General features: G+C 34.8%; 45 protein-coding genes, 1 pseudogene and 1 other annotated feature. Of the genes and pseudogenes, 34 read left to right on the forward strand and 12 right to left on the reverse strand.

Translation table 11 applies throughout. The features are described 5' to 3' along the window. The first annotated feature begins 110 nt into the window (after nucleotides 1-110). Entirely contained in the window at nucleotides 111-254 is a 144-nt protein-coding gene (locus HMPREF2864_RS12175) for a hypothetical protein (RefSeq protein WP_176745262.1), read from the forward strand. Nucleotides 255-311: 57 nt separating this feature from the next. On the opposite strand, the gene HMPREF2864_RS07315 is transcribed toward HMPREF2864_RS12175, so the two are convergent. Beyond that, complete coding sequence (locus HMPREF2864_RS07315; RefSeq protein ID WP_062078326.1) at nucleotides 312-1,244, reverse strand: ketopantoate reductase family protein; 933 nt, start codon at nucleotides 1,242-1,244, stop codon at nucleotides 312-314. Nucleotides 1,245-1,712: 468 nt separating this feature from the next. Here HMPREF2864_RS07315 and HMPREF2864_RS07320 point away from each other — a divergent pair, with 468 nt between their 5' ends. From HMPREF2864_RS07320 to HMPREF2864_RS07355, 8 genes are all read left to right on the forward strand, one after another. Next, complete coding sequence (locus tag HMPREF2864_RS07320; protein WP_002491959.1) at nucleotides 1,713-2,831, forward strand: ABC transporter ATP-binding protein; 1,119 nt, start codon at nucleotides 1,713-1,715, stop codon at nucleotides 2,829-2,831. 27 nt (nucleotides 2,832-2,858) lie between these two features. Continuing rightward, entirely contained in the window at nucleotides 2,859-3,827 is a 969-nt protein-coding gene (locus HMPREF2864_RS07325; RefSeq protein WP_002479125.1) for an ABC transporter permease, read from the forward strand. 10 nt (nucleotides 3,828-3,837) lie between these two features. Then, nucleotides 3,838-5,529 (forward strand): extracellular solute-binding protein, encoded by a 1,692-nt coding sequence (locus HMPREF2864_RS07330; protein WP_002479124.1) that lies wholly within the window; start codon nucleotides 3,838-3,840, stop codon nucleotides 5,527-5,529. Between the two features lie 13 nt (nucleotides 5,530-5,542). Next, nucleotides 5,543-6,439 (forward strand): carbohydrate ABC transporter permease, encoded by an 897-nt coding sequence (locus tag HMPREF2864_RS07335; RefSeq protein ID WP_002460890.1) that lies wholly within the window; start codon nucleotides 5,543-5,545, stop codon nucleotides 6,437-6,439. Between the two features lie 13 nt (nucleotides 6,440-6,452). Next, nucleotides 6,453-7,313 carry a metallophosphoesterase family protein gene (locus tag HMPREF2864_RS07340; RefSeq protein ID WP_002460889.1) on the forward strand — a complete coding sequence of 287 codons (861 nt, stop codon included), beginning with the start codon at nucleotides 6,453-6,455 and terminating at the stop codon, nucleotides 7,311-7,313. After that, entirely contained in the window at nucleotides 7,297-8,637 is a 1,341-nt protein-coding gene (locus HMPREF2864_RS07345; protein WP_002460888.1) for an MATE family efflux transporter, read from the forward strand. The genes HMPREF2864_RS07340 and HMPREF2864_RS07345 overlap by 17 nt, the downstream gene beginning before the upstream one ends. Next, nucleotides 8,630-9,394: a DeoR/GlpR family DNA-binding transcription regulator gene (locus tag HMPREF2864_RS07350; RefSeq protein ID WP_002460887.1), complete on the forward strand. Its 765-nt coding sequence runs from the start codon at nucleotides 8,630-8,632 to the stop codon at nucleotides 9,392-9,394. Before HMPREF2864_RS07345 ends, HMPREF2864_RS07350 begins: the two co-directional genes overlap by 8 nt. A gap of 123 nt (nucleotides 9,395-9,517) precedes the next feature. Next, the gene (locus HMPREF2864_RS07355) at nucleotides 9,518-10,096 is read left to right on the forward strand and encodes a histidine phosphatase family protein (RefSeq protein ID WP_002460886.1); all 579 of its coding nucleotides are present in this window, start codon (nucleotides 9,518-9,520) and stop codon (nucleotides 10,094-10,096) included. A 271-nt stretch (nucleotides 10,097-10,367) separates the two neighbouring features. On the opposite strand, the gene HMPREF2864_RS07360 is transcribed toward HMPREF2864_RS07355, so the two are convergent. The 4 genes from HMPREF2864_RS07360 to HMPREF2864_RS07375 all read right to left on the reverse strand — a co-directional run bounded on the left by HMPREF2864_RS07360 (nucleotide 10,368) and on the right by HMPREF2864_RS07375 (nucleotide 13,086). Further along, nucleotides 10,368-11,414, reverse strand: a complete 1,047-nt coding sequence (locus HMPREF2864_RS07360) for a sensor histidine kinase (protein ID WP_070545377.1) — start codon at nucleotides 11,412-11,414, stop codon at nucleotides 10,368-10,370. Continuing rightward, on the reverse strand, nucleotides 11,415-12,104 hold the full coding sequence (locus HMPREF2864_RS07365) for a response regulator transcription factor (protein WP_002460884.1): 690 nt from the start codon (nucleotides 12,102-12,104) through the stop codon (nucleotides 11,415-11,417). Then, on the reverse strand, nucleotides 12,082-12,540 hold the full coding sequence (locus HMPREF2864_RS07370) for a DoxX family membrane protein (RefSeq protein WP_037540730.1): 459 nt from the start codon (nucleotides 12,538-12,540) through the stop codon (nucleotides 12,082-12,084). Before HMPREF2864_RS07370 ends, HMPREF2864_RS07365 begins: the two co-directional genes overlap by 23 nt. A gap of 117 nt (nucleotides 12,541-12,657) precedes the next feature. Further along, nucleotides 12,658-13,086 carry a DM13 domain-containing protein gene (locus HMPREF2864_RS07375; RefSeq protein WP_002460881.1) on the reverse strand — a complete coding sequence of 143 codons (429 nt, stop codon included), beginning with the start codon at nucleotides 13,084-13,086 and terminating at the stop codon, nucleotides 12,658-12,660. A 664-nt stretch (nucleotides 13,087-13,750) separates the two neighbouring features. On the opposite strand from HMPREF2864_RS07375, the gene HMPREF2864_RS12180 reads away from it, so the two are divergent. Both HMPREF2864_RS12180 and HMPREF2864_RS07380 read left to right on the forward strand, forming a co-directional pair. Continuing rightward, the gene (locus HMPREF2864_RS12180; RefSeq protein WP_002460879.1) at nucleotides 13,751-13,912 is read left to right on the forward strand and encodes a hypothetical protein; all 162 of its coding nucleotides are present in this window, start codon (nucleotides 13,751-13,753) and stop codon (nucleotides 13,910-13,912) included. Nucleotides 13,913-14,013: 101 nt separating this feature from the next. Continuing rightward, nucleotides 14,014-14,625, forward strand: a complete 612-nt coding sequence (locus HMPREF2864_RS07380) for a hypothetical protein (protein ID WP_070545375.1) — start codon at nucleotides 14,014-14,016, stop codon at nucleotides 14,623-14,625. Between the two features lie 145 nt (nucleotides 14,626-14,770). Here the strand turns inward: HMPREF2864_RS07380 and HMPREF2864_RS07385 are convergent, their stop codons facing one another. Further along, the gene (locus HMPREF2864_RS07385) at nucleotides 14,771-14,965 is read right to left on the reverse strand and encodes a stage V sporulation protein AC (RefSeq protein WP_070545373.1); all 195 of its coding nucleotides are present in this window, start codon (nucleotides 14,963-14,965) and stop codon (nucleotides 14,771-14,773) included. Between the two features lie 233 nt (nucleotides 14,966-15,198). Between HMPREF2864_RS07385 and HMPREF2864_RS07390 the strand changes: the two genes are divergently transcribed. After that, nucleotides 15,199-15,990, forward strand: a complete 792-nt coding sequence (locus tag HMPREF2864_RS07390) for a hypothetical protein (protein ID WP_070545371.1) — start codon at nucleotides 15,199-15,201, stop codon at nucleotides 15,988-15,990. A gap of 263 nt (nucleotides 15,991-16,253) precedes the next feature. On the opposite strand, the gene HMPREF2864_RS07395 is transcribed toward HMPREF2864_RS07390, so the two are convergent. Further along, the gene (locus tag HMPREF2864_RS07395; protein ID WP_002460873.1) at nucleotides 16,254-17,123 is read right to left on the reverse strand and encodes a LysR family transcriptional regulator; all 870 of its coding nucleotides are present in this window, start codon (nucleotides 17,121-17,123) and stop codon (nucleotides 16,254-16,256) included. Nucleotides 17,124-17,259: 136 nt separating this feature from the next. Here HMPREF2864_RS07395 and HMPREF2864_RS07400 point away from each other — a divergent pair, with 136 nt between their 5' ends. The 5 genes from HMPREF2864_RS07400 to thrS all read left to right on the forward strand — a co-directional run bounded on the left by HMPREF2864_RS07400 (nucleotide 17,260) and on the right by thrS (nucleotide 24,103). Further along, complete coding sequence (locus HMPREF2864_RS07400; protein ID WP_070545369.1) at nucleotides 17,260-18,297, forward strand: ABC transporter ATP-binding protein; 1,038 nt, start codon at nucleotides 17,260-17,262, stop codon at nucleotides 18,295-18,297. Between the two features lie 4 nt (nucleotides 18,298-18,301). Then, complete coding sequence (locus HMPREF2864_RS07405) at nucleotides 18,302-19,324, forward strand: extracellular solute-binding protein (RefSeq protein ID WP_070545367.1); 1,023 nt, start codon at nucleotides 18,302-18,304, stop codon at nucleotides 19,322-19,324. Nucleotide 19,325: 1 nt separating this feature from the next. Then, a complete protein-coding gene (locus HMPREF2864_RS07410; RefSeq protein ID WP_070545365.1) occupies nucleotides 19,326-20,984 on the forward strand; it encodes an ABC transporter permease in 1,659 nt (552 codons plus the stop codon). A 41-nt stretch (nucleotides 20,985-21,025) separates the two neighbouring features. Beyond that, nucleotides 21,026-21,640, forward strand: a complete 615-nt coding sequence (locus tag HMPREF2864_RS07415) for a metallophosphoesterase (protein ID WP_070545363.1) — start codon at nucleotides 21,026-21,028, stop codon at nucleotides 21,638-21,640. 281 nt (nucleotides 21,641-21,921) lie between these two features. Further along, nucleotides 21,922-22,136: a binding site (T-box leader), on the forward strand. 50 nt (nucleotides 22,137-22,186) lie between these two features. Continuing rightward, nucleotides 22,187-24,103, forward strand: coding sequence for a threonine--tRNA ligase (thrS, locus tag HMPREF2864_RS07420; protein ID WP_002491985.1), 1,917 nt, complete (start codon nucleotides 22,187-22,189; stop codon nucleotides 24,101-24,103). A 198-nt stretch (nucleotides 24,104-24,301) separates the two neighbouring features. On the opposite strand, the gene HMPREF2864_RS07425 is transcribed toward thrS, so the two are convergent. After that, entirely contained in the window at nucleotides 24,302-25,804 is a 1,503-nt protein-coding gene (locus HMPREF2864_RS07425; protein ID WP_070545360.1) for an FAD-dependent monooxygenase, read from the reverse strand. Nucleotides 25,805-26,116: 312 nt separating this feature from the next. Here HMPREF2864_RS07425 and brnQ point away from each other — a divergent pair, with 312 nt between their 5' ends. Beyond that, nucleotides 26,117-27,475 (forward strand): branched-chain amino acid transport system II carrier protein, encoded by a 1,359-nt coding sequence (gene brnQ / locus HMPREF2864_RS07430; RefSeq protein ID WP_002460857.1) that lies wholly within the window; start codon nucleotides 26,117-26,119, stop codon nucleotides 27,473-27,475. A gap of 144 nt (nucleotides 27,476-27,619) precedes the next feature. Here the strand turns inward: brnQ and HMPREF2864_RS12185 are convergent, their stop codons facing one another. After that, nucleotides 27,620-27,778, reverse strand: coding sequence for a hypothetical protein (locus tag HMPREF2864_RS12185; RefSeq protein WP_002460855.1), 159 nt, complete (start codon nucleotides 27,776-27,778; stop codon nucleotides 27,620-27,622). 313 nt (nucleotides 27,779-28,091) lie between these two features. Between HMPREF2864_RS12185 and HMPREF2864_RS07435 the strand changes: the two genes are divergently transcribed. The 11 genes from HMPREF2864_RS07435 to HMPREF2864_RS07485 all read left to right on the forward strand — a co-directional run bounded on the left by HMPREF2864_RS07435 (nucleotide 28,092) and on the right by HMPREF2864_RS07485 (nucleotide 40,881). Further along, on the forward strand, nucleotides 28,092-28,820 hold the full coding sequence (locus HMPREF2864_RS07435) for a zinc ribbon domain-containing protein (protein ID WP_002491961.1): 729 nt from the start codon (nucleotides 28,092-28,094) through the stop codon (nucleotides 28,818-28,820). Between the two features lie 13 nt (nucleotides 28,821-28,833). Further along, nucleotides 28,834-31,446, forward strand: a complete 2,613-nt coding sequence (locus HMPREF2864_RS07440) for an AAA family ATPase (RefSeq protein ID WP_070545358.1) — start codon at nucleotides 28,834-28,836, stop codon at nucleotides 31,444-31,446. Between the two features lie 76 nt (nucleotides 31,447-31,522). Then, the gene (locus HMPREF2864_RS07445) at nucleotides 31,523-32,323 is read left to right on the forward strand and encodes a Cof-type HAD-IIB family hydrolase (RefSeq protein ID WP_070545356.1); all 801 of its coding nucleotides are present in this window, start codon (nucleotides 31,523-31,525) and stop codon (nucleotides 32,321-32,323) included. A 129-nt stretch (nucleotides 32,324-32,452) separates the two neighbouring features. After that, the gene (locus HMPREF2864_RS07450; protein ID WP_070545354.1) at nucleotides 32,453-33,811 is read left to right on the forward strand and encodes an MFS transporter; all 1,359 of its coding nucleotides are present in this window, start codon (nucleotides 32,453-32,455) and stop codon (nucleotides 33,809-33,811) included. A gap of 164 nt (nucleotides 33,812-33,975) precedes the next feature. Further along, a complete protein-coding gene (locus HMPREF2864_RS07455; protein ID WP_002460843.1) occupies nucleotides 33,976-34,197 on the forward strand; it encodes a hypothetical protein in 222 nt (73 codons plus the stop codon). A 512-nt stretch (nucleotides 34,198-34,709) separates the two neighbouring features. Next, nucleotides 34,710-36,311 carry a staphylopine-dependent metal ABC transporter substrate-binding lipoprotein gene (nikA, locus tag HMPREF2864_RS07460; RefSeq protein ID WP_070545352.1) on the forward strand — a complete coding sequence of 534 codons (1,602 nt, stop codon included), beginning with the start codon at nucleotides 34,710-34,712 and terminating at the stop codon, nucleotides 36,309-36,311. Between the two features lie 12 nt (nucleotides 36,312-36,323). Further along, nucleotides 36,324-37,265 (forward strand): nickel/cobalt ABC transporter permease, encoded by a 942-nt coding sequence (gene opp1B / locus HMPREF2864_RS07465; protein ID WP_070545350.1) that lies wholly within the window; start codon nucleotides 36,324-36,326, stop codon nucleotides 37,263-37,265. Further along, nucleotides 37,256-38,125 (forward strand): staphylopine uptake ABC transporter permease subunit CntC, encoded by an 870-nt coding sequence (opp1C, locus tag HMPREF2864_RS07470; RefSeq protein ID WP_070545348.1) that lies wholly within the window; start codon nucleotides 37,256-37,258, stop codon nucleotides 38,123-38,125. The genes opp1B and opp1C overlap by 10 nt, the downstream gene beginning before the upstream one ends. Next, nucleotides 38,122-38,937, forward strand: coding sequence for a staphylopine uptake ABC transporter ATP-binding protein CntD (locus tag HMPREF2864_RS07475; protein ID WP_002460839.1), 816 nt, complete (start codon nucleotides 38,122-38,124; stop codon nucleotides 38,935-38,937). The genes opp1C and HMPREF2864_RS07475 overlap by 4 nt, the downstream gene beginning before the upstream one ends. After that, nucleotides 38,930-39,679: an ABC transporter ATP-binding protein gene (locus HMPREF2864_RS07480; protein WP_002491982.1), complete on the forward strand. Its 750-nt coding sequence runs from the start codon at nucleotides 38,930-38,932 to the stop codon at nucleotides 39,677-39,679. The genes HMPREF2864_RS07475 and HMPREF2864_RS07480 overlap by 8 nt, the downstream gene beginning before the upstream one ends. A gap of 11 nt (nucleotides 39,680-39,690) precedes the next feature. Continuing rightward, nucleotides 39,691-40,881, forward strand: coding sequence for a staphylopine family metallophore export MFS transporter CntE (locus tag HMPREF2864_RS07485; protein ID WP_002460837.1), 1,191 nt, complete (start codon nucleotides 39,691-39,693; stop codon nucleotides 40,879-40,881). Between the two features lie 136 nt (nucleotides 40,882-41,017). Here HMPREF2864_RS07485 and HMPREF2864_RS07490 read toward each other — a convergent pair whose 3' ends face one another. Then, complete coding sequence (locus HMPREF2864_RS07490; protein ID WP_070545346.1) at nucleotides 41,018-42,331, reverse strand: M30 family zinc metallopeptidase; 1,314 nt, start codon at nucleotides 42,329-42,331, stop codon at nucleotides 41,018-41,020. A 212-nt stretch (nucleotides 42,332-42,543) separates the two neighbouring features. On the opposite strand from HMPREF2864_RS07490, the gene HMPREF2864_RS07495 reads away from it, so the two are divergent. After that, nucleotides 42,544-43,131, forward strand: coding sequence for a DJ-1/PfpI family protein (locus HMPREF2864_RS07495; RefSeq protein ID WP_002460835.1), 588 nt, complete (start codon nucleotides 42,544-42,546; stop codon nucleotides 43,129-43,131). 201 nt (nucleotides 43,132-43,332) lie between these two features. Then, nucleotides 43,333-44,964 carry an APC family permease gene (locus HMPREF2864_RS07500; protein WP_002460834.1) on the forward strand — a complete coding sequence of 544 codons (1,632 nt, stop codon included), beginning with the start codon at nucleotides 43,333-43,335 and terminating at the stop codon, nucleotides 44,962-44,964. A gap of 146 nt (nucleotides 44,965-45,110) precedes the next feature. On the opposite strand, the gene HMPREF2864_RS07505 is transcribed toward HMPREF2864_RS07500, so the two are convergent. Further along, nucleotides 45,111-45,590, reverse strand: coding sequence for a peptide-methionine (S)-S-oxide reductase (locus HMPREF2864_RS07505; protein WP_002460833.1), 480 nt, complete (start codon nucleotides 45,588-45,590; stop codon nucleotides 45,111-45,113). A gap of 194 nt (nucleotides 45,591-45,784) precedes the next feature. On the opposite strand from HMPREF2864_RS07505, the pseudogene HMPREF2864_RS12405 reads away from it, so the two are divergent. Both HMPREF2864_RS12405 and HMPREF2864_RS07515 read left to right on the forward strand, forming a co-directional pair. Further along, nucleotides 45,785-46,465, forward strand: a pseudogene (locus HMPREF2864_RS12405) (type 1 glutamine amidotransferase). Beyond that, entirely contained in the window at nucleotides 46,446-47,414 is a 969-nt protein-coding gene (locus HMPREF2864_RS07515) for an alpha/beta hydrolase (RefSeq protein WP_070545342.1), read from the forward strand. The pseudogene HMPREF2864_RS12405 and the gene HMPREF2864_RS07515 overlap by 20 nt, the downstream one beginning before the upstream one ends. A gap of 139 nt (nucleotides 47,415-47,553) precedes the next feature. On the opposite strand, the gene HMPREF2864_RS07520 is transcribed toward HMPREF2864_RS07515, so the two are convergent. After that, entirely contained in the window at nucleotides 47,554-48,153 is a 600-nt protein-coding gene (locus tag HMPREF2864_RS07520) for a hypothetical protein (RefSeq protein ID WP_002460829.1), read from the reverse strand. A gap of 462 nt (nucleotides 48,154-48,615) precedes the next feature. On the opposite strand from HMPREF2864_RS07520, the gene ptsG reads away from it, so the two are divergent. Further along, nucleotides 48,616-50,607 (forward strand): glucose-specific PTS transporter subunit IIBC, encoded by a 1,992-nt coding sequence (ptsG, locus tag HMPREF2864_RS07525; protein ID WP_248285658.1) that lies wholly within the window; start codon nucleotides 48,616-48,618, stop codon nucleotides 50,605-50,607. The last annotated feature ends 96 nt before the right edge of the window (nucleotides 50,608-50,703 follow it).

A 50,703-nucleotide genomic window follows, 5' to 3' on the forward strand; every position in this document is an offset into this window, starting at 1 on the left:
TCGACAAGAAATTCCACAAGCAAAGGAAGTTGGGGTAGGCCCCAACAGAGAGGGAGCGGGACAGTATTCATAATGAATTCGTAGTCCCGCCCCGGCAAGGTTGACTAGGATTGAAAAAAGCTTGGTATAAGCGTATTTTCAATCCAGTCAACTACTGTCAATATTTAGTTCACAGCTTAAAACATGTTCCAAGCCCAACGGATAAAGCAAGTTGGGGTGGGGCCCCAACAGAGAGAAAGGAACAAGCATTGTGAATTGTATTATGAACTGCAATGATTTGACTGCAATCAATCGCCAAGGAATAGGTATCGTTAGTGATTTTTCATTTCTAATTGGTGAATAAGATGGGTGATTAATGCATTTGTAGGTGTAGGAATATTAAATACTTTACCATATTCAACGATTTGACCATTAAGATAGTCGATTTCTGTTAAGCGGCCGTTATTATAATCTTGATGCATTGAAGGGTAATGTAGGCCCTGTGCTTCTTTTGGATAAGAGGCTTCAATTTTGTCTAAGAGCGTTTGTCGATTTAAGTCAATATGTTTTGCCTGTCCTACCGATATAATCTCGTCAACAATTGGCGTAATCATATCTTGCGCATCTTCATAACAGCCAAATTCATAAATCGTTTTATCTAAAATGGTACATAAAGGATTTAACACGCTATTCAAAGTTGCTTTAGACCAAATGGATTTGAAGACGTCAGAACTGATTTGTGCATTTAAGCCAGATGTATTGAGCATGTTTAATATAACTTCAGTTCGAGAATCTTTTTCGCCATCTGCACGTTGTAAATCAATGGCACCTTCACCTTCTAAAAGTAGCTGTCCTGGGCCTCTTAAACCTGCTGTCCACATCGTTACGGCTAGATAAATTTGAGATAATGGCACTAATTTAGACAAGCGTTCTTCGTGACCTAACCCATTCATCATGCTTAGTATTGCTGTATCTTTGTGAATTGTATTAGCTTCTTGTAAATGTTGTAACATTTTTTCAGATTGCATGGCTTTCGTTAAGATGATAATTAAATCAAATTGTCCTGATACATCTTTAGTTAGAACTGCTGGAATATTGACAGTATAAGTATCCGTCTCTGTTTGGACTTCCATACCATTTTCATTGATGCAATTGACGTGTTCTTGCCAATCATCGATTAACGTGACATCATAGCCAGCTTGTTTTAAGGAAACGCCAATTCGTCCACCCATGGCACCTGCGCCCGCGATTGCAATTTTATACATGATTAGACACTCCTTAATTATTTTTTATTTCACAAGTGATATATCCCAATTCATTATTAAAAAAACATTTATAAACTTAAGGATAAAAGTATCAAACATTGAATCTAAGTGTTCAAACCAGTCCATCATGATTACGTTATTTATTTTTGATGGTCAAGATGAAAGGGCTTTTCTATGTTTGTCTTATTTCCAAATAATTGTGAGGACGCAAGTTAATGAGTGTCAACGGGGTTTTCAATATGTTTTGTTAGTGTTATGTGAATTTTATTATTCTAGTGTAAATATTTTTGAATAATCTTTGTTTTAAAAATAGATATTTTTTCTGTTATTTCAATGGTTCGTAAGATGAATATTTTTGAAAATTTATAATCAAAAATTTGGACTTTAATCTTTTTTTATCAAACAAATATATTTAATTAACAAAAGCATTCTAGAATTTAACTGTAAGATCATTTAAGGAGTGAAAATATGATAACGCTCAAACATTTGAACAAAGTTTATGACGGGAATCATTATGCAGTTAAAGATTTTAACCTAGAAGTTGATGATCAAGAGTTTGTTGTTTTTGTAGGGCCCTCTGGATGTGGCAAATCTACAACATTACGTATGATTGCTGGATTAGAGGAAATTAGTGAAGGTGAGATTTATGTAGACGATCAGTTATTAAATCAAGTTCAACCTAAAGATCGTGGTATTGCAATGGTGTTTCAAAACTATGCGTTATATCCGCATATGTCTGTGTACAAGAATTTGGCATTTGGATTGAAAATGCGCGGCATTCATAAAAAGGAATACGATCAACGTATTCAAGATGCAGCGAAAATATTAGAAATTAGTCATTTGTTAGATCGGAAACCAAAAGCACTCTCAGGTGGTCAACGTCAACGTGTAGCACTTGGCCGTGCGATTGTCCGTGATGCGAAAATCTTTTTAATGGATGAACCTTTATCTAATTTAGATGCAAAGTTAAGAACGCATATGCGAACGGAAATTATTAAGCTACATAAGAAAATGGGTGCTACTACAATTTATGTCACGCATGATCAAACAGAAGCGATGACAATGGCTACTAAAATTGTGTTATTAAAGGATGGTGTGATTCAACAAGTTGGGTCGCCTGAAGAGATTTATCATCATCCTATTAATCAGTTTGTTGCCACATTTATTGGAAATCCAACAATGAATATGATTCCGTTAGACATTAAAGATCAAAGTTGGTTGTTCAATCAACAACCTGTTGTTGATGCTCAAGTATTGGGAGTATTTGAGCATAATGCTTTAAATTTAGGTATTCGTTCTGAAAATATTCAATTTTCTACTGAAAGCGCTGCGTTAAAAGACTATGAATTACAATTGCCAGATTGGCAGGTGACGTTAGTAGAACTAATTGGCGCTACAAAATTAATTCATTGCGTGAATGGGGAAACACATATCGTTGTTTCTACTGATAATCAAATGGACTTAAAGCCAGGGGAAACCATTCATTTAGGGATGCAATTAGCAGACTGTCATTTATTTGATCGTGAAACAGGTGACTTAGTTACGCCTCAGCAGCAAGCGATGAATTCAGAAACAGTCAGTATATAACAAAACAAACAGATTGGAGTAAGTACAGTGAAAGAAACGCTACACGTCAATCATGCACACCCAGTTAAGCAGCATAAAGTGACTTTGCTACAACGTATTTGGCAGCATAAAGTATTGTATCTTATGTTGCTTCCTTGCCTCCTCTTTTTTCTAATTTTCAATTATATTCCAATGGCAGGGTTGGTCTTAGCTTTTAAAGAATTCCGTTTTGATACGACGATTTTCGGTGGACAATGGGAAGGTTTCAAATATTTCAAGCGATTTTTCTCTGATTCTCAAAGCTACCAAATTATTATCAATACCTTAATTATCAGTGGAATGAAATTAGTACTCGCTTTGCCATTTCCAATTGCTCTGGCAATTATGTTTAATGAAATCTCACATACGAAGAAGTTAGGACGCTTCCGTGGCTTATTCCAAGGGGTCATGTATATTCCACATTTCTTATCTTGGGTTGTTGTTGTTGGTATTTTTCAAAAAGTACTCGCGCCTGATAGTGGATTGATTAATCAATTAATTCAGCAATTTGGTGGCAATGGCGCTACATTCTTTATGATGAATCCTGAATATTTCCATACAATTATGTTTTCAAGTTATTTATGGAAGAACGTGGGTTGGGACTCTATCATTTATTTTGCTGCCATAATGGGAATCAATCCTGAAATTTATGAATCAGCTAAAATTGATGGCGCTAATCGTTGGCAGCAAATTATTCATATCACACTACCGATGTTGACACCGACGATTATTATTTTATTCATCTTATCGTTAGGGGATATTTTGAAAGCTGGTTTTGATCAAATCTACTTATTAAAAACACCTGGTAATGCAAAATACGCAGAAATTTTGGATACTTTCGTGATTCGTACTGGTATTCAGCAAGGGGATTTCAGTTATTCAATAGCAATTGGTTTGTTACAAGGTGTGATTGGCTTGATTTTGGTCATTGTAGTGAATCGTTTTGCAGATAGAAAATTCAACACATCATTATATTAAGGAGAAGACAATGAAACATATAAAAAAATTGAGTATTTTATTATTGGTGTTACTACTTGTATTTGTGACTGCTTGTGGCAAAGATGAAGATGAAGAGAAACGACGCGCAGACGCTAAAGGAAAACCTAAAACATGGATTGCAGATCGCAAACTAAAAGGGCTCGTCTTTCAAAGTAAGAATGACGTGTCACCAGAAATGAATAAAGAAATTGAAAAAGAATTAAAAAAGAAGACTGGTATTACGCTTGAATTACAAACGGCATCGGGAAATGACTCTACAGAAGCGCTAACTTCTGGTCTAGCTTCTGGAGATTTACCAGATTTCATTGTGTATTATTTAGATAATAGTGGTCGTCCAGAAATGAAAGTATTAAATAAAGCTGCGAAACAAGGGCAACTAACAGATTTAAAACCATTACTCAAAGATACAAATGTGTATAAAAAGTACTTAAAGAAAGATTATTTACCTAAAGATACGCGTGACAATATTATGTTTCCTAAAGATTTAGACGGGACGTATTTTGTGCATATGGGTATTAACCGTAAACCAGGTGATCCAGGCAGAAAAGTAGTTGGCGGTCCTTATATTCGTAAAGATATTGCAGAACAACTAAATTTAGATCCAAGCTCTATTAAAACATCAAAAGACATGAAAGCATTAGCTGAAAAAATTAAAAATCATCACTTCAAAGATGACAATGGTAAAGAAATTACACCTATAGGACCTACAGCATGGGGTGGTAGTGATCGTACGGCTTTTTATAACGACTTAGTATGGACTGGTGGGGCAGATGAAAAGTTCCAAATAGATCATGATAAGGTGAAACATGAATCAGATACAGATTATGGCATGAAACGTGTAAAATATGTGAAGTCATTAATGGATGAAGGATTGATGCATAAAGCCTTTTATACTATGTCTGAAAACCAAGCTAAAGAAGGGCTTGTAAATGGTTCATGGGGCATTGTGTCAGATTTGCACAATTACGTGACTGAAAACCAAAGTATGAAATACATTCCGCTAGGGCCTTTAAACACGGTTAAAGGAAAGTACCAAATGGAAATGTCTTATAAATCAGGATATGGCGGTTGGTCAATTCCTAAAAGTACAAAACACCCTGAAGATGTAGTGAAGTTAGCGGATTTCTTAGCCAGTCGTGAAGGGAAATTATTAGGTGAATATGGTATTAAGGGACGCGATTATAATTTAGACAAAAAAGGCAACCCTGTTGTGAAAAAAGAAGTGTTAAAAGAAATAGATGAACATCCAGATCAAGCGAAAAAAAGAGGTTTCCGTGGTGCAGGTTCATACTGGGCTGACCACTTAGGACTTACCGATGTAGATAATCTAGATGATTTTGGTGAAAGAGAGTATGGCGACAATGCTCGAAAAAAACAAGGTAAAACAAATCCAGAGAAAATGGCCGAATCATGGCATTATGATGAAAAATTAAAGCATGCAAAAGTTATTGATGGTTTAACAGTTAAATCCTTCTTACCAAAGTTTGATAAAGGTGAAGAATTGGAAATAGCCTTGGATGAATACGATGAATCTTTAAAACGCGCGTATTATGCTAAAACTGACAAAGAGTCTGAACGAATTTTAGAAGATGCGAAAAAGAAATTAGACCAAGCTGGTCTCCCAGAATTTGAAAAAATGATTGAAAAGAAAATAAAAAATGGCGAAAAAATACGATTCTAAAGGATGACAATGAATGAAAATCAAGCGAGATTGGAGCAGTATTATTATTCGCAGTATTTCCTGGGTGATTATTATTACCCTTGCACTATCAATTCTGTTGCCGATGATTAATATTATTGCATTAGCTTTCAATAGTGGGGCTGATGCACAAAAGGGTGGTATTACCTTTTGGCCGCGTCAGTTCTCATTAGATAATTTTAAGGAAATATTTAAACAAGGAACCATTTTGAATGCGTTGTTTATTAGTTTGGCTAAAACGATTATTGGTACAGTGCTTAGCGTTATATTAACCGCTATGGCTGCATATGCATTAACGATTAAGTCGCTACCGTTTAGAAGAACAATTTCTTTTTTCTTAGTCTTTACGATGTTATTCAGTGCAGGTGTAGTGCCATTATATATCTTATTGAATCAACTAAGCCTGACAGATACATTTTGGGTTTATATTATTCCATCGCTATACAGCGTGTATAACATTTTAATCATGCGTACGTTCTTCAATCAAATACCAATTAGTGTGATTGAAGCGGCACGTATAGATGGCTGTAATGATTGGCAAATATTTTGGAAAATCATCTTGCCGATGAGTAAACCTGTTATTGCGACAATTACACTCTTTAATGCGGTAAGTCAGTGGAATGATTGGTTTACAGGTGCATTCTTTGTTAGAAATCCGCAGTTAAAGCCATTGGCAACCGTCTTACAAGATATGTTGACGAGCCAGGATTCTATCGCCAATGCGTTGAAACAAAAGTCAGGTGCATATCAAATGATTGAGCGCATTACGATTACAGGGGACTCACTACAAATGGCAATGATTGTGTTGCTAATTATTCCTGTACTGTTACTTTTCCCGTTTGTCCAAAAACACTTTGTTAAAGGTGTTAATATCGGTTCGACCAAAGAATAAAGGAGTATAGACAATGTCAAAATTCAAAATCATGCAATTTACAGATTTACATTTAAGTCCGAAAAATAATGACAAAGATCAACAGACGTATCAATTGCTTGAACAACTCATTACCACATATCAACCAGACTTATGTATGTTTACGGGTGATCAAATATGGTCTCAAGGTGTGATGGATTCTGAAAAGGTATACCGAAATCTGATTGAATTTTTAAATCAATTTGACACTAGCATTGCGACGACATTTGGTAATCACGATACAGAAAATCATTTAAGTCGCAGTGATTTAAGACAAATTGAAGCCGAGCTTGCAAACAACTATGCATGTAAGAAGCATTCGAAGATTGTTAATGATAAAGAAGCATATGTGTTAGAAGTATATGACAATGACCAGTTATCACATTTGCTTTACGTTATTGATGGCGGAGATTATAGCACAACTGCTATTGGTCAATATGCTTATATTCACCCAGACCATGTGGCATGGATTGCTGAAGTAGAACGCTATTATGAGCAACAAGATCAAATCATGCCTAAGCATAACTTGTTGTTTACGCATATTCCTATACCAGAATATCAAGCCATTTCACAAACTAAATTGTATCACGGTATTTTTAATGAGGAGATAGGTTGTCCAACAATGAACTCAGGACTTTTCGCACAAATGCTGCATTCTGGCAATATTGAAGGCATGTTTTGTGGTCATGATCATGACAATGATTTTAGCTTCAATCATTATGGCATTCATCTAAATTATGGTCGCATCAGCGGATTTCATTGCTATGGTGATATTACTAGGGGCGCGCGTCTAATTGAATTATCACCAAACAAACCATATGAAACAAAGATTGTAGAATATGACCAGTGTTTCTAAATCTCGTTTTCAAAAGATATATGTTCCTATTTTAATAGAGCAACTGTTTATGATGTTGATGGGTCAAGCTGACGTGATTATGCTGAGCGCATATGATACCAAAGCGATTGCAGTATCAGGGATAAGTACCCAAATACTAACACTGTTGACTTTTGTGATTACGATTGTCCATGTGGGTGTTTCTATTCGCTTAGTGCATCAAAAGGAACGGGATATGACAGCGATTAAATCGGAACTATATCATAGCCTGACATTGAATTTAGTACTTTCAGCGTTACTTGGGATTACTGCACTTATTTGTTATCGCTGGATTTTGATGCTTATGCAGGTTTCACAAGACATTTTTGAACTAACGTATCAATTTGGCGTGATCTTACTACTTGGTTTTGCTATTACAACAGCTCAGATGCTGGTCAGCACGATATTAAGAATTTTATATATGGCTAACATTGCAGCTAAAATCACAGTAGGTATTAATATCATCAATATCATATTAAGTTGTTGCATCTTGTTTGTCTTTACAGATTATGTAGGTAACCCTATTTTAGCGGTAGCTGTTGCCACACTGATGAGTCGATTGTTGGGACTGCTATATGGAGGCTATTATTTAATTAAAAAATATAAACCACAAGCAAAGTTTTTAAAGTTAAATATGTTCATGACTAAAAAAGTAATTTTACTGGGTTTACCAGGTGCTGGTGAACAAATTTCTTATAACTTTGCACAGACGATTACGACGGCCTTTATTGCGGTGTTAGGAACCGAAGTTCTGGCAGCTAAATCACTAACAGTCGCTATTAGCAATGTATCATTTTGCGTTGCGATGGCATATAGCCTAGCTAGTCAAATATATTTAGGGAAATTAATTGCGCGCAGGAAATTCAATGTATTACATCGTAGTGTATACAAGGGTTTAGCCATCAATGTGTTGCGTTCAGCAGTCATTATGGTTGCGGTTGTTGGTGTGTTCTATAGTCTGGGGCGCTATATCTCAGGTGATGACAGTGTGTATCATTTAACATTATCGTATTTAATGTTGTTTATTGCACTGGAGCCTATAAGAGCGATTAATAACTTTATTGTCGATATACTTAACGTCGCTGGAGATGTTCGCTATCCAGTATGCGTGAATGTCATAACGACTTGGTGTTTGTTAATTCCGCTATCATATCTTACAGCATTTGTCTTAGGCTGGGGATATATTGGTATTATATTAATAAATATTTTTGAAGAAGGTGTGCGCTTTATATTAATCATTCGAAGATGGGATAAGGGACACTGGAAAATGAAACTAGCACAGATAGGAGTTCATTTGCATGTATAAAAAGAAATCGAGACTTGAAGTGATTTGTGAGCGAATTGCTACGCATGGAAAGGTATTTGTGAGTGATTTAGCATTATATTTTGAAGTTACACCAGAGACCATTAGAAAAGATTTAGAAACACTCGAAGAAGATAAAAAAGTGACAAGAATACATGGTGGTGCGGTCAAATATAACTATTTGAATAAAGAGCAGTCTTATACAAATAAATGGGAAAAGCAAGCGCAAGTTAAAGAGCGTTTAGCAATGCGAGCAGCTCAGTTTATTAATAATGCAGAAATTATCGTGCTAGATGGAGGAACAACGATAGGCCGTATTCCCAAGTATTTAAATCATCTATCAAATTGTACGTTTGTTACAAATTCATTTATGACAGTTATGGAATTAAATAAAGCAGTTGAGGAACAACGTATCGAAGCAGAGATTATTATGCTTCCAGGAATATCCAACACAGAGCAAGATGTTGTACGTGGTTCATTAACAAATCAAGTATTACAACAATTTAAATTTGATAAAGCATTTTTATCTTGTGGCGCTTTTGATACATCTCAAATTTATGAATATGATTTAGAAGAGGCTTTAGTGAGTAACATGATGCTTCAGAAGAGTAGTGAAACCTTCTTGGTTGCAGATAGTACTAAACGTGATAATAACGCATCTTTTGTCATTAATGATTTTAAAGCAATAGATTATATGATTACGGATTATGCTAAGCCAGATCATGTTGAATTTGACAACAACCACTGGTTACAAGTTTAAGCTTTAGTGCATTGTGGATAGGGTATTTTATGTTCTATCTGGATTGAAAAACTAGGTATCAAGCATTTTTTACACAGATAGGGCGATACTAAAATAAAAAATAGGACTTAAAGGGGTATTGATATGAAAAAAACATTATATTTAATTAGACATGGACAAACAATTTTTAATAAAAAGTGTCAAATCCAAGGCGCATCTGATTCACCATTAACGGATTTAGGAAAACAACAAGCAGCGCTAGCCAAAACATACTTTAATCAATTAAATTTAAGTGACTATGAGTTATTCTCTTCAACGCAAGAACGTGCTTCGGATACATTAGAAATTATTTTCCCTAATGAAAATTATCGACGATTGAAAGGCATTAAAGAATGGAATTATGGTATATATGAAGGTGAATCTGAGCTGTTAAATCCGCCACATGATAGTGTGATAGATTTTGGTTCATTCTTTGCAGACTATGGTGGAGAAACGGCAGATGAAGTACAACAACGAACAGTTAATACATTACAAGAAATACTTAATGAAACGAACAAGCATAACGTTGTAGTCGTAAGTCATGGGGATGTTTTATCTTTATTTACGCATACATGTTTACCATTAGCGGAAGCAAGTGAAATGAAATTTACGAACTGCTGTATCTTAAAATTTGACTATGAAGATGGTGCATTTACTTTTAAATCAATACATCATCCAGCATAAACAACGGAAGGCAAGATTGACTAGGATTGAAAAACGCTTGGTATAAGCGCATATTCAATCCAGTCAACTACTGCCAATATAACGTTCATAGTCTAAAACATAATGATGTCCAGACCCATGGGCTTCTTTGTTTTAATCCGTTATATTTATGCCTCAAACTGTTATTAGGTTACACTGACGTTTGTGTGCGGGTATACTAAAGGATGTCTAAATAAAAAGATAAATGTAACTGTTACAGCTGCTAACTAAGCTAGTGAAAGTTTTAAGGATATCAGCTAAGTTTACTCTTGTGTGTGTTAAAAGTTAGCGTCATGGTTGTACCTTCATTGAGCTTGCTATCCACCGTAATATGACCATCAATTTGATGAGCAAGCATTTGAGCAATGTATAATCCAAGACCCGAGCCACCACTCTTGAGGTTACGTGAGTGCTCGATACGATATGTGCGTTCAAATATGCGTTTTAAATGGTGCTCAGCGATACCGCAGCCTTGATCAGTGACTGCAATCGACACATGCGTCGTATCGACTTTCTTAGCAGTGACAACAATAGGTGTTTCTAGTTTAGAAAATTTTAGAGCATTATCTAAAAAATTTGATAAGATTCTTTCAATAGCCATTCCATCTTGTAAGAAGCGAGGAATGCCTTTTTCTACATCTACAATAAGTTCACGATGTTGCTGTTCTATTTGTTGCTGATAAGCTTCTAAGATTAGCAATAATAATTGATCGATTTGTAAGTAACCAAGGTCTTGTGAATGGCCGCTTACCGTCATCATTGTAGTTAAATCATCAAACATATGGCTTAATCTATCTGATTGGGAAATTAATACTTTATAAGCATGTTGTTGTCGTTCTTCTGTGTTTATGACACCATCTTTTAAAGCTTCAGAATACGATTTAATTGTAGCTAACGGGGTTTTTAAATCATGTGCTAAATTTTGTACCATATGAATTTTTTCAGTTTCTTCACTCTTAATGCGTTCCATCTGCTCGCGTACTTTGGTGACCATGGTTTCAAATGAATCATTTAACTCTTTTAATTCTAAAGGTGATTGAATATCTAATGCCTCTATTTCAAAGCTGCCATTGGCTACTTTCTGTGTTTCATGGTTTAACTTTTCAATCTTATGAATGGTGGGTATTGAAAAAGTCATAGCGATCATCATTGTAACCATACTTGAAATAAGAGAGAACAGCGTAAGTAGCAGTGTCTGCGCCATGTCAAACCACATTAATTCATTGAGTACAAATAAAAATAGAGTTGAAAACGTGATCGATGTAAAAAACGAGATAATAAGTTGTTTACGTATCGTCATTTAATACCCCCTGTGGAACTTATAACCAAGTCCCCAAACAGTGGAAATGATGTAGTCTTTATAGTGATGTTGTTCTAATTTATCTCGCAAACGATGAATATGAACATTAAGCGTGTTCATATCCTCATAATAGTCATAACCCCATACTTGTTCGAGTAAATCTGTTTTAGATAATGCAACATTTTCATGGGTTGCAAGATACCAAAGTAAATCAAATTCTTTAATTCTAAGCGTGATAGTTTCGTTGTTAATTGTCGCTGTTTTAGTTAAGTTATCAAGTGTTAATGCCCCAAAAGATAGTGCACCTTGTGTTCGTGCGGATGAATGTTTAACCGTGCGAGATAAGATGTTTTTAGCTCGAATCACAAGTTCTCTAGGGCTAAAGGGCTTCTTGACATAATCGTCTGCACCCAACATTAAGCCATAAATCGTATCTGATTCTGTTGTCTTAGCGGTAAGATAAATATAAGGAATATCTAATTGTCTAGCCTTCATTTCTTTTATAACGGCATAGCCATCTTTCTCTGGCATCATGATGTCTAGAATAAATAAGTCCACGTCTTGTTCGAGCAAATCTAATGCTTCTTGACCATTTGAAGCAGTCAACACTTCATATCCTTCAAATTCAAAGTATGTTCTACATATGTCTCTAATATCAGGTTCATCATCAATGATGGCGATTCTTTCCATTTACATCATTCCTTGATTGTTTTTTCTTAAAGAAATGCATTAATTCAAGAGATTGTAATGTTTCTTTATTCATTAATAATATTATAAAGAAAAATAGTTGTAATGGATACGTAAATATCATATCTGCGAGAATGTAATTTAACATCACAAATGTGCCGAAAAAGCTAGCTGTATAAGATAGAACGCCAAATAATAAGCCTAGACCTATGGCGATTTCACCAATGGGGATCATCCATTGAAATAGGTCTAAATGATGTGCGACGACATGTTCAAAAAAGTATTTATACCACTCTGGGGAATCTTGGTTTTCTTTAATAACGGGAACAAGCCCATCAACGGCAAAACCTCCCGTCAATTTTTCATAGCCTTGCTTTAGTATAACGAAACCACTGCCCATTCTAAGTAAAAGTATGATGATCTTCCATGTCATTGTCATGGCGTTTGTCATCGTGTTTGTCTCCTTTGCTGTTAAAAAATGAGATAGCATGCCTTAATGATAGACGTCTATCTCATCAGTTGTATGATTAATCTATATGTTATTAAAAGGATGTTGTTATTTTATTTTGGCATTTCCAAATACAACATGTGCTTTATCGCAATAAATCGTTACTGTATCGTACGCTTTGACATCGATGCCTTTTAAGTCAAATGTTTGTTCTTTTTCATCATATTTAACTGCATCGATTTTTTTACCGGTTTTAATATCACCATTTTTTGTTAAATAGACATGTAAGTCTGGTCCTTTTGAAGATTTGAAGTCTGTCAGCATTAATTTGTTGTCTTTAATCATTGCTTTTCCTTCAACGGTTTCTTTGTTTTCTCCTTTAAACATCCCTTTTTCTGCAGTTGTATGGTTAGATTTTTGATTTTCCGTTTTTTTCTCATCTTTTTTTGTATCACTGTCATGATTTGAATTTCCACATGCGCCTAATAATAGTGATGTTGCAAGTGCTGTTGATAATAATAAAGTTTTTAATTTCATAATCTATTCCTTCTTTCTTTGTGATGTTTACATGCTTAATCATACGAAGAAAATATACAAAATCACATTAACTAACTATTAATAATTCTTAACTAATTCTTAAATATCAGGATTGTTAAAATAAAATTTTAATTTAACATATGTATGATTTTTAGCTTTAAATTATTTTGTGGACTTATTATGAAAAGGGTGTAATTGGTTTTACAATATTACTGTGAAGGTGTGTTATTAAAGGAAGTTTAGTCGTTGGATTGAGCGAAGAAGGTTGGGTTGGCAGTGTTTAAGTAAAGATGAACAGCAAACATACATGAGACACGCAATACATAAGTTTAAAGATAGTGCTGCCCATTATACCACCACTGAATTGTCTGAGGTATTCGCATAGCTATAGGAATTAAAATAAGTCTAGGATATAATTTTTTTAGGCGCTAAACGCTATATTGTCAGTAGTTGACGGGATTGAAAATATGCTTTCCATTTTTATTTGTAATTTATGTAAATATAAAATGACAATTGTATGTATTATGATTTAAGTCACAACATACGAGTTGCATATATCTTATACTTAAATGGAAAAGTACATGCTTTATATTGAATTCAAATGTTCAGCGTTAGATATAAAGCATATGATTAAGCTAAAGTCTCTCATCAAAGGAGGATAACGATGTCTAAAAATGTACTAAGAATGCTTATTGCCATGGTTTTTGTTATTTCGACAATTGTCTTTATTGTAAAGCAAGATTGGTTATTTGCGGCAATATTTGGTGTTGTTGTTATTGTCTTTGTACTTAGATGGACAAAAGAGATGAATCAGCATAATAAATGACGAATCAGCTGATAGAAACGATATGCATTGACTGCAATCATGAAGGTAATGAAGATTCAAGATGTGTTATGACGCACCTTGAATTTAAAGGAGGAACAACCATGAAAGGTAAATACAGCATGATGTTAGTTATATTCGTTACGCTAGGCTGTTATTACATGTTTGGTCTAAATCACAAGTTAGATGTGTGGCTTGAAGACTTCATAAATACACAATCATGGTTGCAGTATATTAGTATCAATGTGTTATTCATGATAATGATGGTACCTTTTTATTTATATATCAGGCGTACGATGCAACAAATCAATCATATCAATACTTTGTTTATGCAAGAAAAAGATAAACCAGATTTTAATATGGAAAAATTTAAAGAAAGTATTGATATTCCAAGTAGTCAGTTTATTTATTTTGCACTATTTCCAATGATTGTGCTGCTAGGGTTAGGCTTAAAAATAGTTAAGCACTACCAGTTTGAAATACCTAGTATAATTGTGATTGCACTGTATGTGATAACATTTATTGCTACGTGTAATTATAGTACTAAATTGATTATGAATATAGTGCACAATCAATGGCTAGGCTATGTAATCATATTCCTTATAGCAGTAATTGTAACCTACTTAACATCAACTGAAGAGCAAATGTTTTTACTTCTTTTTTCAACCGTTAGTTATATTATGGATAAAATCAGTTCGAAACATAATCATGTTTGATGCTATGAACTATATATTGGCAGTAGTTGTCTAGCCCAAAATTAGTAAGAAAATAATAAAGTTTCACATGAAACATAGACGTGGAAAATGCTCCTAGTAGAAACCGATAGCGTTTGCGTATTCATGGTAATCACTTTTAACAGAACTATTTATCGTTATTTCTTTTTAAAAAAAGAGACAAGAGTGAAAAAATACCAATAACACATGTAAATCCTAGAGCGCCTACTAAACCTTCCCCAACTGTAATAGGGTTACCTACGATTAATTCAAACAAATAATATGTGACAAAGAATCCAATAAAGCAAATCAATAAAGAAAAAATATACATCGTAATTTTCATATATAAAAACAACTCCCTTTAAAAATTTATCACGTTATATCAAACAGTGCAATTTGCTTCTATACTGACTTTTATCACAAAAATGGAAGACACGCTTAAATAATTAAAAATGCATTCGCGGTATAATAAATATAACTATAGAATATGTTTATAAAAATTAGTGGTGATTTAACAAAAATCTTAAACTGAGGTCATATTATTCTTCTATCATTAGTATTAAAGGAGGAATGTATATGAAATTGAAAGGTATAAAAGTGGGTATAGCTACAACAGTATTATTGATGTGCAGCGGTATTACACATCACTATACATATGCTGCAGCAGATCAATATGAGGTGAAAGTATATGTCGATAGTGATAAAGTGGTCAAAGATAATCGTCATATTAAACATGATGTTTTAGAAGCACTGAGTTCTGAAGATAAAGATGAAGACTTTAACGTCGCTTTTCTTGATAACAAAGAACGTTCAAATTACAAAGATAAAATCACATATAGACTGCGAAAAAGTGAAAAGGATAAAAAATATGCATTACAGTACAAAAAGCGTTATCCAATCGTAAATAATCAAGTAGATCAAGCAATTAAACAAGCGAAAGCAGACGGTTACAATGGTGACGAGTTTGAAGTTGAGTATGGCGAGAATAGTCAAACACTAAGTGTAACAAAGGAAGCCAAAGCAGATACAGATTTAAAAGGGTTAGAAATGCCTAATGCAGCTCAAAGCTTAACATTATTTAAATCATTTGCCACGAGCCCATACAAAAATAAGCTTGCAGCAATCACACAACCAACATTAATTGGTCCAGTTCATTTCGAACGTCACAAAGGTACTATCAATAATCATGATATTAAAATTGAAAATTGGGATGTAAAAAATCAAAATATCGTTGAAATATCAACTAAAGTGAAAACAGAAGCAGAAGCCAAAAAAGCTCAAAAGGACATCGTTAATAAGCTCAATGATTTAGGTATACACGAGCAACGTGATCAACTTAAAACAAATCTGATATTTGATAATTACTAGACAGACATTGAGGTCTAGTGCAAAATTACAGCAAAAAATCTTTTCTTCGAGCAGGATTTCCTCAATATCCTTATGATAGTAAGAGGTATGATTTGAATGTATGAAAACGGCAATATCTATTGATAGCGTATGTTGCGTTACGTGATCGATTTTATATATAAGACACCTCGTTCATTTAATTTAGTAGTGTTTATTAAATGAGACAATGGTGTCTTATTTTTCTAAACATGTTAACCCGTTTTGATTTTTATCTAAAATGCATGTTAACTTTCGTACATTAATGATATAAAGTTCTGAATAATAGGTGTCATATATTGATCCTCACGATAAATTAATGAAATGTGTCTAGGAGCGGGTGCATGGGGAAGTGTTTTAGCGGTGATGTATGGATTGTTACTTAATGCGCGCTCACTAATTAGACTTAAATAATCTGCGTCTTTCAACATTTCTAAAATACTACTTACGCTATTGGCTTGCATACGTACTGGTAAATCCACAAAATTTTCTGTTTGCCATTCTTCAATACTTTGTCTAGTAGAACCCCCGCTATGTAATATAAACGGATACTGTGTAATATCTGTCAATCTTAAATGTTCTTGAGCTGCGAGTGGATGGTGGCAATCCATTGCGACCATTAAAGGATTATCAGTAAAGCGCTTGACTTTGATATCGTCGTCATAAAAGCCTTTTTCTGAAATAACGCCGATTTCTATTTCTCGATGACGTAGCTTTTCTATAATATTGGGTGCAGTATCAACTATCAAATCAATTTGAATATGCGGGTAAGCTTGAAGATAGTTTTTAAGTATATGCGGCAAAATGTGATAAACCGGTGCATGACTTGCGCCGATTTTTAAAGTGCCACGCTTAGACTGCCGGTAGTCTTCCAAAATATCTTCTGTTTCCTGCATTAAATACAATAGTTTATTACTGTTACGAAATAGTAATTCTCCAGCTTCAGTGAGTTTAAAATGCTTCCCCTTTTTATGATATAGCGGTGTGCCATAGCGTTGATTTAAATTTTTAAGGTGAAATGTGACAGTAGGTTGTGTAATATTCAGTTTTTCTGCGACCATATTTTCATTTTGATATTCCACAAAATGTTTAAAAATAAGCATTTGTTTTGTATTCATCGGTTTACACTCCAAAATATAAATTTTATCTATATATCTATATAGCTTACATATACTTTTTTGAGGAGACGTTAATATTATATTTAAACTTCGTTAACAATCTTTTCCTATAGTTATAAGTGAAAGAGGTGAGAAAGTGGTTTTAGAATTACGTGATATTACAAAGTCCTTTAATTCAAAACAAGTCATTCAAGGAATTGATTTGACTGTAAAACAGGGAACATTTTTGTCACTATTAGGAACATCTGGCTGTGGGAAAACGACGTTATTGCGATTGATAGCTGGCTTGGAAACACCGGATAATGGTGTGATTACTAATGATGACGATGTGTATTTCTCGTCACAGCAACACGCTTTTATGGCACCGGGAGATAGAGATTTAGGTATGGTTTTTCAAGATTTTGCGCTGTGGCCACATATGACAGTGTTTCAAAATGTAGCTTATCCACTAAAGGTAAAGAAAGATACCAATCAATTGAAAGAACGAGTTATGGTTGCTTTGGCAGAAGTGAAGTTAGCGGATCAACATGATAAAGCAATTCATCAATTATCTGGTGGTCAACAACAGCGGGTGTCATTGGCGCGAGCAATTATTTCACAATCGAAATTAATTTTGATGGATGAGCCCTTATCGGCATTAGATGCAGGGTTGCGAGAAGACATGCAATTACTCATCAAGCGGCTGATTAAGACCTATGGTATGACAGCTATTTTTGTGACACATGATCAATATGAAGCTATGACGATGTCCGACGAAATTGCTGTGATGAGTGATGGCAAGATTATTCAGCAAGGCGCACCCGAATCATTGTATTACAATCCACAAAGTAAAAAGGTTGCAACATTTATTGGCAAAGGAACCTATATTGAAGGGCAAGTTCAAACGCATATTTTTACTAATAAGCAAGGATTAGAGTTACCAGTGAATGATGAGATAAAAGAAGGTACATATGGTTTATTGATTCGACCTGAAAATATCCATGTACATGCTGAAGAACAAGAAAATCAAGCAATCATTAAGACAATGCATTTTACAGGAGAAAGATATCAATATACTGCACAACTCGCTAATGAAACTGTGATGTTTTATGATACGCAATTACATGATATTGAAGATACAGTGTATTTAACATTTGATATACCAAAAAACTACTTTATTCATTTGGGGGAATAAAAAAATGAAACAGTTAATCAAATATTTCGTTTTAACGATAGCGGCAGTCTTAGTACTTACGGCATGTCAAAATAAATCAGAAGACGGCAATAACAAGTCCGACTCAAGTTCTGGCAGTAAAGATAAATTGGTTCTTTATGCAGCTGGACCTGATGATTTAGTCAAAGATATGGTAAAAGAATTTGAAAAAGAAAGTGGCAAAAAAGTAGAAGTCTTTCAAGGGACGACGGGCGAAATTTTAGGTCGCTTAGAAGTAGAAAAAGATAATCCGAAAGCGGATGTCGTACAACTCGCATCATTACCTGCTGCACTTGATTATAAGAAAAAAGGGTTAATCGAACCTTACAAAGTTAAGAATCATAATAAATTGTATAAAGATTGGATTGATAGCAAAGGTTATTATTACGGTTTCAGCGGTAGCGCATTAGGCTTGTCATATAATACCAAAGCAGTAAAACAACCACCTAAAGATGTTAAGGATTTAACTAACGCTAAATATAAAAATAAAATTGCGATTCCAGATCCATCAGAATCAGGAACTGCCTTAGATTTATTATCTATAAAAGTGAATAACGAAGGGGATAAAGCTTGGGATGAATATAAAAAATTAAAAGACAATGGTATGAAACAAGCAGGTGCTAATAAACCAGCATTAGAATCAGTTATTAAAGGCGACAATGATGTTGTTTATGGTGGTGTCGATTACATGGTCTATAAAGCTAAAGCGAACGGTGAACCAGTAGATATTAAATATCCAGAATCAGGTACAGCAATTTCACCAAGACCAGCATTTATTTTAAAATCATCAAAACATAAAGAACTGGCCAAACAATACATGGATTATGTCACTGGTAAAAAAGGACAAAAGCAAGTGGATGACCATTATTTAATTCCAGCAGATAAAGCTGCAGAAAAGAAAAAAGGTAAAGCTAAACGTCAAGATATTAAAGAATATAAATATGATTGGGAAAATTTATCAGACAAAAGTGAAAAAGTATTAAAACAATTTACGGAATTGATGAGATAATATGCCACAAAACAAACTCATGTTAAGAACTAATCAAATATTAGCTAGTGTCGTGCTCTTTTTGCTTATTATCATGCCCTTATGTTTAATACTTTTTAAAGGATTTGTACCGTCTGAAGAAAATACTTTTGTAGGTAATATATCACAGTTATTTGAAAGCTATCACTTAAAAATATTATGGAATTCAATTGTTTTAGGTATTTCAGTATTGATTCTAAGTACAGTTATTGCCTTACCATTAAGTTTTATTATGACTAAAACGACGTTAGTAAAACATCAATGGTTAGATATGATGATTATGATTCCATTCATGGTGCCACCATATATTGGTGCTATGGGTTGGATGCTGACAATGCAGCGCAATGGTTTGCTTGAGCAAATTAGTCCTATCTTTGCACATATAACACCGTATTTCTTTAGCTTTTTTGGCATGGTACTTATTATGAGTTGCCATTTAACGCCATTTTTATATGTCATGCTAAAAAATGCTTTACTGACAATACATCAATCACAAGAAGAAGCGGCTGAAATATATGGCGGTTCGTTTATGTATCGTTTTAGAAAAATCATCGTGCCACAATTTATCTCAGGTTACAGCATGGCGGCACTATTAGTATTTGTTAAAACAATTGGAGAGTTTGGGACACCAGTTACAATGGGGAATCGAATTGGCTTTCACGTACTTACTTCAGAAATTCATCATAGTGCGTCGATTTGGCCGATTGATTTTCAACGTGCGGCATTGTTATCGAGTTTGTTATTGGCCGTTAGCATGACCGTATGGGCATTCCAACAATGGGTTCAAACGCGTACTAATATTCAAGCTGATTCTGGTAAAGGTCATCAAGTAAAGATTCATAAAGCATCATCATGGAATATACTATGCTATACGTTTGTTGTGGTTGAATTGTTTGTGACGATTGTCTTACCGTACGCGAGCATTTTTGTCAGTGCCTTTATGAAAAAGTTAGCTGCTGGCTTTCATTTTAGCAATTTTACAATTAATAATTTTATCAATGTATTGACGGGTAATGGTGGTATTGCACTGTTTAACAGTATCATGCTTGCAACGATAGCAGCGACATTGGCTACTGTCATTGGTTTATGGTGTGTCTTAATTACAAAACACAAAAGTATGCTAAGTCGATTAATTGATTTTACAAGTCTGCTTCCAAATACTGTGCCGGGTATTATTGTTGTGATTGGATTGATATTGTTTTGGAATAACCGATACAACATATTACCTATTTATAATACGATTGCTATTCTGATGGTTGCTTACACTGTACTTTATATTCCATATGCCGTACAGAATATTAAAAATGTGGAAAGAACGTTAAGCCCTAATTTATATGAAGCAGCTGTAATTTCAGGTAGTCATGGCTGGACATTATTTAGAACGATTACATTACCATTATTGAAACCGGGTATGATATCTGGCTGGATTTTAATATTCTGTATTTCTATGCGTGAATTAGTCGCTTCATTGATGCTACGACCACCGAATACGGATACTTCATCAACATTTATCTATCGCCAGTTTGAACAAGGTGACTCTGCGCAAGGTATGGCGATGGCATTGATGTCCATTGGTATTACATCAGTGATATTAATCGCGTTAGAGGTCTACCAACGAAAAAGCAGTGTCCAGCAGTCTTAGATGTGTAATGGACTCAGTACAAGAGGAGTTGATACAAGCGTATGCCGCAACGAATATTAGTTGCCTCAGATATTCATGGTCATGGAGATGCTTTAATCAAGCTACTAAGTGAGACAGTATATAATGCAGAAACAGACCAACTCGTATTACTTGGAGACTATGTAAATAATGGTCCAGATTCGGTTGGGACATTACGGTTAGTTCAAAAATTAGTCAACAAAGGAGCTATAGCGCTTGTTGGAAATCATGAATTACGTTGGTTAGAAAGACAGGATAGCGAGGCACAGGCTTGGCATAAATTTTTGAGTGGACTGCCGTATATCAAAGTGTTAGATTCATACATCTTTGTGCATGCTGGTATCGATGTGCGGGTCCCCATAGATAAACAGCAGTGTGAACATGTAACTGCGCATCATTCAGTAGCATTAAATCAGCATCAAATCAAAGGCAAAACAATTATCCATGGTCATGTGCCAAATTATAAATTGGGTTATTCAAAAGAAGAAATCCATATTGAAAACGGCATGATAGATATTGATACAGGGGCAGGACATAATATGTATTTGACACTAGTAGATTTGACAAATGCGTGCAGCTATAGTGTTAATGTATCACACAAAGATGGTACGATTCGTAAACGACATCTAATGCTGTGATAGATACTGTAAAAAATAAGCGTTAAAATTGCTTTGACAAACCAAGCATCTGTAACATCATTTTTTTAAGATCTAAACGCTATATTGGCAGTAGTTGACTGGATTGAAAGTACGCTGGATACCAAGCTTTTTCAATCCTGGTCAACCGTGCTGGGGCGGGACTACGAATTCATTATGAATGCTGTCTTGCTTCCTAAGTCATTGTTTAAAATATGAATTTTCTTTTAAATATTCTGACATCAGATTGACTATCTTTATTAATAGGTATATGATGATAAAAAATCAATATTATTTAAAGGACACGAACTTTATGGACGATTTTCAGAGAGGGAATGGCAGCTGAAAGGTTCCTAAATCATAAATGAAGTTTACTACCTTGTATTATTTACATGGAAACATGTAACGTTTCATGTGCGTTAATACATGACTAGAGTGTCATCTTATTTAAGATGGAATTTTGGGTGGAACCACGGGTAATAATAGACTCGTCCCTTGTTTAGGGACGGGTTTTTTATTTATATATCAAATTTTTAAGGAGAGATTATCATGTCTAATCAACGAATCAATATTCAGTTCCCAGATGGAAGTCAAAAAGCGTATGAACAAGGCGTCTTAGCGCGCGATGTTGCTAAATCAATCAGTACGTCTTTATTTAAAGCGGCAGTCGTATGTCGTGTGAATGGAACGTTAGTTGATTTGACCTACCCGCTCCAAGAAGATTGTGAACTCACTTTCTATACATTAGAAGATGCTGAAGGTATAGAAGCGATGAGACACACTGCCGCCCATGTACTAGCACAAGCATTAACTCGATTATATCCTCAAGTCTTATTGACAATAGGACCAGTCATCGACAATGGATTCTACTATGACATAGACTTGGATGAATCAATCAGTGAAGTCGATTTAAATAAAATCGAAAAAGAAATGAAGAAAATTCAAAGTGAAAATTTAGACATTGTAAAAGAAAATGTCAGCTATGACGAAGCAAAAGCTTTATTCAAAGATAATCCGTATAAGTTAGAGATTATTGAGCAATATCAAGGTGAACAACTATCAGTATATCGCCAAGGTGAATTTTTAGATTTATGTGTTGGACCACACGTGCCAAATACAAAATTTGTGAAACATGTTAAGTTAACTAAAGTTTCCGGTGCTTATTGGAGAGGCGATAGTGATAACAAAATGCTTCAACGTATTTATGGTGTGGCTTTCCAATCACAAGCGCAGTTAGATGACTATTTTGAATTTTTAAGAGAAGCAGAAGCACGCAATCACAGAAAATTAGGTAAACAATTAAAATTATTTATGTTCTCTGAAGAAGCACCTGGCATGCCTTTCTATTTGTCAAATGGTCAATTTGTGCGTAATCAAATGGAGAATTTCCTGAGAGAAATTCAATTGAAAAATGATTATGATGAAGTGAGAACACCACTTATGATGAATCAAAAACTATGGGAAGAATCTGGACATTGGGATCACTATCATGAAAATATGTACTTCACAAAAGTAGATGAAAATGATTATGCTTTAAAACCAATGAATTGTCCGGGTCATATGTTAATTTTCAAAAATGAACTTAGATCATATAAAGATTTACCATTAAGAATGGCAGAGTTTGGACAAGTACATCGCCATGAGTTTAGTGGGGCGTTAAATGGATTATTACGTGTAAGAACATTTTGCCAAGATGATGCACATATCTTTATTATGAAATCTCAAATTAAATCAGAAGTAGAAGATATACTAAAATTAATTGATTATATTTATTCAGTGTTTGGCTTCACATATAGTATCGAGTTATCGACACGTCCAGAAGATTATTTAGGTGAATTAAAATTATGGAATGAAGCGGAACAATCTTTAGCCAATGTGCTTGATGAATTAGGGCTAAAATATACAATTAATGAAGGTGATGGTGCATTCTATGGCCCTAAAATTGATGTGCATATTAAAGATGCATTAAACCGAAGTCATCAATGTGCAACAGTTCAACTTGATTTCCAAATGCCAGAAAAATTTGATCTTACTTATATTAATGAACAAAATGAAAAAGAACGTCCTGTTGTATTACACAGAGCGATATTCGGTTCTCTAGATCGCTTCTTTGGTATCTTAATTGAACACTTTAAAGGAGCGTTCCCACTTTGGATGGCACCTGTTCAAGTAAATATCATCGGTGTATCTGACAATAACACAGCCTATGTGAATAAAGTATTTGAAGCATTACAAAATAATAATATTCGTGTGGTTATTGATGATAGAGATGAAAAATTAGGTAAAAAAATTAGAGAAAGCCAAATGAAAAAAATTCCATACACTTTAGTGCTTGGAGACCATGAACAAGAGAATAATGTTGTTTCAGCAAGAAAATATTCGCATGAAGATAATGAAGTGATGGATATTCAAGCCTTTATTGCACAACTACAAGAAGAAGTAGAAAGTAAAGCACTACTTGTATAAGACATAAGTACTGTTGTGTTAAGTTTAAATTCTACTAACACTGAGATGCACTCCAAAAGTTAGACTGAAAATCTAACCTTGAGGAGTGCATTTTTGCGGATAAATATTTAATATTACGCTAATTTTAAGACACTACTGAAAAATATGTTATGTGTTAGCTTCAGCAATAGGTATCCTTATGTTTAAAGTACCTAATATTTAGGGTTTAATGTGATATTTTTCAATCATCTGTTTAAGTGGTTCTACATCATATGAATTTGTAGACACTGAAATATAGCCATCTGGTCGTACTAAAAATACAGCATCACGTTGAATGTCTTTTTGGGACATCTGTGTAACCCAAGGGATATGGTAAATCGGTAATTGTGAATCATATGCGAACTGTTTTAATTCTTGTGTTAATTTGCCATAAATATGGATTTGCCAAGTTCGAGATTTTAGAGGTTCGAAATTATCGATTGAATCAATATGAATCCATGGAAGACGATCGCCGCCAGCAATGTTCCCATAATTTCCTATACTTAAATCACTGTGTTTATAATGAATAGCTGTTTGAGATATCGTTTTATACAGCTTTTTCTTCAAAATATCCAAATGTAATAAAGTAGGGAAGATATAGGGAATAATCCAATCTTTTACGACTTGACTATTCGCCATAAATTTAAATCCTGTATCAGTAGTGTTCACTAATTTTTTTGCAAATTCAATGCGTTCAGGTTCATACGTATCTAAAATTGATTTATCAGCTTTTCCTTGGATGACGTTACTCAGCTTCCAAGCTAAGTTGAAGGCGTCGCTAATGCCTGTATTCATACCTTGACCACCAGCGGGACTATGAATATGTCCTGCATCACCACAAATAAAGGCACGATTTACTCTAAAATGTTCTGCTACTCTATGATGTGAGCGGTAAGATGAATACCAATTAATGTTTTTAATGTGTATAGGTAAGATATTTTCGGAAAATGGTATCAGTGGTTTAAATGATTCAGGCGGTTCACCATTGGTCTTTACCTCTTCGGGGATAATACCAATGAGGCGTAATTGTTCTGTTGTTCTAATAGGAAAACCAACACAGAAATGATTACCATGAAAGCCCATACTAGCACCATCTAATTGTGTGTTCGTTTCAACGTCCGCAACATAAAAGAGTTGTGTGTATGTTCCGCCAGGGAAACCGATATCAAGTCGTTTTCTTACGGTGCTACTGGCACCATCACAACCACAAATGTAATTGAATGTTTCAGTTACTTCTTCACCATTAGGTTGTTGAAATGTCGCACTTATAAATGTCTCGTTGTCATCAAATGATATAAGTTCATGTTCCCAACATACTTGTCCACCGACTTTTTCTAATTCTTCTACAAGAATTTGTTCATGAATATCTTGCGGTAAAGTTAATACATATGGATAAGGACTTACGTCTTTTCCTTTCTTTGCAATCGGTAATTTGCCAACAAGACGTTTATCTTTATATACATTAAAATGTTGAATTGGTATGCCTGCTTCAACAATCTTATCGTCGAAATCATATTGACGGTAGAATTCAAGTACACGTGACTGAACGACCATGGCTCTTGAAGCTGTGCCGGGGCCTTTATTTTTATCAATCAGCTTATATGATATACCTTGGGCACTTAAAGCAATGGTTAATGCCAATCCACTAGGTCCAGCGCCTACAATTAAAACATCATTTGACATGGCATTCTCTCCTTATTCGGATATTTTTATAATTATTCCCATAAGCATTATACATTAAGCATGATAGCAAGAATAAGGTGATGTTAACCGAGGTTAATGTCTTAGAAAAGGCATACATAGAAGTTAAAATTTAATGAAAGCTAAAATGTTGAAAAGGTCAATTCAGTGAGATTTTGATGCAATTTAGTAAGATTAAATTTACAATTTGAGAGAAAATACATCTTTTTTAAAAATTTATTGAATAATCTGAACAAATAGACAATAAAACCATGTATAATAACAAATATCACATAAATAGGAGACACAAGAATTATGAAGAATCATACATTAACGTTAAAACAAAATATATTTATTGGTTCGATGTTGTTTGGTTTGTTCTTTGGTGCTGGAAACTTAATATTTCCAATCCATCTCGGTCAAACGGCAGGCGCAAATGTTTGGTTGGCCAATTTAGGTTTTTTAATTACAGCGATTGGTTTACCATTTTTAGGCATTATTGCAATAGGAGTATCAAAAACCAATGGTGTCTTTGAAATTGCTTCAAGAGTAAGTACAAGTTATGCATACATATTTACAATCGGGTTATATCTCGTTATAGGACCGTTCTTTGCTTTACCAAGATTAGCAACAACATCCTTTGAAATTGCTTTTTCTCCATTTATTTCACCAAGTACTGCAAAGATATTACTACCAATATTTAGTATTGTATTCTTTGTTTTAGCATGGCTGTTCGCTAGAAAACCATCTAAAATATTAGATTATATTGGTAAATTTTTAAATCCTATATTTTTAATATTATTAGGTATTGTCGTCATTTTGGCATTTATCCATCCAATGGGTAGCATCAATCATGCATCGATTAGTCCAGATTATAAGCATGGCACAGTGCTTAAAGGCTTTATTGATGGCTACAATACGTTAGATGCTTTAGCGTCATTGGCATTTGGTATTATTATCGTCTCAACTATTAAAAAATTAGGTATTTCAAACCCCAATACGATTGCTAAAGAAACCTTTAAATCTGGAACAATTAGTATTGTTGCAATGGGTGTTATATATACGTTATTAGCGGTGATGGGAACGATGAGTTTAGGCCATTTCAAAGTAAGTGAGAATGGTGGTATAGCATTGGCACAAATCGCTCAATACTATCTAGGTGATTACGGCATTATTATTTTATCGTTAATCATTATTGTTGCTTGTTTAAAAACGGCTATTGGCTTAATAACTGCATTCTCTGAGACATTTACAGAATTATTTCCTAAACAAAATTATTTAGCTATTGCTACGATAGTTAGCGTTCTAGCCTGCATCTTTGCAAATGTAGGATTAACGAAGATTATTATGTATTCAATACCAGTATTAATGTTTATTTATCCTTTAGCAATTACATTAATCTTATTGACATTAATCAGTCCACTATTTAATCATTCAACAACTGTTTATCGCTTTACGACATTCTTTACAATGATTGCTGCGTTAATTGATGGTATAAAGGCAAGTCCAGAATTCTTTGTAAACACAAGTTTCGCGCAATGGTTAATTGCGCTAGGTGAGCATTACTTACCATTATTTGACATAGGCATGGGTTGGATGTTGCCGGCACTTATAGGCTTTATTATCGGACTCATCGTTTATAAAATTCGCTTACCAAGACAACCACAAACATAAGAAAAATTACTTAAAAACTTGTTGAATGACTGTGCATTGGCAGTGTTCAACAAGTTTTTTCAATCCTAGTCAACCTTGCTGGGGCGGGACTACGAATTCATAATGAATGCGATTCCGCTCCCTTGTAATAACGAAGCATTAATATTACTTATTATCTCTTTTATTGAAAATTATATATAGTAAAAATCCTAAAGCTAACCCTAAAAATGCGCCTGCTACAATTTCTTTAAATATTAATCCTAATCCTAAACCCAAAAACAAGCCACATGGAATAAAAAAGCTATTGTGATTATTTATTTTCATATTTTAAATAATACCTCCTTTATAATAATATACCATTATTAGAGTCGCTATTTTCTATCTTAGGATTAGATTTTATATTATTAGCGAATGTAATCACTTAATAATCATCTTTCACAGTTGCTCATTCATTGCCAATAATTGGTAAAAAGAATGCACTGCTTTTTTAAAATTTCAGTTAAATGTGAAGCATCATAATTTTTGCAATAAGGTACTGACAACGGCACAAAACTTTATTAAAATATTATATATATTCAAAAAACAAAAATTGTCTTGTTATTCATTTGACATAGACTTTATTCAGGGGTGAACTTTAATGAAGTGTAAGCAATGTGGGACAGAATTTAATCATTTCCAACAACACTGCCCGACGTGTGGTGAACCGATACAAGTTGATACAACATCAAATCAGCAACAAACTTCTAAGCAATCTCAGAAACGTGATATTAGAAGTCAGTTTGGCGCAGGTGCACAACAGCATAAAAAACGACCTGATCAGCAACAAGAAGCAAGCCATGACAGTGATGTAAAAGAGCAAGTTGGCGCATCATCAACTACAGATGAAGCGAATACACATTCAACAGAGTCTCAAGAGCAATTCGGTGCACATTCAGGTGATCATGCATCACACGTATCGAAGAACGATTTTGGTGCTTCTTCGACGGATTCAGTTTCAACAGGATTTTTGGATGTCGTTAAAAACATCTTTAAATTAGATGATACCGCGGCATGGACTAAACGTATCATTATTTCAATTGCGTTTTTTGTGTTTTATGTATTTTTCATTCATATAACATATAATATGATAATATTTATCTTGAATGTGCTATTATTCCCATTTGTGATGTGTGTTGTTGATCACGTACTTAGTAAAGTATTTAAGAAATCAAGTTATGCATACGATATTCAACAACATGGTTTTGCCATAGCTACTGGAAAAGTTGCACTTAAATACATATTCTTATTATTTATATGGAACTTTTCGTGGATTCTTGGCATTCTTTCGTTTATTTATCTCTATTCATTGGCAAAAAAACTAGGTTAAGGGAGTCATAACAATGAAAAAACCAATACTTGTTGGCAAAGGGTTTCGTCGAATTAGTTTTGAAAAATTAGTACTAGAAACGCCCATCCCGGATGACAGCACAATTGTATTTGAGTCTTTAGGAGACCAAAAGCACTATTTCAATCAAGGTATGCAATTTCAAAATATGCGCTTTAAATTACGAGGTAACAGTTTACCTGAAGATACAGTGATTGATTCTTGGTTTTATATTGAGAACTGTAATGCTGTTATAGAGAATTTAACAATTGATAATTCACAGCCTAATGATCATGCGCTAAATATACATAATAGTCATGTGACAATAAATAATGTCATTTTAAAGGGGAAGCAAGCTATTGCACTATATATAGATCAAAACAGCAGTGTGTCTATTAATGAAGTGACGGTAGATACTCATGCTGAAGAGGAAATTAGTGGAATATTTGTAGATAATGGTTCACGTGCTCAAATTAATCAGTCTTTAATGAATGGATTAACAGCGAATCAAGATGCATATATTGAAGTCAACCATAGTCTATCGACTGAAACAGTATGTGCGCAGCAAGAAGGTAGAATCAACGCAAATGATTTATATATCGATAAGACAGAGGAAACCATAGACATCATGTTGTTCAGTCATGGACAAATGTATATTGATGGACTAACTATTGTTTCGGGAAGCTCTGAAGCATATTTAGAAGAAGGCTATCTATCGTTACAACATGTTAATACCGAAAATACTAATGGATTTCTTGTTAATATAGACAATTTTTCAGACGCTGAAGGAGAAGGCTTTGAAGTCATTAACAGAGATGAATATCAGCGCCAGTTAAATGATCAGGGAGCATATGCACAGAATGTAGATGACAATATAGGACAAGAAGACGTTGATACTCAATTTGACGAATTCTATGAAGACGATACAGTTAATGAATCAGAGAATGATAGTTATGAAGATACTATGGATGCGTTTGATGAAGAAGCAATGCCTGAAGAAAAAAGTGCATTAGATGCGATACATGAGCTTATTGGCTTGGATGGTGTTAAAAAAGCAGTAGAAAAATTTATTAATATTTCTAAAATAAATAAAATCAAACAACAAAAAGGGTTGCAACCAAATAAGCCAGCCATGCATTCGTTATTTATCGGGAATCCAGGTACCGGTAAAACAACGGTTGCGCGTTTGATGGCACAAGCATTATATGAAGAACAAGTCATTAAAGAAAACAATTTTGTTGAAGTTTCACGTCAAGATCTCGTATCAGAATATATTGGTAGAACTGCAACACAAACGTTGGAAGTGCTAGAAAGCGCTAAAAATGGTGTATTGTTTATTGATGAAGCATATACTTTGGTTAGCGAGGGAGATAAAGGATTTGGTCAAGAAGCAATAGATACAATTCTTAAATATATGGAAGATCATAGAGAAGAAATCATGATTATTTTTGCAGGCTATACCAATGAAATGATTACTTTTAAAAACTCTAATCCAGGTCTCGCCTCAAGAATACCTCACACATTTGATTTTGAAGACTACAAGTTACCTCAACTTGTACAAATTGGTGAAGCTGATTTAATAAATAAAGGTTATGTATTTGACGCTGATTACTATCAAAAAGCCTTGGCCAATGAATATCGACATAATTTTGATAATAGTAATGGACGCTGGGTTCGAAATTTCAATGAAAAATTAACGTCAGAACAAATACAACGTATTTCTGAAAGCGGGGAATATATAGATGATGAAGCACTAATGACTATTACAGATAAAGACTTTTCGATCTTTTCATCACAAGATGATCGTTCAGATGAAACGTTACATGATTTATTAGAAGAGTTACATCAGCTCATCGGCTTAGCTAACGTCAAACAACACGTAGATAAAATTATTAATGAAGTAAAATTCAATAAATTATTAGAAGAACAAGGCAAAGTTACGACGCATAGTAATTATCATATGATTTTTACTGGTGCTCCAGGTACCGGGAAAACGACTGTTGCTAGATTATTAGCACAAATATTTAAACATTTAGGTCTATTGTCAAAAGGTCATTTAATTGAAACAGAGCGCAGTAAGTTGATTGGTAATTATATCGGTCAAACGGAAAAGAATACAAAACAAGCAGTCGAACAGGCAATGGGCGGAGTATTATTTATCGATGAAGCTTATCAATTAACGCCAAAAGGTCAAAGTGACAATGACTTTGGTAGTCAGGCAATTGAAACATTGATTACGGAATTAGAAAATAATCGTAATAAGTTTATTGCTATCTTTGCCGGCTATAACGATGATATGCAGCGCTTTCTAGAATCGAATGAAGGCTTAAAGTCACGTGTTCCTTATCAATTACACTTTGAAGATTACAGTCCAGAAGAAGTGGCTGATATTGTTGTAATGACATTAATAAAAGAAGATTGGCAATTTGATGAAACCTTATTAAGAGAAATTGTGGAAGAACTATATGCGAATATTGAAGAATCACAAAAGTCCAATGGTCGTTGGGCACGTAATTTCGTTCAAGAACTATTAGTTAGACATAAAAATAAAGTAATCCAAACAGCTACACCTGATGCTGATTTAACAACAATTAGCAATGAAACAATTCTAGAAATGCAGGAAGTATAACATACGCCTTCATCGAGATGAACAGCACATTTTGATGAAGGCTTTATTAATAAATAACACATGGGAGGAAATACATATGTTTAAATTAGTTGTGACAGATATGGATGGCACGTTTTTAAATGCACAAGGTACGTTTAATAAAGCGCATTTTCAAGCATTACTAGCGCCAATGAAAGGCCAAGGTATCCGTTTTGCATTTTGTACTGGGAAGCAGGTGGAACGTGTAGAAGCAGTTGTGGGAGATTTGTCACAAGATTTATTTATTATTGGTGACAGTGCGACACGTATTCAGTTGAACGGGGAGAATATCTATACGAAAACATTAGATTCAGCAGTAGGTCAACAATTGATCAATAAAATTAAAAAGATAGATCCAGAGCTTACTATCATTGTTTGTACACCGGAAACGGCCTATGTAGAAAATAGCGTGAGAGACCAAGATAAGTCAATGGTCTTTGGTTCATATGAACAGGTCACTTTTGTGGATGACTTGGCTAATTTGACTGTACCAATATTAAAAATTACGATTTATGATTACAAAGCGCAATGTTTTAACCACGTCAATGATTTAGCAGAATTCCAAGATGACTTGTATATTGTAGCTGCAGAAGAAAGCTGGATTGATATTACTGATAAAGCTGTTGACAAAGGTACGACAATTCAATTTTTACAGAGTCTGCTTAATATTCCTGCCGATGAGACGATTGTCTTTGGCGATGGATATAATGATATGCCTTTATTTGAAAATGCAGCCTATAAAGTGGCGATGGATAATGCCTATCCAGAGCTAAAAGAAAAAGCAAACCTTATTGCACTTAATCATAATCAAGACGGTGTTGTTACAACATTAAACGTATTGTTAAAATTGGCACGATAATATATCGCTCATACAGTTGATTCTCAGTAGACACTTGTTCATCTTAACGGAATGTTAATGTTCAATTCATCTGGACTTAAAAATCGTTGCGTACGCTTAAATTAATCATAATTTAAGGGAATGATACATGTGGAAATTGTAAAGTCAAAAGAGGATTTATTTCGTATTATTGATCATGCAGATGAACAATATACATCCAAAATGTTATTATTTATGATTTTAGGAACGATTTTTCTAGATGCTTATGATATTACGATTCTAGGCACAATGACGGATCAACTTACGCAACAATTTCATTTATCTCCAACAATGTTATCCACGGTTATGACGTCTTTACCCATTGGTGCTTTGATTGGTGCTATTTTTGGTGGTGTCTTCGCACATCGATTTGGGCGCAAACGTATTTTATCGATATCGTTATTAGCGCTAGTAATCACTTCTTTAGGTGCAGCTTTATCTCCAAATTTAACAATCTTATTGCTTTGCCGTTTTCTAATGGGGATGGCAATTGGAATGGACAGCCCAGTTGCCTTTACCTTTATTGCAGAAATAAGTAATCGCGCGCAAAAAGGCCGTAACGTCAATTATTGGCAAGTCGTATGGTATGTTGCCATCGTTACGTCATCACTATGTGTGATTGCATTCTTCTTAATGGGTACAGGTAGTCATCTATGGCGTGTAGCAGTTGGATTTGGTGCTATTATAGCTTTAGTGCTTTATCTATTAAGGTTAAAATTTTTACATGAGAGTCCAACGTGGATGGTTAACCACTACTCATTAGGTCAAGCAGCCGACTATATTCGTCAAAAGTATCATGTCGATATTCAATTAGCAGCTAATCAGACGAATGACGTTAGCTCTCAAGAACGACAGCCATCAGCACGCGCATTGTTTCAACCTAAATATGGTAAAAGATTATTATTAGCAACAGCTATATCAACACTTCAAGGCATGCAATATTATGCCGTTGGTTTATATATTCCTATTATAGCTACGTACATTATTAGTAAAGAAAAATTAGGTGTTTTACTAGGTACGGCGATTGTTAATATTGCAGGTATTGTAGGAGCATACTTTGGTGCACAATTAACTTATCGCTTAGGCACACGTAAACTAACGATTATTGGTTTTGCTTTAGTATTAATTGCGATGGTCATGACAGGTGTCTTCTATCATTTATTACCAATGATCTTAAATACATTTCTTATTGCTTTATTTTTATTCGGACATTCAGGTGGGCCAGGGACACAAGGGAAAACCATTGGCGCGTTATCATTTCCTACATATTTGCGGTCGCAAGCAACTGGATTTGTCGAAGCAGTCAGTCGTACGGGAAGTATTATTGGGACATTTATTTTCCCTATCATTCTAGCTGCAGTAGGCCTTACCAACACCATGTTAATCTTAAGTATCGTACCATTAGTTGGATTAATTATTACAAGCGCAATCAAATGGGAACCTGTAGGGAAAAATGTTGAAGTAGAATAGAAAAGATATACCATGCGTACCTGTGTAGCAGCATTATTACTGTTACATAGGTATTTTAACAAATAGAAACTAAAATATTTTGTGATTGATGTCCCATGCTTTTTTTAAATTTCATGATAAGTTTTAAAATATGAGGGGTATATATACAAAAGGGGGGCGGTATTATGAAATTTTATAGATTAGACTATCAACATCATAAAGATATAGTTGATGAAAATATTTTAACGGTCTTTGTTGTGGCGCAAAATAAAGGGGAAGTAGAACAGCTTGCCAAAAAGTTGCGCTATGCTGTGGAAAATATTACGAAACTAACGGAAAAAGAATTTAAGAAAGAGAAAGAAACGAATGAACATTTTAGATTAGAGTATGCTGAGAACTATTTATAATGGATATAATCTGTCATAGATATCGTTAACATGACACAGCTATTAAAATGATACTGACTGTGAACTTAACTAAGTTCGCAGTCTTTTTTTCTAATTTAGGTTTCTATATGGCTTAACTGCAATAAATAATATAGCAATGGGTAAGACTTCGGGTTGTCTACCTTGATGCTGCATGCATATTTTGTATAGTCAAATTGAAATCTATATAACGAGTATTATCACTTTTAGTAAGCATAATAGCATAAAACTAAATTTATTAAAGAATGCTTATCTAAAAGGGACAAAATGAAAAGCGATAGTTATATTTTTAGAAATATCTACCTACAAGATTGAACCATGTGAAATCTGACTACCTCTATCGGCCCTAAAGGAATTAAAACAATAAAATATTAAATTATTTTAATAATGATTGACAAGTGCATAGAAAATATTAATAATTGTTAATAAGAATCATTTCGTTTTAAAAGATTAGGAATGAAATAATCATTTTCAACATAGAAAGAGGCAAAGAAATGAATAAACTTAGTAAAATAACAGTCACGTTGCTTGCATATGGGATGATTTTGGCGGGGTGCAGTGATAACAAAGCTTTAGAGAATAAGAAATCAGAGAAGACGTTGAGTTATACAACGGTTAAAGATATTGGGGATATGAACCCACATGTATATGGTGGTTCTATGTCGGCAGAAAGTATGTTGTATGAGCCGTTAGTACGTAACACGAAAGATGGTATCAAGCCATTATTGGCAAGGAAATGGGATATATCTGCTGATGGTAAGACCTACACTTTCCATTTGCGTGATGATGTTAAGTTTCATGATGGTACAAAATTTGATGCTGAAGCGGTAAAGAAAAATATAGATGCTGTACAGCAAAATAAGAAATTACATGCCTGGCTAAAATTATCAACATTGATTGATGATGTGAAAGTTAAAGATACATATACGGTTCAACTTCATTTAAAAGAAGCATATCAACCTGCGTTAGCTGAGCTTGCGATGCCAAGACCATATGTGTTTGTATCACCGAAAGATTTTAAAAATGGTACAACAAAAGATGGTGTGAAAGCCTTTGATGGTACCGGACCTTTTAAAATGGGCAAACATAAAAAAGATGAGCAGGCTAACTTCAATAAAAATAATGACTATTGGGGCACTAAGCCAAAATTAAATCAAGTACAGGCTAAAGTGATGCCTGCTGGGGAGACGGCATTCTTATCAATGAAAAAAGGCGAAACTAACTTTGCATTCACCGACGATCGAGGTACAGATAGTTTAGACAAAGATTCACTAAAACAGCTTAAAGATACCGGAAATTATCAAGTGAAACGCAGCCAAGCAATGAACACAAAAATGCTAGTTGTTAATTCAGGAAGTAAAGATAGTGCTGTAAAAGATAAAACGGTACGTCAAGCGCTAGGTCACTTAGTAAATAGAAATAAGATTGCGACAGATATTTTAGATAAACAAGAAAAGCCAGCCACACAATTGTTTGCAAAAAATGTCACTGACATTAACTTTAATATACCTACACGTCAATTTGATACGCATAAAGCACAACAATTATTAGATAAAGCGGGTTGGAAAGCATCGTCTAAAGAGGGTAGTATTCGTGAAAAAGAGGGTAAGTCACTTGAACTAGCCTTGTACTATGACAAAGGTTCATCAAGTCAAAAGGAACAAGCAGAATTTTTACAAGCAGAATTTAAAAAGGTTGGTATCAAGCTAAATATTAATGGTGAAACGTCTGACAAAGTTGCGGAACGCCGAACTTCAGGTGACTATGATTTAATGTTTAACCAAACATGGGGCTTATTATATGACCCGCAAAGTACAATTGCTGCATTTAAAGCGAAAAATGGTTATGAAAGTGCGACATCAGGTATTGCGCACAAAGATGCATTATATCGTGATATAGACGCTGCATTTAAGATGCAAAATGATAAACAGCGTTCTGCTAAATATCAACACATTTTGAAACAAATGGATGATGAAGGCATTTTCATTCCAATTTCTCACGGAAGAATGACTGTCGTCGCACCAAAAGATTTAGAAAAGGTTTCATTTACCCAATCACAATATGAATTACCATTTAACGAGATGCAATATAAATAAAGGAGCGTCATTATGGTCAAATTTATTATAAAACGTATAGCGTTGATGGTTCCTTTGATGCTTGTTGTGAGTTTTTTAACGTTTCTACTGACCTATTTGACTGATGAAAACCCAGCTGTCACTATTTTACATGCGCAAGGCGTACCTCATGTCACACCACAACTTATTGCTGAAATGAAAGCGAAATATGGCTTAGATCAGCCATTGCTTATTCAGTATAAAAATTGGCTAATACAGGCGCTGCAATTAAATTTTGGCACAAGTTACATTACTGGTGATCCCGTTGCAAGTAGAATCACGCCAGCGTTTATCAATACATTGAAATTAACATTAATATCTAGTGTTATGGTTATCATGACATCTATTATCTTTGGTGTGATTAGTGCTTTGACACGAGGCACACTGATTGATCGTAGCATACGTTCGATGGCCTTTGTACTTACGGCATTACCGTCATATTGGATTGCCTCAATATTCGTTATTTATATCTCGGTTAAACTAAATCTATTGCCGACGTCAGGGTTAACAGGTCCAGAAAGTTATGTCTTACCTGTATTAGTGATTACAATTGCCTATGCTGGTATCTATTTTAGAAATGTACGTCGCTCGATGATTGAACAACTAAATGAGGATTATGTGCTGTACTTAAGGGCATGTGGAATATCTACAAAGAAACTAATTTGTCACGTATTACGCAATGCGTTACAAGTAGCTGTATCTATATTTTGTATGTCTATTCCAATGATTATGGGTGGACTGGTTGTAATTGAATATATCTTTGCTTGGCCTGGATTGGGACAACTTAGTTTAAAAGCTATATTGGAACATGATTTTCCAATCATTCAAGCTTATGTGTTAATTGTCGCGATTTTATTTATTGTCTTTAACACGTTAGCAGATATTATCAATGCCTTATTGAATCCAAGGTTAAGGGAGGATATATCATGCTCGTAATGAAGCGTTTGTTACATGATAAAGGTGCCGTTTTAGCCTTAGTTATTATTTTAGGATATGTGTTGTTAGGCGCATTAGCTCCTTTAGTGACTTGGTATGATCCCAACCACATTGATACAGCACATAAATATGCCAGTATCAGTTGGCAACATCTACTGGGTACGGATCATTTAGGACGTGATATTTTAACACGTTTGATTTATGCAATTAGACCAAGCTTGTTGTATGTCTTTGTGGCACTGATTTGTTCTGTTGTTATTGGTGCTGTGCTTGGATTTATTGCTGGCTATTTCCGAGGATATATCGATGCGCTTATCATGCGCTTATGCGATGTTATGCTGGCATTTCCAAGCTATGTTGTAACATTAGCGCTTATTGCTATGTTTGGCATGGGTACAGAAAATATTATTCTGGCATTTATTTTGACACGTTGGGCATGGTTTTGCCGGGTTATTCGAACGAGTGTGATGCAATACACGACTGCGCATCATATACAATTTGCGAAAACAATTGGTATGAGTCATTTTAAGATTATTCATAAGCATATTATGCCTTTGACTTTAGCTGATATTGCTATTATATCAAGTAGTTCTATGTGTTCGATGATTTTACAAATATCTGGCTTTTCATTTTTAGGCTTAGGCGTTAAAGCGCCAACTGCTGAGTGGGGAATGATGTTAAATGAGGCTCGAAAAGTGATGTTTACACATCCAGAAATGATGTTTGCGCCAGCAATAGCGATTGTCATCATTGTAATGGCGTTTAATTTTTTATCGGATGCAATACAACTTGCGATTGATCCAAGGTTATCAATGGTTGAACGACGTCAGGCCGTGAAGAAAGGTGGCATACGCATATGACAAGATTAAATGTTCACCATTTAAACATTATTGATTCATGGACAGGCCAAGCGCTTGTTAGCGACGTCAACTTCAATGTTAACAGCGGTGAAACCTTAGGTATTATAGGTGAGAGTGGTAGTGGCAAATCTATTACTTGTAAAGCGATTGTTGGATTAAATGATGACCGGTTAAAGGTACAAGGTCAGATTAACTTTGAAAGTGTTGATATGTTGAAGCTTCATGACAAACAGCTTAAGCAATATCGAGGTAAAGAGATTGCTATGATCATGCAACAAGGCAGTCGTGCTTTTGATCCATCGTCACCTGTAGGAAAGCAAATGATGGAAACCATGCAGGCACATACGTCATTAGGACGTCAGCAGGTGATAGATATTCTTGTAGAACGTATGTTGTATATGAAATTACAAAATCCGAAGCAAGTATTGTCGATGTATCCACATATGTTGTCTGGCGGTATGTTACAACGTTTGATGATCGCTTTAGCGTTAGCATTGCAACCGAAGTTGATTATTGCTGATGAACCTACAACCGCACTTGATACCATCACACAATATGAAGTATTAGAAGCGTTTAATGATATGAAGCAACAAATGGGCTGTGCAATGATTTTTATTTCACATGATTTGACAGTAGTTAATCACGTAGCTGACCATGTTGCTGTCATGCGAGCAGGGCGATTGGTTGAGCAAGGTACTAGAGAAGCAGTGCTCTATCATCCTCAGCATGCATATACGTCCTACCTTTTAGCTACTAAAAAGAAAATCAGCGACCACTTTCAACGCGTCATGCGAGGTGAATGCAATGCTTAAAATTTCAAATGTTGAAAAATCTTATCGAACGGCGCATGGTTTTCAACATCGACAAGTATCTATTGTGAAAGGCGTCTCGTTTAACTGCCCATTAAACAGTTCAATTGCAATTATTGGTGAAAGTGGCAGTGGCAAGTCAACACTTAGTAGGATGATTTTAGGACTTGAAAAGCCAGACAATGGTTCGGTGACATTAGAACAACAGCCCATATATAAAAGAAAAGTAAGACGTCATCATATTGCAGCCGTATTTCAAGATTACAGTTCGTCTTTACATCCTTTTCAAACAGTCAGAGACATTATGTTTGAAGTGATGTGTCAATGTGGCAAACCCTCTAAAGCAGAGATGGAGGAGTGCGCATGTGAATGCTTAATTGAAGTTGGCTTGTCGTCTGATTATATGGATCGATATCCTCATATGTTGTCAGGGGGAGAAGCACAACGTGTAGCCATTGCTCGTGCAATCAGTATTAATCCGCAATACATTTTATTTGATGAAGCGATTAGTTCGTTGGATATGTCAATTCAAACACAAATCTTGGATTTATTACTGACATTACGTGCAACGAGACAGTTGAGCTATATTTTTATTACACATGATATACAAGCCGCGACTTATTTGTGTGATGAACTCATTATTTTTAAAGATGGTGCAATTGAAGCACAGATGCCAACGACAGCATTACATTGTAGTGAGAATGCTTATACCAATGCGCTCATTAATAAACAATTGTCATTTTAAGGAGGAAAAGCATGAAAGGCGCATTATCAGGGCCATTTTTAAGATTATATTTACTCACGTTATTATTTTTTAGTGCTAATGCAATTTTAAATGTCTTTATTCCACTGCGTGGTCATGACTTAGGTGCAACGAATACAGTTATTGGAGTAGTGATGGGCGCTTATATGCTTACTGCCATGTTGCTACGACCTTGGGCAGGACAAATGATTGCTCGTGTAGGTCCCATAAAAGTGTTGCGCATTATTTTAATTATCAATGCATTGGCACTGATTTTATATGGTTTTACTGGACTTGAAGGCTATTTTATTGCCCGGGTTATGCAGGGGATATGTACGGCTTTCTTTTCAATGTCCTTACAGCTTGGTATTATTGATGCCTTACCGGAAAAACACCGTGCTGAAGGCGTATCGTTATATTCTCTCTTTTCGATGATTCCTAACTTAATTGGACCGTTAATTGCGGTGGGTATTTGGCAGATACATCATATGTCTGCTTTTGCAGTAATCATGGTAATGATTGCATTATCAACCACGATATTTGGCTATCGTGTGACGTTTGGAGAGCAAGAGCCAGATACGAGTAGCAAGATTGATGCTTTACCGTATAATGCAGTGACTGTGTTTGGACAATTATTTAAAAATAAAGCACTATGTCAAAGTGGTTGTATCATGATTTTAACGTCCATCGTCTTTGGAGCTGTAAATACATTTATTCCTCTTTATGCGGTGCGTGATAGCTTTGTACATGCAGGACTTTTCTTAACAATTCAAGCGATAGCGGTTGTATTGTCACGCTTTTATTTACGCAAATACATACCATCTGATGGACAGTGGCATTCAGTTTTTATGCTACGTGTGTTATCATTACTCGTTATTTCAGCCGTTGTGATAGCGTTTGGCCCACAGCTTCCACAAATGATTGTCTATATTGGTGCTGTCTGTATTGGTATTACTCAAGCACTCGTTTATCCAACACTGACATCTTATTTAAGTTTTGTCTTACCAAAAGTTGAGCGTAATATGTTATTAGGTCTATTTATTGCTTGTGCAGACCTAGGTATTTCACTAGGTGGTGTACTGATGGGACCAATATCAGATTGGCTAGGATTTAAATTCATGTATTTACTATGTGCGAGCTTTGTTGTCATTGCTATGGTGTCCAGTGTCAGTAATTGGAATCAGCAACAATGTCATAAGCGATAGTGTTCGAAATTTAAACAATCACTCACGCCTTGAAGCATAGGATTGTTTAAACATATAGAGGCTACACAGTTGCCATCATACAAACGCAACTGTGTAGCCTTTTTAAATCGTTAGCTAATGAACTTCTGACAAGTGATTAATTGACTTTATTGTATGAGATATCTTCGTCTTTGTCATTAGGTACGTTGAAGTCTTGATTTGTTTGGAATAACACAGATCCTTGAGGTGCTAATGTCTCTGGAATTTGAGAAATTGGTTGTGGATGAACGTTATTGAAGTCTGCATCTCCTTTGAAACCATACGGTCCACTATTTTCTTTTTTCACAAGGGCGATTCTAAAGTTAGTCATGAATTTACTAAGTGATAAATTAGGGTCTACATGTTCATGAATTGCATTTTGAAGTGCAGTATTCGTATCACCTGGATCATTAATGAGTTCTTTAAAGACTTGTTCACCATTGTCACTTTGTTTTTTCAGATATTCAATAAAGAGGTAAGATAATGAGTAGTTTGATAATGTATCACCTTGTTCGTCCCAACGGATTAATGAATGACCATAGGCGATGGATTTTGAATTATTATAATAATCGATACGTGAATTCAATGGTGCATTCAAGTACATTTGTTCACTAGCCATTGATAATGCTTCGTTTAACCATGGATCCATTTCTTCTTGACTTTGTTCTTTAAATAGATTTTCGTTGGCATTGACCATATGTTGATATTCATGCGCTAATGTGGAATAGATTTGTGATTCATTCAAATGTTGACGATCTGTTCCCATTGATGGATACGTATCCATATAGAAGATTTCGCTGTGGTTTGATCCTCGGACATTGTATAAATCTCTTGGATGGAAATAACCACCAATATACGTTCCTGTTTGGTCATAGTTATCTTTAATATCATATACAAGGATATTTACTTTACCGTTATTGTCAACATCAGAGGGTTCACCAAAGTTGTTTTCGATCAGTGGGTCGATACGTTCATCAAATTCTCTACCAATGTTTTGCGCTTGTTTATCAGTAATGTATTGATCAGCAACCCACACTTGGGCTTTTTTACCATCGTATTTTAATGTAGCAGTGGTTTGTTCATCTTGATTAGTTCTATTATCAATTGTTGTAAAGGTACGCTGATCATTTAGGCTATATTGTTTGCCGCCATTTTGACTGCGGTTTTCACTCTTTCGAATCGGTTGTTTATTCTTTGGTGCCTTAAATAATTTATCTTCTTTGAAGGCTTCGCGATTTTGTGGTCCCATTTGCTTCACGGTTTGCTGTTTAAGTGCAGCACGGTTATAGCTGCCTGTATAAGCTTTGCGGCCATCTTTATCTATATTTTCATTGTTAACGACGTAGGATGCGGCTTGTGCGCATTGTGAAATCGGTAAGGCAATAGTAATCGTTGTGCTAAGGGCGATTAATAATTTATGTGAAATGTTCATAGCAGACTCTCCTTTTTTTAAAAATTTAGATTTATTTGAAATCTATATACTATTCTATGGACTAGTAGTAAAATTTTGGTTTTTAGCTCTTAACTGTTCAAATATTTGCCTAACTGTATAAAATAAAACTTTTCATATATAATGAAAAATATGACTAAGTTATACAAATTATATTTTTAAATATTGATTGCAAGCATAGAGGAGATGAAAATATGAAAAAAGCAATTTTTTTGTTATTGGATGAATATGCAGATTGGGAAGGCAGTTATTTAGCATCAGCTTTAAATCAAAGTGATACGTGGGAAGTGATGACAGCATCTATCCAAGATGAAGTGCGTTCGATGGGTGGTTTAACAACCCTTATTGATGTTCAGCTTGAAGCGGTAAATGCGTATGACTTATTGGTATTGATTGGTGGTAAAAGTTGGCATATCGACAATCAGATTTTAAATCATTTTGTTCAACAGGCATTTGAACAACACAAACCTATTGCTGCCATTTGTGGTGCTGTAGATTATTTAGCACGGCAAGGACATTTGAATACGTATCGACATACCGGCAATGCGGTACAGTTATTAGACCAATACGAAAATTATCAGCCGACTTATCCATTTATTGCCACGCAGGTGGTGCGTGACAAACATTTAGTTACGGCAAATGGTACAGCGGCCATTCCTTTTACAGCGGCTGTACAACAGTTGATTGACTTTGATTCAAATGACAATATAGAACGACAGGCCTATATGAATCAATTTGGATTTTATGATTATTGTGAGCGTTATGGTAATCCATATTTATAAAATATAAATTTAAAAATGATAAACATATGTTCAACTTGAAACGAACGCTGTAATATAGTCTGTTTATTTGATTTTTCAAAATAATAATAATGCTATATTAAACATTTATATGAATAATTGAGTTTGACTATTATTTTGAGTAGCGTATAATGGTTACGTGTTTATTAAAAAATGAAACATAACAATAATTAAGGAGTTATTATGGGTAATGAAAATAAAAGCAATAAGATAAGTTTGGCACAACTTGTGCTATTAGGACTTGGTTCACTCATTGGTTCGGGTTGGCTATTTGGAGCGTGGGAAGCTTCATCTATCGCAGGACCAGCAGCAATTATTTCATGGGTGATTGGATTTATCGTCATTGGAACTATTTCATATAACTATATTGAAATCGGCACTATGTTTCCACAATCAGGTGGAATGAGTAACTATGCACAATATACGCATGGTTCGTTGCTAGGCTTTATTGCAGCTTGGGCGAACTGGGTATCATTGGTTACCATTATTCCTATTGAAGCTGTGTCGGCTGTACAATACATTAGTTCATGGCCTTGGGATTGGGCTAAATTTACATCGGTATTAATGGAAGATGGCTCAATTAGTACAAGTGGGTTATTTGCAGTTTATATCATCATCATCATTTTTTCACTGTTAAATTATTGGTCGGTTAAAATTTTAACGTCATTTACAAGTTTGATTTCAGTGTTTAAATTGGGTGTGCCATTATTAACAGTTATTATGTTAATGCTGTCTGGCTTTGACACAGGAAATTATGGTCATTCTGTAAGTACGTTTATGCCTTATGGTAGTGCACCAATTTTTGCGGCAACGACAACATCAGGAATTATCTTTTCATTTAACGCATTCCAAACAATCATTAATATGGGGTCTGAAATTCGCAATCCTGAAAAGAATATTGCACGTGGTATCGCAATTTCACTATCATTAAGTGCTGCATTATATATTATTTTACAAAGTACCTTTATTACATCAATGCCTCAATCTACGATTAATGCACATGGTTGGAGTGGTATTAACTTCAACTCTCCATTTGCTGATTTGGCGATTTTATTAAACATTAATTGGCTAGCAATTTTACTTTATATTGAAGCCGTTGTTTCGCCATTTGGTACTGGTGTATCATTCGTAGCTGTGACAGGGCGTGTATTACGTGCTATGGAAAAGAATGGGCATATTCCTAAATTTTTAGGAAAAATGAATGAAACATATAATATTCCACGTGTTGCCATTCTTTTTAACGCAATTATTAGCATAATTATGGTAACGTTATTCCGCGATTGGGGAACATTAGCAGCCGTGATTTCAACAGCGACACTTGTGGCATATTTAACTGGTCCAACAACTGTAATCGCCTTACGTAAAATGGCACCAAAAATGACGCGACCATATCGTGCAACATTGCTAAAAGTGATGGCACCATTATCGTTTGTCTTGGCTTCACTAGCAATTTATTGGGCAATGTGGCCTACAACAGCTGAAGTTATCTTTATTATTATTTTAGGTTTACCGATTTATTTCTTCTATGAATATAAAATGAATTGGAGAAATACGAAGAAACAAATTGGTGGTAGCTTATGGATTATCGTGTATCTTATTGTATTGGCAATTCTGTCATTTATTGGAAGTAAAGAATTTAAAGGTATCAATTTGATTCACTATCCATATGACTTTATCGTGATTATCGTAGTTGCATTGATCTTTTACAGCATCGGAGCAACAAGCTATTTTGAAAGTATTTACTTTAGACATGCGAAGAAAATAAATACTAAGATGGCAAGAGACTTAAAAGATAATGAACTAAATAACAAGTAAAAAAATTAGGTTTTAAATTAATACAGTCTGAGACATAAATCTCAGAAAAATAACACTCAGATGAATTGAATTTCAACTCATCTGAGTGCTTCTTTGTATTTGTCCAAGAACCTTATGTCCAGACCTTTTATCTATTTCAATACTTATTAGGCATTGTTTTTATATTTATAAACTAAGCTTTTTGGTAAATGGCAGTAGTCATCAGGATAGCGTTCTAATCTATTTTGATGCATATCGGCACTTTTAATATAATTGGTCAGCGGTAAGACTTCCGTTGCAATAAGATGATGGTCTTCAATAGCATCGATAAAGGCTTGAGCTTCTTTTAAATGTTCAGGGTTTTCACTATAGAATCCAGTTCTATATTTTAACCCGATGTCTTGACCTTGTTGATGAAGACTATAAGGATCAATAATTTCAAAGAGATAGCCCATCAAATCTGTAACGGATACGACGTTTGGATCAAATTCCGTTTTGACAGCTTCCACGTAACCGTCGTACTCACCATCTAGAGATTTTGTAATGCCATTTGCGCGACCACTTGTCGTATTGATAACCCCTGGGAGTGTTCGAATAAATGCTTCAACGCCATATAAACAACCACCTGCTAAGTATACTGTTTCCATAAACAACCTCCTATAATTGAAAATCATTATCAATTAGAATTATAGTAAAATTGTAGTGATAATTCAATGTATGCAACCAGTTTCTGTCAATGCAGTCCTCAAAGTACATATAATAAAAATGGTATACTTGAATATGAAATGAGTCGTATTCGCAATGATGCGATTATATACTCAAATGATAAGAAGGAACGCCAATGAAGATTTATATATTACAACATGTCCCATTTGAGACCCCTGGGAGTTTAGCTTATTTAGATGCGCATATTATTAAATTATATGAAACGCCAGTCCGTATACCCGATGCTCAGCAAGTTGATGTGCTTATTATTTTAGGAGGGCCAATGAGTGTGAATGACGATATTCCTTGGTTAGCAGAAGAAAGAGCGCTTATTATTGCTATGCTTAAGCAACAGAAACCAATGTTAGGGATTTGCTTAGGTGCATAACTCATTGCGCAAGTGCTCGGCGCAACAATTTATACCAATTCAGCAGGTAAGGAAGTAGGATTTTCAAATATTAAAAAAACAACATCTCGTTATAACTTCTTGCCTGAAACCTTAGACGTTTTACACTGGCATGGAGAAACATTTTCATTACCTCCTGGGGCAGAACGACTTTATTGTTCACCTTATTGTGAAAACCAGGCATTTATTTATAAAGATTGTGTGATTGGTTTGCAATTTCATTTAGAAACAACGTCTCAGACATTACAAAATCTTGTTGCAGCTGACTACAAATATATTGAAGGGAATGTACTACAACAAACACGTGACAGTATCTTGCAACACGAAATACCAACTGACAATCAAATCGTCTTAAGCAAGATTATGGATCATCTTATAGGAGGATGTACTTATGGAGAAACATATTCATAAAGATTTATTACCGGCATTTAAGCGCTTGTCGCCAATGATTTTTACTGAAGCGCGATTACCACTCATCAGAGGTATTAATCAAAAGTTAATTCGCCCCTATAAGGATGAATCATTACAGTTTACAGAACATCATATTACATATGCAGATAGTGACGTCTCTATAAGAGTGAAAGTGTATGCGCCTAAAGCACAACAACAGCCTTTGCCTGTCGTGCTATATATTCATGGGGGAGGTACGTTCTTTGGAACGGTAGAAGGTAACGATGCTACATGTGCAAGTTATGTTAAACATGTACCGTGTGTGGTCGTTTCTGTAGATTATCGTTTAGCACCTGAACACCCCTATCCTGCAGCACTAGAAGACTGTTATCTCGCATTACAATGGATTGTTAGCGAACGTGAAACATTAAATATCGATATTGATAGATTAGCTGTAGTTGGTGGCAGTACTGGGGGAGGACTAACGGCAGCTTTAACACTATTAGCCAGAGATAGAAAAGGGCCTAACATTAAATTTCAAATGCCGTTATTTCCAATGATAGATGATACGTGCGCCACACCTTCAAGTCAGGAAGTTTTAGATTCTAAAGTATGGTCTTCGGAATTAAATCAATTTGCTTGGTCGATGTATCTGAAAAATATTAAAGGTGATGTACCTAAATATGCAGCCCCAATACGTGAAACAGACTTCAGCCAACTTCCAGCGACATATACTTCTGTAGGAACGTTGGATCCATATCGAGATGAAACCATCAATTATGTACAAGCGTTGGCTCAAGCGGGTGTACCCGTTGAGTTTCATTTATATCCAGGCTGTTATCATGAATTTGAATCTATCGCGCCAGATGCACCTATTAGTAAACAATCCAAATCGGCGGCGCTACAAGCTTTAAAACAGGCATTAACAGATGAAGATGCATCTATTAAAGCTAAGAATATTGAGAAATAGCAACATAACAATGCTTTCATACACATACACCATTTATAAAATATGACATAAGTGATTGTAGCAGGTTCTTAATAAGTAGAAGAACGGAGCGGGACAAAATTCATTATGAATTCGTAGTCCCGCTCTCTTTATAGTGATATTATTTCTGATAGTATTTATCGTTATTAATCGCATCATTTGGGTCGACTAAGTTATTTAAAGTAGGTTCGTATAAATCATGTTGATATTTCTCGCTTGCAAAATTTTTAATATGTGCGATGAAATCTTCAATACTAATGTCTAGCTTACGTTTTGAAAAAGTAATATTGTTTTTATTAAAATCAGGACTCTCATATTTTTGAGTATAGATTTTGTAAGAAATTTTAAAGTTATTAAACTGATTTTCAACTGGTTCATAGCTGGTTAATAAACGTCTTAGCACTTTATTAGAATTGTCACTGTGATGACTCATCAATAAGATTAAACTTTGTAATTGTTTGTCTAAACCTTTGAAATCTGTGTGAATCTCTTGGTAAATCTCTGTTGTATTGTCTTTGTTGAAATTGGAATAATTGAAATCTAAATAATTATTGCGTACTTTTGCGGCTTTATATGCAATAACATCTAATGAACTGACTAAATCATTATGATAATCTTCTCTTTTATCTCGCTCATCTTTTCTAAATTGGAATATTAATGCTATGAATGTCCCAGCTAACGTGAACAAACCACCGATAATGGCTGCAATAAACTCACTCATCAAACAATCCCTCCAACCTATATTAATTTAAAGCTATTATGGCATAACATTTGTTTTATGCAAATTTAATATATAAACAAAATATCAATAGAAACAAGCATTAAAAATGAAATATTACTGATTTATTTGAAACAATGACTACATTGAATTATGTCAAACCAACAACATTTAAATTAAATTTAAAATTTATATTGTTAACGCTTACTTTAACGTGCTAAAATATCTGGGAACAATTCATTCGAATTCAATCAAAAGTAGTCAAATTAGTGCAGATGATAGTGTGATGTTTATGTTTTAGGACCATTAGTGCTTTATATATCTAGCTAGGCCATACATCATGTTCAGTCTGAATAGATTGTTGTTAATCGATAATGAATACTATTTTAATTGGGTTCTTGCTTGGAGGTTAGAAAGGTGAGAAAGAAATTATTCGGTCAATTGCAACGTATAGGTAAAGCATTAATGTTACCAGTTGCTATTTTACCAGCTGCTGGGTTGTTACTCGCACTTGGTACTGCGATGCAGGGTGAATCATTACAGCATTATCTACCATTTATTAAAAATGGTGTGATTCAAAATATTGCCCTAATGATGACAGGGGCAGGTGGGATTATCTTTGATAACTTGCCAATGATTTTTGCTTTAGGTGTAGCTATCGGTTTAGCCGGTGGTGATGGTGTAGCTGCGATTGCGGCATTTGTTGGTTACATCGTCATGAATAAAACGATGGGTGCTATCTTAAATGTTACCCCAAATGAAGTAAAAGATGCTGCCAGTGGTTATGCCAGTGTATTAGGTATTCCTACGTTGCAAACAGGTGTCTTTGGTGGGATTATTATAGGTGGCTTAGCCGCGTGGTGTTATAACAAATTTTACAATATTTCGTTACCATCGTACTTAGGTTTCTTTGCGGGTAAACGTTTCGTGCCAATTATGATGGCAACGACGTCATTTGTTTTAGCGTTTCCAATGGCATATGTATGGCCAATGATTCAATCTGGATTGAATGCATTTAGTGAAGGATTATTGGACTCTAATACAGGTTTGGCCGTATTCTTATTTGGCTTTATTAAGCGATTGTTAATACCATTTGGCCTACATCACATTTTCCATGCGCCATTTTGGTTTGAATTTGGTTCTTGGAAAAATGCGGCAGGTCATATAGTACGAGGAGATCAACTAATCTTTATTGATCAAATTCGTGAAGGTGCACATCTGACTGCTGGTAAATTTATGCAAGGTGAATTCCCAGTGATGATGTTTGGTTTGCCGGCAGCAGCGCTAGCGATTTATCATACAGCAAAACCTGAAAATAAAAAAGTTGTTGCAGGTTTGATGGGTTCAGCAGCTTTAACATCATTTTTAACAGGTATCACAGAACCACTAGAATTCTCATTCTTATTTGTGGCACCGTTGCTCTTTGTTATCCATGCACTGTTAGATGGACTGTCATTCTTAATTCTATATTTACTTCATTTGCATTTAGGTTATACATTCTCAGGTGGCTTTATTGATTACGTACTCTTAGGGGTATTACCTAATAAAACAGCTTGGTGGCTAGTCATACCAGTTGGTTTAGTCTATGCAGTTATCTATTATGTTATATTTAGATTCCTCATTAAGAAGTTAAACTTTAAGACACCAGGTCGCGAAGACAAAATGGCTTCAGCTAAACAAACAGCAGCAAGCGAGTTGCCATATGCAGTATTAGAAGCAATGGGTGGTAAGACGAATATTAAACATTTAGATGCATGTATTACCCGATTACGTGTTGAAGTGAATGACAAAGCGAAAGTGGATGTTGCAGGATTAAAAGATTTAGGGGCTTCAGGTGTGTTAGAAGTTGGTAATAATATGCAAGCTATTTTTGGTCCTAAATCAGATCAAATCAAACATGAAATGCAACAAATCATGAATGGTGAAGTTGTCGAACATCCTATGTCAGCTGAAGATGACTCTGACGAAGCGGTAGTTGTAACAGAAACAAAAGCACAAGCGGAGACACATAGTGAAAGTGTCGTTGCGCCATTAGAAGGCAAAGTTGTCGATTTAGCTGATGTTCCGGATCAGGTCTTTAGTGAGAAAATGATGGGAGATGGCATAGCGATTGATCCAGTTAGTGGTGAAGTTCGAGCACCGTTCAATGGTAAGGTTCAAATGATTTTCCCTACGAAGCATGCCATCGGTTTAGTATCTGATCAAGGATTAGAGTTATTAATTCACATTGGTTTAGATACAGTTCAATTAGAAGGACAAGGTTTCACAATGCATGTCGAAGAGGGGCAAACAATTGAACAAGGTCAACAATTAGTAACCTTTGATTTAGACTATCTTGGTGAAAATGCGAAAAGTTTAATTACACCAATTATTGTGACGAAAGGTGACATTACAGATATAGCTGTAAAAGCTGGTAACAGTATCCATTTCGGTGACCACCTTTTTAACATTAAATAAACAGCTTGAAATAAAAGCGGTTTGAACATCATTTATAGAAAAACAGGATTGGATTTAAATTCCAAAATAATAGCACAAAGATGATTTGAAATTAAA

Source organism: Staphylococcus sp. HMSC059F04, assembly GCF_001812565.1.
Classification (GTDB): Bacteria; Bacillota; Bacilli; order Staphylococcales; family Staphylococcaceae; genus Staphylococcus; species Staphylococcus lugdunensis.

Coding starts and splice junctions, on each gene's coding strand:
- HMPREF2864_RS07370 (WP_037540730.1), bottom strand. CDS start 12,540: ATGACAATGACATGGAAGATCATCATACTTTTACTTAGAATGGGCAGT.
- HMPREF2864_RS07435 (WP_002491961.1), top strand. CDS start 28,092: ATGAAGTGTAAGCAATGTGGGACAGAATTTAATCATTTCCAACAACAC.
- HMPREF2864_RS07410 (WP_070545365.1), top strand. CDS start 19,326: ATGCCACAAAACAAACTCATGTTAAGAACTAATCAAATATTAGCTAGT.
- HMPREF2864_RS07500 (WP_002460834.1), top strand. CDS start 43,333: ATGGGTAATGAAAATAAAAGCAATAAGATAAGTTTGGCACAACTTGTG.
- HMPREF2864_RS07415 (WP_070545363.1), top strand. CDS start 21,026: ATGCCGCAACGAATATTAGTTGCCTCAGATATTCATGGTCATGGAGAT.
- thrS (WP_002491985.1), top strand. CDS start 22,187: ATGTCTAATCAACGAATCAATATTCAGTTCCCAGATGGAAGTCAAAAA.
- HMPREF2864_RS12180 (WP_002460879.1), top strand. CDS start 13,751: ATGTCTAAAAATGTACTAAGAATGCTTATTGCCATGGTTTTTGTTATT.
- HMPREF2864_RS07445 (WP_070545356.1), top strand. CDS start 31,523: ATGTTTAAATTAGTTGTGACAGATATGGATGGCACGTTTTTAAATGCA.
- HMPREF2864_RS07320 (WP_002491959.1), top strand. CDS start 1,713: ATGATAACGCTCAAACATTTGAACAAAGTTTATGACGGGAATCATTAT.
- HMPREF2864_RS07380 (WP_070545375.1), top strand. CDS start 14,014: ATGAAAGGTAAATACAGCATGATGTTAGTTATATTCGTTACGCTAGGC.
- HMPREF2864_RS07330 (WP_002479124.1), top strand. CDS start 3,838: ATGAAACATATAAAAAAATTGAGTATTTTATTATTGGTGTTACTACTT.
- HMPREF2864_RS07495 (WP_002460835.1), top strand. CDS start 42,544: ATGAAAAAAGCAATTTTTTTGTTATTGGATGAATATGCAGATTGGGAA.
- opp1B (WP_070545350.1), top strand. CDS start 36,324: ATGGTCAAATTTATTATAAAACGTATAGCGTTGATGGTTCCTTTGATG.
- HMPREF2864_RS07360 (WP_070545377.1), bottom strand. CDS start 11,414: ATGACGATACGTAAACAACTTATTATCTCGTTTTTTACATCGATCACG.
- HMPREF2864_RS07475 (WP_002460839.1), top strand. CDS start 38,122: ATGACAAGATTAAATGTTCACCATTTAAACATTATTGATTCATGGACA.
- HMPREF2864_RS07375 (WP_002460881.1), bottom strand. CDS start 13,086: ATGAAATTAAAAACTTTATTATTATCAACAGCACTTGCAACATCACTA.
- HMPREF2864_RS07395 (WP_002460873.1), bottom strand. CDS start 17,123: ATGAATACAAAACAAATGCTTATTTTTAAACATTTTGTGGAATATCAA.
- HMPREF2864_RS07505 (WP_002460833.1), bottom strand. CDS start 45,590: ATGGAAACAGTATACTTAGCAGGTGGTTGTTTATATGGCGTTGAAGCA.
- HMPREF2864_RS07425 (WP_070545360.1), bottom strand. CDS start 25,804: ATGTCAAATGATGTTTTAATTGTAGGCGCTGGACCTAGTGGATTGGCA.
- HMPREF2864_RS07335 (WP_002460890.1), top strand. CDS start 5,543: ATGAAAATCAAGCGAGATTGGAGCAGTATTATTATTCGCAGTATTTCC.
- HMPREF2864_RS07455 (WP_002460843.1), top strand. CDS start 33,976: ATGAAATTTTATAGATTAGACTATCAACATCATAAAGATATAGTTGAT.
- HMPREF2864_RS07440 (WP_070545358.1), top strand. CDS start 28,834: ATGAAAAAACCAATACTTGTTGGCAAAGGGTTTCGTCGAATTAGTTTT.
- ptsG (WP_248285658.1), top strand. CDS start 48,616: ATGTTACCAGTTGCTATTTTACCAGCTGCTGGGTTGTTACTCGCACTT.
- HMPREF2864_RS07365 (WP_002460884.1), bottom strand. CDS start 12,104: ATGGAAAGAATCGCCATCATTGATGATGAACCTGATATTAGAGACATA.
- HMPREF2864_RS07340 (WP_002460889.1), top strand. CDS start 6,453: ATGTCAAAATTCAAAATCATGCAATTTACAGATTTACATTTAAGTCCG.
- HMPREF2864_RS07345 (WP_002460888.1), top strand. CDS start 7,297: ATGACCAGTGTTTCTAAATCTCGTTTTCAAAAGATATATGTTCCTATT.
- HMPREF2864_RS07480 (WP_002491982.1), top strand. CDS start 38,930: ATGCTTAAAATTTCAAATGTTGAAAAATCTTATCGAACGGCGCATGGT.
- HMPREF2864_RS07355 (WP_002460886.1), top strand. CDS start 9,518: ATGAAAAAAACATTATATTTAATTAGACATGGACAAACAATTTTTAAT.
- opp1C (WP_070545348.1), top strand. CDS start 37,256: ATGCTCGTAATGAAGCGTTTGTTACATGATAAAGGTGCCGTTTTAGCC.
- HMPREF2864_RS07385 (WP_070545373.1), bottom strand. CDS start 14,965: ATGAAAATTACGATGTATATTTTTTCTTTATTGATTTGCTTTATTGGA.
- HMPREF2864_RS07390 (WP_070545371.1), top strand. CDS start 15,199: ATGAAATTGAAAGGTATAAAAGTGGGTATAGCTACAACAGTATTATTG.
- HMPREF2864_RS12185 (WP_002460855.1), bottom strand. CDS start 27,778: ATGAAAATAAATAATCACAATAGCTTTTTTATTCCATGTGGCTTGTTT.
- HMPREF2864_RS07485 (WP_002460837.1), top strand. CDS start 39,691: ATGAAAGGCGCATTATCAGGGCCATTTTTAAGATTATATTTACTCACG.
- HMPREF2864_RS07520 (WP_002460829.1), bottom strand. CDS start 48,153: ATGAGTGAGTTTATTGCAGCCATTATCGGTGGTTTGTTCACGTTAGCT.
- HMPREF2864_RS07350 (WP_002460887.1), top strand. CDS start 8,630: ATGTATAAAAAGAAATCGAGACTTGAAGTGATTTGTGAGCGAATTGCT.
- nikA (WP_070545352.1), top strand. CDS start 34,710: ATGAATAAACTTAGTAAAATAACAGTCACGTTGCTTGCATATGGGATG.
- HMPREF2864_RS07315 (WP_062078326.1), bottom strand. CDS start 1,244: ATGTATAAAATTGCAATCGCGGGCGCAGGTGCCATGGGTGGACGAATT.
- brnQ (WP_002460857.1), top strand. CDS start 26,117: ATGAAGAATCATACATTAACGTTAAAACAAAATATATTTATTGGTTCG.
- HMPREF2864_RS07515 (WP_070545342.1), top strand. CDS start 46,446: ATGGAGAAACATATTCATAAAGATTTATTACCGGCATTTAAGCGCTTG.
- HMPREF2864_RS07405 (WP_070545367.1), top strand. CDS start 18,302: ATGAAACAGTTAATCAAATATTTCGTTTTAACGATAGCGGCAGTCTTA.
- HMPREF2864_RS07490 (WP_070545346.1), bottom strand. CDS start 42,331: ATGAACATTTCACATAAATTATTAATCGCCCTTAGCACAACGATTACT.